Raw genomic sequence first — 57,671 nt, 5'->3', positions numbered from 1 at the left:
TCTTTTTGCCAGGCCGAGAGTTGGCCTGCGGTGAACAGATGGAAAGGGTGAGCAATACGCAGGTTCTTTTTCGCGAGATGTTGGCGGCCCTCAAGGTCAGTCACCGTCAGCGTTGTGCTATCGAGCCAGCCCAGCACAGTGTCGTCGGCCTGCACGATCAGTTGTTCCATCAGCAGGCGAACCGCCGGCATGTTCAACAGGGGTTTGAGGTCTTCGAGCGCCAGGGTTTCGCCGCTGCTCATCATCGCTTCGAGGGTGCGGCACAAGCGCGCGATCTGCTCCTTGAGCCCGGTTTGCTGCATCTTGAGCGCGATGAAGGCGGTGTGTTTGCGAATCGCAGGCGGTGCGGTTTTCAGCGTTTTTCCGGCTTTGCCGATGTGCAGCGTGGGCGACAAACCGTCAATAAGCAGGGTGATGTCGTAGCCATCGATGTGGGCGGCCGTTACGGCGGCTTCGGCGATCTGCGCTTCCATGGCCCATTCCAGGCGGATTGCCGAGGGGTAACCGGCGACGCGTGCGAGGTTTTCCAGGCCAGCCTGTATCGCCGCATGGGAGTTGGCCTGCCGTTCGGCGCCGTATTTACGCACGTCTTTATGCAGTTTCTTGAATGTCAGATAGCGTTGGCGTACATCGTCCGCCTCCGTGACGGGCAGCACGCCGTAGATGCGCATTGCCGCCTGTGCGTGGCGGGTCAACTTCTTTTCCAGCGCCGCTCGGCCGATGCCCTGGTAGGCGTCGAGCAGTATTCGCGTCTCGGGAAACGCCCAGGGCGAGGGGGCGAGTGCCGCGAGGTACTCGCGCAGGTGGTTTGGGTCGGCTTCGGCCAGCGCCTTGTCCAGCAGGTAACGGTCCACCACGCCCACGGTTTCATCTAGCGTATTGGGCAGGTCGGTGCCCCAGTCGGACTGAGGTGCCAGGGCAATGCTCAGGTATTCACGCTGGAAGGCTTGCAGGTCACTCCAGCCGAGAGCGTCGAGTACCACTCGGCTGGCTTGCCCGGCATAGGGCAGGGCGGTCAGCAGGCTGTTTCTTGAAAACCCGCCGAGTGCCGCGAGCAGCTCCGCCGACGAGGGCTTGGGCAATGCCTGAAGCAACAGGAAGCGCTCGAGCACTGCGGCGGTATCGGCCCAACGCTCGAAAAAATCCTCCGGCGTCATGCGCAGTCGTTCGACGACCGCCAGGGCCTGCAGCAGCCAGCGGGCCTGATACACCTCAACCGAACGGAACGTGTCGGCCAGCTTCTGGGCGTTATCGGGCAACCCAGCCAAGGCGTCCTCGATATAGCGAACGGTGAAGCGTGCCAGCTCAGGATGGCTGGCTGCGGGTGCTCGCGTAGTGGGGGCATCGCTGTGGGATGATTCGTCATCGTCGAGCACGTCATCGGCGTACCGATCCATGTCCACATCATCGCTGTCCAGCCCGGTGTCGTCTGTGTAGAACATCATGGCGCGCCCCCAGGTAGTGGCCGCCCGCACGAAGCGCGGGTAATCGAGGCGGCCGGCTTCGAGCAGGCCCAGCGCGATGCGCTCGATTTCCTGGTGCACGTAGGGATACGCGTCGGCGACTTTCGTAGGCTCCTCGTCTGGCGTTGAAGGGGGCTGCTCGCGGTTCCAGTCGCCGTCCAGCAACCATTCGGCGAACGCCTGCCAGGCTGCGGTTGGCGGGTAGTTGCTCAGGCGGTTGATGCAAGCTTGAACGTCAGGAAAGGCCCAGGCCTGGTCCGGGCGCCTGCGGTAATAGGCGGGGCCGTCTTCGTCAGTGGGCAGTGGGTAGTCGCTGTCTTCGAAGGCAAATTGCAGCATGTGCCGCAGTCGCGCGCAGATCTGCTCCAGCGCGTAGGCGTCCGGATGCGCCGTGACCCACGCATCACAGACTCGATATTGCAGGCCATAGCGCTGTTGATCGCGGCGATCCTCCAGGTCGTCCCAGACGGTAGGGAACACAAAACCATCAGCCAGGGCTTTGGGCCCATCCTTGGGCTGGTGCCTGACCCAGTCATCGGCGATGCGCAGGAAGTCGATGCCGTCCCAGAAGTCCAGTTCGAATTCGTCATATCGGCTGAGTTCGGGATAGTCATCCAGCGCTCTGTCACAAAATGCTCGCAGCGCAGCGAGGCGGGTGGCTTGGTCGGGCGCAGGGCGGCGTGAGTGCATGATGGGTATCCGAGAAAGTGAGCGACGAGGATCAACCGCCAATCAGCGGCACCAGACGGATAAATGCGAGGGTGGAAGGTGGGCCCAATTGGATCGACTCATCAAGCCGTTGCAGCATGACGCCGTTATGCAGAACGCGAAACGCACGGGTTTCAAACCCTTTCAAGGCGCGCTCGACCTCAACACCGACATCCAACTGCGCAGGCGCGCTGGCCTGAGGCATCGCAATCGCGCCGGCACCGGCTTGCTGGCGAATATCGTGCTCGCTCAGGTATTGGCGGTCGAGCACTTCGCGCACCGACAGGTGTTCCAGCCAGTGCTGCACCGACAGCGCGGCAATCTGTTCGGTAACGGTCAGGCGAATAAGCTCGGCGACGGTCAAGGTCAGGGAGGCCGGTATCAGGGTGACAGGCGGCAGCAAAAGCTCCTGGCGTGCGCCTTTCAGGCAATAGCTATGAACCACGAACTCCATGACGCATTCCTTGCAAGCCAGGCCAGCCGGGCGGATGGCGCATCAGCATAGCCCGGTCGGCAATAAACGTCATCGCGCGGCGCGATCGGGAGCAGCGATAGAAACCTGCCAGGTCAACGATGATCGGTTTGACCATATCCCCCCAGGGGGGATAGGATGCCGGCGCAATTCACTGATTCCCGAGGGTCAAGTCATGAGTGAGCACGAACACAGCCACCCACATACCCATCAAAGTCATGAGGCGATCATCAAGCGCCTGAAGCGCGCGGACGGCCATCTACGCAGCATCATCACCATGATCGAAGAAGGTCGTGAATGCGTGGACATCGCCCAGCAGATGCACGCGGTGGAAAAAGCGGTGTGCCAGGCCAAGCGCACGTTGATCCAGGACCACATCGATCATTGCCTGGAAGATACCGTTTCGGCGCTGGGCACCGGCGAGCGCGGTCCGTTGGAAGCGTTCAAACAAATCACTAAGTACCTTTGAGCCGACATGCCTAATTTTGCTGAACTGCTGCAACAAGGCGGGGCTAACGCCTGGTTGTATTTCCCCAGCGCTATTTTGCTGGGGGCGCTGCACGGCCTGGAGCCGGGCCATTCGAAAACCATGATGGCCGCGTTCATCGTGGCCATCCGTGGCTCGGTCAAACAGGCGGTTTTACTGGGGCTGGCCGCGACGTTGTCGCACACGGCCGTGGTCTGGTTGGTCGCCATCGGTGGCATGTACCTGGGCAAGGGGCTGGACGCGCAAACCACCGAACCTTACTTCCAGCTTGCGTCTGCGGCACTGATCATCGGGATTGCGCTTTGGATGCTGTGGCGCACCTGGCGTGGTGAGCGGATGTTTATGTCCGAGCAGGGCGCTGGTCATTCCCATGACCCTCATGATGAGACCCACCGGATCGATACTGGCCATGGCCGTGTTGAATTGGCGATCTTCGAAGACGGCGTTCCGCCGCGCTGGCGCCTGACAACGTTGACCGGCCATGCGTGGGGCGCCGCCGATGTTCGCCTGATGACAACCCGTCCGGACGGCGCCAGGCAATCGTTCTCTTTCGTAGAGCGCGACGGCTACCTGGAGTCTGCCATCGATGTCCCGGAGCCTCATGAGTTCAGCGCACGCTTGAGTCTTGGGCATGCGGGCCACTCCCACGACTACGATTTGGAATACCAGGAGCATGACCATGCGCATGCCGGACTGGAGCTGTCGACTGATGGCTATCAGGATGCGCATGAACGTGCCCATGCCAACGATATCCGCAAGCGCTTCACCCGCCGCGAAGTCACGACCGGCCAGATCGTCATGTTCGGCCTGACGGGCGGCCTGATTCCTTGCCCGGCAGCCATCACCGTGCTGTTGCTGTGTCTGCAGGTTAAAGAGGTTGCCCTGGGGGGCATGCTGGTCCTGTGTTTCAGCATCGGATTGGCGCTCACCTTGGTTACGGTCGGCGCTGCGGCGGCGGTGGGTGCCAGGCAGGCTTCCAGCCGTTGGCCATGGTTGGGTACCGTGGCTCGCCGGGCGCCATACTTGTCCAGTGCGTTGATCATCGGTGTTGGCTTGTACGTGGGCTTTCATGGCTGGATCGGGTTGAATGCTTGATGCGGCGCGCAGGTGATGAGAGGCCGGCGCGGACCGCGCCGGCGCCCCATTGCGGCGTGCGTCTACTCTCATCGCACAAACACCGGAAACCATGCGCAACTTATTTGATCGGGCGGTGTCTGCATAAAGTATTTCCTCGTATTACAGCGGCTTAGGCTGCGAGAAGAGCGGCGTTTGACATGGGACGCTGCTTTGGAGCGGGTGGGAAAGTGCGCAGTTGCCTGACCGTATATGTAAAGGTAAGCTCATGCGCCTTTTCGTATTGGGGGGTAAGTGTTGGACTTTGATGGGTTTAAAGGGCCACGGAAGGTGCATTGTCGGTATGAAATCAAGCGGCTAAGGCGGATAAATGGATGCTTCAGTTTAATTTGGCAGATCAATTGAACTGCGACTCAAACCCTTCAGGTGAGCAACCTAATTCCGACTTGGATTCCAGGACGGGTGCGCGCACAGCTTTGCCCACAGTTGCTATTTTGCTCTGTACCTACCAGGGGCAACGCTATCTGGCTGAGCAATTGGCTTCTTTCGAGACCCAATCTCACTCCAATTGGAGCGTTTGGGCCTCCGATGACGGTTCAAAGGATGACACGCGAGGGATTCTTGCGGCGTACCAGCAAAAGTGGCCTGAAGGTTCGTTGCATGTGTTCTCTGGGCCGGCGGAGGGCTTTGCCGCCAACTTTGTCTCGCTGACGTGTAATGACACCATCCAAGCGGATTTTTACGCCTATTCCGATCAGGACGATATTTGGGAGGCGGATAAGCTGGCCCGCTCAGTGCAGTGGTTGCAAACCTTACCCGCAGATGTACCTGGCTTATATTGCTCCCGCACCCGGTTGGTTGATGCCGACAACCATGAAATCGGCTTTTCGCCACTCTTTTCCAAACCTCCCAGTTTCGCCAATGCGCTGATGCAAAACATCGGTGGTGGTAACACCATGGTGTTCAATAACTGTGCCAGGCAGCTCCTGCGTGAGGCCGGGGAACACAGACCGGTCGTCACCCATGACTGGTGGGCATATATGTTAGTGACGGGCTGTGGTGGCCAGGTTTTTTACGACCCCGAGCCGACTCTGCGTTACCGTCAACATGGTTGTAACCTGGTGGGCACCAACTCTGGCTGGATGTCTCGCTTCAAGCGTATTCGCATGTTGTTTCAGGGGCGTTTTAAACAGTGGGGTGATAGCAATATTGTCATCTTGAGCGCACTCGAGCATCGACTCACTCCCGAAAACCGGAAAATACTTCACCGCTTTATGGCAGCCCGCAAAATGAGTTTGATCCCACGTTTGATTTGTCTGAAACGCACGGGTATTTACCGTCAAACGTTGCTCGGAAATATCGGGCTTATCACGGCAGCCGTCTTCGGGAAAATTTAATCAATGGCAATCATGAGTAGTGTCTTCACGGAAAGCCATTTGCTGCTCGATTAACCTGCGGCAGCGCTTTGCGTGGGCATGCCAGCCAGGCTCGTGGTGAGACCTCTGCCAGATGCATCATTGGCGAAAACCTTACTCCTGAAATCGAGCGGCACTGTGCCGCGGCAAAGTATTCCCATTTTCTGCAACAAGCCGGCATGGCGTCCAACAGCTTTGTGTTTGCTGCTGGTAAGCTCTGCGGCGAGCTTCGCTGGGAACGCCATAGCCCTGAATGATGCAAGATTATTAGGTTAAGGATCAGCATGAAACACAACGGCAGCATCTTTTTAAGCGGTCAAAAAAGCCCCGCGATTTTTTTTACGGAGATGTCGAATGATGGCAATGTGCCTGTAACGATCAGGGAGTACATAGCCTGATGCAAGTGCATTCTGCGGGTCCTACGGCAATGCTGGTCAACTTATGGCGCTACCGACAACTTATCTGGGCTTCAGCCAAGCGAGAAGTGCTCGGGCGGTACCGCGGGTCGGCCTTGGGGTTGCTCTGGTCGTTCTTCAATCCCGTGTTCATGCTAGTTGTGTACACCTTTGTTTTCAGCGTGGTGTTCAAGGCCCGATGGAGCAGCGGCAGTGATTCAAAAGCTGAATTTGCCTTGGTGTTGTTTGCCGGGTTGATGGTCTTCAACCTGTTCTCCGAGTGCATAAATCGCGCGCCGGGCCTTATTCTTTCCAACGTCAACTACGTCAAGAAAGTGGTGTTTCCGCTGGAAATCCTGCCCTTCGTCACGCTGCTGTCGGCGCTGTTTCACATGGGCGTCAGCTTGGTGGTGTGGTTGCTGGCCTATGTGATCCTGATCGGGCCGCCTCACCTGACCGTGCTTTATCTACCGCTCATCCTGCTACCGCTGGCGTTGTTGATCATGGGGCTGAGTTGGGCGCTGGCATCGCTTGGCGTGTATCTGCGGGATGTCTCGCAGCTCATTGGCGTGGTCACGATGTCGCTGATGTTTTTAAGTCCGATTTTTTATCCAGTCACGGCACTGCCGCAAACCTATCGCTATCTGCTCTACCTCAATCCGCTCACTACCGTCATCGAGCAGGCCAGGGCGGTACTTTACTTCGGAGCGTCGCCGGACTTTGCCCTCTTGGCGGCCTATTTGGCGGCTACCTGCCTTGTTGCCTGGTTGGGCTTTGCCTGGTTCCAGAAAACACGCAAGGGGTTTGCTGATGTCCTCTGAAGTTGCCATTAAGGTCGAGAACCTTAGCAAGTGCTACCACATCTACGACCAGCCTCGCGACCGGCTCAGGCAGTTTGTGCTCCCTCCCGTACAGCGCACGCTCGGTATGCGTTCGCGCCAGTATTATCGAGAGTTCTGGGCGCTCAGAGGGGTGAATTTTGAGGTAAAAAAAGGAGAAACCGTCGGAATAGTCGGCCGTAATGGCAGTGGCAAGTCGACGCTCCTGCAAATGATCTGCGGCACGCTCAACCCGACTGACGGCAGCATTCAAACCCAGGGGCGAGTTGCCGCGTTACTGGAGTTGGGGGCGGGTTTCAATCCGGAGTTTACCGGGCGTGAGAACGTCTATCTGAACGCGGCGATATTGGGCCTCAGCAAAGAGGAAACCGATCAGCGCTTTGACGATATCGCGGCTTTTGCCGAAATCGGGACGTTTATCGAGCAACCGATCAGAAGCTATTCAAGCGGAATGATCGTACGGTTGGCGTTTGCGGTAGCCATCAACGTTGACCCGGACATTCTTATCGTTGACGAGGCGCTGTCGGTTGGCGACGAGTTGTTTCAGCGCAAATGTTTCTCACGCATAGAAACCATACGAAGCTCGGGGGCGACGATTCTATTCGTTTCTCACTCCGCATCAACAGTCGTGGGCTTATGTGACCGCGCTATCTTGTTGGACTCTGGGGAGCTGCTCGCGGTCGGAGAGCCGAAACGTATTGTCGGTAGCTACCAAAAACTCCTTTATGCGCCGGCGGCTACGCGAGAAGAGCTTCGTGAGGCAATGCGTGCCAATCGCCATGATCCGATCGGCGCCGAGCAGGAAGGTGACGCGCCGGTCGTGACGGGCAGCGCTTGCGTCAGCGAGAGCGCCGACGCCGATCAAGAGTCCTTTGATCCTGAGTTCGTACCCCAGAGTACGATCGTGTTCGAATCCCGTGGGGCGACGATCGGCGATACGCGGATCTTTACCCCTGAAGGCGTCCAGGTAAATGGGCTGGTGCGGGGGCGCACCTACCTTTTCCGTTACGACGTATCCTTCGACCAGCTTGTGACCAATGTCCGTTTTGGGATGTCGATCAGGTCATCCAGCGGAATGCCCTTGGGCGGTGGATTATCTGCCTCGAGGTCCACCGACGCGATTTTAGTGGTCGAGCCGGGCACCCGGATATCGGTCGAGTACTCCTTTAAATGTCATTTGAACCCCGGCGTGTTTTTCCTGAATGCGGGTGTGTTCGGTTGCGATGATTCGAAAGAAGAAATGGTGCTGCATCGCAAGGTTGATGTGGTCGCCTTCCGTGTATTGCCTGTCGTCGATAATCGAGCAACGGAACTGATCGATTTTGGCTTTGAATGTTCGGTGGAAATGAATGCATAGCTTGTTTGATGGTTTGCTGGTTTCGTGCCCGAATGACGGTGGACTTTTCTTGGTTCATGGGGGGAAGGCAAACCGTCTGGACTCTGCGGGTTGCACCGGCCTTGATGTCAGCGGGGCTTCCGTTCTGCTGGGGCTTCAGCCCGCCGGGTTGTCGTTGACAGGCCATCGCAATTGGTCGCTGACAGGTGACGCGAAGTTGGTCGATGACGTGCATGACGTCCTGTTTGATGGCGAGCTGTGCTACGTCGTTGGCACCACCGGAAACGAAGTTGTCTGCTTCAACGAGGCAGGCATCGAGACGCAGCGCTGGACGTTTTCTGAGCAGCCCGACTCCTGGCACCTGAACTGCTTGGCCCGCTGGAAAGACACCATCGTCTTTTCCGCCTTCGGAATGTCTGAAACAACCCGTGGATATAAAGGCAACACCCAGGGCGCCGGGTTTGTTCAGGATTTGTTCTCTGGGCAAAAATATATCGAGGGCCTGTCGCAACCCCACAGCCTGGTTCCTTACGGCAACAACCTGTTGCTTGCGAACTCCGAGACCAAGGAAATCCGTGAGTACTCGTCGGACGGCAAGCTTGTACGCGCCGCAGTCCTGGACGGGTATACGCGGGGTATCTGCGTAGTGGGTGAGCTGCTCTATGTCGGCTTGAGTTGCTCGCGCAATATCGACGAAGCTCACCTTTCGTCCGCCACGGTAGTGGCGCTGGACGTTACGACGTGGGTGGAGAAGGGGCGCATCAGTTTGGATGCCCTCGAAATCTATTCGATCGTCTCGGTACTTGATACAGAAGTGCTGCTGAATGCCTTGGGGCCGTTGAGCCAGAGTATTGTCGACCGACTGACCTCGTCGCTGCGCGACAGCAAGGGGCTGGCCGTAAGGCTGGAGCGGCGTGTCGCCGAATGTGATGAACAGTTGCAGGAGAAGGACCGTATCTGGGCGGCCCGGGTCGAGCAGGTGGTGGCTGATCATGCCGCGCTGGCCCAGCAAATTGTGATCGCCAAGGATGAGACGCTAGCGGAGCGTGTCGAGCAGATAGAAATTGATCATGTCGCGCAGATTCAGCGGTTGGCGCACGAGCGCGATGTAATGCTGACGGAAAAGGATCGGATATGGTCCGAGCGCCTCGGGCAGGTAGCAACGGAACATGTCGCAGAGGTTCAGCGAATTTCACATGAGCGGGATCTGATCCTTCAGGACAAGGATAAAGTCTGGTCGGCGCGACAAGAACATTTTGCCTACGTCGAGGCGCGGCGTACCGAAATGATGAAGCGGATTTCGCCCAACGTCAGCGTGGTAACGGTCAACTACAACGGTAAAGCGTTCTTGCGCGAGCTGATCGCGAGCCTCCTGCGCCAGACCTATCTGCCTGCAGAAATTATTGTGGTCGACAACGCCTCTCATGACGGCTCTGTAGAGTTTCTGCGTGAGGAGTTTCCCTCGGTCAAGGTCGTGCGTAGCGAAGTCAACCTCGGGTTTGCAGGCGGTAACAATCTGGGCGTGAGTGCCGCCACTTCTCCGTTGTTGGCGTTGATCAACAACGATACGGTGGTTTCCGACACGTGGCTTGAAGGGCTCGTGGCTACTTGGACGCAAGGCACCGCAGCGGGAGAGAAGGTGGGTGCCGTATCTCCTAAAATTGTTTATTTCAAACGGTTCCTGAAGATCAAGCTGCGTGCGCCGACTCAATCGCCAGGCGGTGACGATGGGCGGATGCTGGGGGTGGCAGTCGATCTATCGGAAACTGCATTTGTGGGCGTTGCCTACATAAAGCCTATCGTCGGCCAGGGTTTTTATCACGAGGAGCGCTGGCCCGAGGGCCGGGTCGTGCGTTGGACCGGCGAGACGGCCGAGTTGATGCTACCTGTAGGAGAGGCGCAACTGGGCGGGCCACTGACGCTGAGTGTCGTAGCGACTGCCATTGGGCGGCCTGAAGGCGTTTGCCTGGAAGTTGAATGCGACGGGCATTCGCTCGGCACTTGTCTCGTGCATGAAGGGTTCGCGCAGTTCCAGTTCGATGTCCCCGCCGATGTGGCAAATAACGCCGAGTGGGTTGTCAACAATGCGGGCAGCGCCCTTGATGGCCGAGGGAATGCTGCGGATATCGGGATCAATCAGCCCGATGCCGGGCAATTTGATCAGCCTCGGGAGCTGGAGGCTTTTTGCGGTTGCAGTGTGCTGATACCCCGCAAGCTGTTTATCGACCATGGCGGATTCGACGAGCGCTTCTTCATGTATTACGAAGATGCCGATCTTTCCTGGCGCATTCGCAAGGCGGGCTGGAAGCTTCTGTATGAGCCCCGTTCGGTGGTTCGTCACATTCATGCGGGAAGCAGTGGTGAATGGTCGCCGGTTTTTCGCTACCACGTGACGCGTAATTACTGGCTTAACGTTTTTAAAAATGCCGGGGCGAGCCACTTGGTGGTACAAACCGCTCGGTTTATCCGTGTGCTTGTGCGGGCAGTTCGAGTTAATAGACGTCTCGGCTTATTGTCGTGGCGCGGAAGGTCATTGAATGAGATGACGCCTCAGCAAATCGAGTTCAAGGCACTTCTGAAAGCGACGTTGATGCTTCCCGCTATTTTAGGGAAGCGTCTGCGGGTACTAATGCGAAAGGATCGCTAATGAAAATCGGCATTTACAATCGATACTGGAATACGTTTGGTGGCGGCGAAAACTACACGGGTTCGGTAGCTGAAATATTGTCCAGAGATCACGAAGTTGAGTTGATATCGATTGAACCTGTGGACTGGAGCCGTCTGGAGTCAAGGCTTCACTTGGATCTGTCCCGATGCACCATGCGGGAATGGCCGAACGAGCCATGCGAGCGATTGTCGCCCCGTTCTTCGCATTACGATTTATTCGTCAACAGCACTTACTCATCATCGCTGATGCCGCGCGCGAAGAAGTCGGCATTGATTTGTTATTTTCCACATCGTGTCGATGCCTTGTCGTCGATGCGTGGGCGAGCCGTGCAATGGGTTCGCGAACTTGTGCGCGGCAGCAAGAGAGACTTACTGCGTATCGGCCGTCGGCGAGGTGACGTCATTACGCCAGTTGCCGGGGTGTATGACGTTGAGCCTGATGGGCGTGCCTGGATCAGTGCCGAGGCTATTTTGATGGTGGCTGGCGCACAGTCCCGCCCTGTCAGGATTCCTCTGTGGCCAGAGGCCTACAACGGTATTGAAATGATTCGACTGGATGGCGAAGAGCTGCCTTGGCACATGGAAGGCAATATCCTGCACGTGCCCTGCAAGCCGAATGATAAGCGCCATAGCCGTCTTCTTTCGATTTTTTGCAAGCCGGTCGTGATGAGCGAACTGGCGCTTTCATCCGACTCTCGACAGTTGGGCGCTTGTATCGACACGCGCTCGCTCAAATGGGGAAGTGAAGGGGCTCTTAAACGACACAGTCCGCGTGATGCGCTGCGAGCTTATGACCGGATCATATCCATATCGAATTTCACGTCGGAGTGGATTGATCGGCGCTGGCAATTGCCCTCCACCGAATTGCAGCCGCCGATCGACACTAAACTCTTTGGCCTCGACGGTCCGCCTGCAAAAGAAAAAATCATTCTTACCGTCGGGCGTTTTTTTGCCGGGGGCCATAACAAGAAGCACCACGAGATCGCGAGCGCATTTATTCGCCTGCGGCAGGAAGGCGTCATTCCAGACGGCTGGCGCCTGGTATTTGTTGGCTCTCGGCATCGTGAGCACCAGATGCATCTTGATTACTTTGATCGCCTCACGGAACTGTGCGCGGGCCACCCCATTGATATTCTTCCCGACCTGCCTTTTGCTGATCTGCTGACCTACTATCGCAAGGCGTCGATATATTGGCACGGTGCTGGCTGGGGAGAGCGCGTCGAACAATTTCCGGAGCGCTTCGAGCACTTTGGCATGACCACCTGCGAGGCTATGGCTTGTGCCTGTGTTCCGGTAGTATTCGACGCGGCCGGCCAGCGGGAAATCGTCGCCAGTGAGGATCTCGGGTTTCGTTATTCGACTTACGAAATGCTGGCGACTCAAATGGGGATGTTGGTTAACGCTTCGCCTGAAATGCTGGCGCAAATCGGTGAACGAGCGCAAAAGTCCATCGAGCGCTTCGCGCGTGCCAATTTCCAGGCAAGAGTCAGGGAAGCATTTCGTGGGCTTGCGTATTAGCCACGTCGCTCGCTGATTGGCTTGTTGAACCGTTGAATGATCTGGTCGGCGCCCGGTTTATCCCAAGCGGCAAGGGTCGCAGAAGTGGGTGCGCGGTACCGTCCTGTCAGCCGATATCGTCAATGGATGCTTTGGCGTGGACGTTACCCAATGTCCCGTGAATATAAAGGAATGCGAGTACGTGAGTTCTATCCGAAATAAGCTGAGTGCCAAGGCTCCCTGGTGGCGCGCAAACGGGACTTTTCCGCTGGGGCTCCAGGTCCTGCTGGCCTGTTTAATGTGCGTAGTTCTCATCGTGTTCCTTACCGGTAAGCCTGCGAGCGCTCTGACCGCGCTTTGGGGCAATATCTATGAGGTACGCAACGCCGCAACCATCGTAGTGGTGCTCACCCTCGTTGCATTTGTCGCTACCTTTCGGCCTCATCCGGTCAATGGCGTAGTGGCGGTACTTGCAGCGTTTGTCCTCATGGCGGGGCCGGTCGCAACGTTATGGGCATTGGCCGCAAGCTTCGTTGCCGCCGCGTTGGGGTATCAGCTTATTGGGCTGAAGGCACGCGCGCAGCTTGCCCGCTCGGACCTGGCGCGTATAGCGCTGGCATTCTGGGTGGGAAAAGCGATGTTTTTGCTCATCCTCGCCGCACTCAGTTTTTTCCCGATCAATACACGTTTCATGGAAGGCGCGCTGATGGGCGCGCTGTTGCTGCTTTCTCCGATTGGGCGTGGCGAGGTCGTGCGTGTGCTGCGCGAGCTTCTCGTTTCTCGTCCAAGGCAATTGAGAGCGGTGGGGGGCTGGAAAGTTCCGCGGTTCTTCCTGCTTCTGTCCATCATGCTGTTAATTGTGGCGTCCGTGCATCCCGGGTTTGACGGGGACGCGATGACGATGCATATGCGCATCGCCCGTGAGATGCAAAGTAAGGGCATGTGGGGTTACGACGTCCGTGAGTACGTATTTGCGGTCATGCCACTCGCGCCTCAGCTTAATTTCAGCGCAATGTTCATTGCCGGGAACGTCGAGGCGGTCAAGGTTGAGCTTGTACTGCAATTTCTCGTCATGCTGGCGCTCGTCGCTACGGGCGGCGGTTTCCGTTTGCGCCCCACCGGCGTGGCCATGGCGGCGGTGTTGGCCTTTGTGCCGATGTTCGTGCGTGAGGTTTCGGGGTTGTTCATCGAGGTGACCCTGTGTGGTTTCATCCTCGCATCGGCGGTCCTGTTAACGTCTTCGCTGCGTCACAAATCCATCGAGTTGGCGTTGTTGGCGGCTCTGTGCGCGGCAGGCGCCAGTGCGACCAAGACGTTCGGCTTGCTGCTGGCGCCAGTGATCCTGGCGGTGCTGGTGGTCAATTGGCGCGAGATCGGCAAGACCACCGATCGGCTTCGTTTGTCGCTGATCCTTTTGGCTGCATTGGCGCTGGCACTGTTTTTTTACGTGGTGGCGTGGCTGAAGACCGGCAACCCACTCTTTCCGTTCTTTAACGGCGTGTTCAAATCACCCTACTGGGATCCTATCAACTTCCTGGATGGTCGTTGGGCTGGTCACCTCAGCTGGGACTTGCCCTGGAAAATGACCTTTGAATCGTCCCGCTACGAGGAATCCAGTGATGGTTCCATGGGGCTGATAATCTTGTTTTTGTTGGCCTGTGCGGGAAGTTTGGTTGCGGTGTGCCGGCGCAACCTGCTGGCGTTGGTGCCATTGGGTATCGGGGTGATCTACCTGGTTGCGGTTGGTGCCCAGGTCCAGTATCTGCGTTACTTTTTACCGGGTATGGCCCTGCTGGCGATGAGCATCGCCTACTACCTGCATATCGTTATCAAGCGGCCACAAAACGTATTGTGGATGATCATCCTCGGTTGCCTGTTTGCCGCGAATCTGTTCGGGTTGCCGGCGAGCCGCTTTGTTAACGGGATGATGCATATTCCAGCGATGAACATGCTATCGCCGAGCCCTTATCGTGGAGTGACATCGGCAAATTACGCCGAAGAAATGCTCAACGCCCACCAATACATGGGCAATATCCTCGCTGCTTCGCTGCGCAAAACCCCCACGGTATTGCTGCTGGGTTGCCCTTATGGCGCCTATTTCAAAGGTCGAACCATTTACACGACGTGGCACAACTACAGCTGGGCGAGCCGGCAATCACAGTTGCTCGATACTGCGCAATTCGCACGTTACCTGGCGGAAAACCAAGTAAGCCACATCGTTATGGATGGCTGTACGACGCCAGAAGTACGTGCGGCGCTTGGCCCGTACATCCAACAGCATTTCCCGCGAATGGCGGAGTTGTGGGGTGTGGAAATGTATGAAGTCACCCAATGATGTGCAAGGGCGGATGCACCTTGCGGAGCACGCTGCCCGCACGCTTGGCTAACGGTCAGTCTCGTACTTGCAAACGGAAAAATTATGACCATGACGAATAGTTCTCCACCCAAAGTAGCCGTGGTGATTCCTTGCTATAAGGTCAAGAACCATATTCTTGGCGTGATTGGCGGAATCGGTCCTGAAGTGGTGCGTATCTATGCTATCGACGATTGCTGCCCTGATGGTTCGGGTGATTTCATCGAGGCCAACTGCACCGATGAACGGGTGACTGTTCTACGACATTCCGAGAATCAGGGCGTTGGTGGTGCGGTGATGACGGGCTATCGAGCCGCCATTGACGAGAATATGGAAATCATTGTGAAGGTCGATGGTGATGGTCAGATGGACCCGAGCCTGATCCCTGATTTCATTGCGCCGATCCTCGCCGGTGAAGCCGATTACACCAAGGGCAATCGTTTTTTCGATTTGGAAGAAATTCGGGCAATGCCACGTATGCGCTTGTTCGGCAATGCAATGTTGTCGTTCATGACCAAGCTGTCGTCAGGTTATTGGGATCTGTTCGATCCCACCAATGGCTATACCGCTATTCATGTGACAGTGGCCAGGCACTTGCCTTTCAAAAAAATAAGTCATCGTTACTTTTTCGAAACGGACATGCTGTTTCGGCTGAACACCATCCGCGCGGTGGTGGTGGATGTGCCGATGAATGCCAAGTATGTCGACGAAGTCAGCAATCTGAAAATCTCCAAGATTGTCGGCGAGTTTCTGGTCAAGCACGTGCGCAACTTCAACAAGCGAATCTTTTACAGCTATTACCTGCGAGACATGTCTGTCGCTTCCCTGGAGTTGCCGCTGGGCCTGCTCTTTCTGGGTTTCGGGCTTTTGTACGGTGGCTACCATTGGGTGAGTTCCGCCCAGATGGGCGTGCCCACACCGGCTGGAACGGTAATGATGTCGGCGCTGCCGATTATCGCCGGCATACAGTTCCTGCTGGGGTTTATCAGTTACGACGTAGCTTCGGTTCCCGTGCGCCCCCTTCACCGGAGTATTCGCAGACCCGGCGTCAATAATGTGGGGCCGCGCGTATAAGCTGCCTTGCGATTTGCAGGGCAGGGGGCAAGTCAGGTCGGGCAGTCGGAAGACGTGCCCGCCCTGGAACTGATTACCCGGCGCCTGGCCGGCAGGTTGGCTTCATCGATTATTGAGCAGCAGTGCCATTAAGTGTTTGACCGTCATCTCGATGTCCAGATCCGACGTGTCAAGCTTGAGGGCTGGCTGTTCGGGCGCTTCGTAGGGGCTGTTGATACCCGTCATGTTCGGCAACAGACCGCTTCGCGCTTTTTTGTAGAGCCCCTTGGGGTCACGTCGCTCACAGATGTCCAGTGGCGTGTCCACAAACACCTCGATGAAGTTGTCCTCTCCGATCAATTGCCGCGCCATCTCGCGCTCGGCCCTGAAGGGGCTGATGAAGGCTGTCATTACGATCAGGCCGGCATCCATCATCAGTTTGGCGACTTCGGCCACTCTACGAATGTTCTCTACCCGATCAGCGTCGGTAAACCCCAAGTCCTTGTTCAGGCCTTGGCGAACGTTGTCACCATCCAATATGTAGGTGCGCTTGCCTTGAGCGTGGAGTTCTTTTTCCAGCGCGTTGGCAAGGGCTGACTTACCGGAGCCGGAAAGGCCGGTAAACCAGATAACTTTCGCGGTATGCCCGTTGAGCCGCTCGCGGTCTATACGGCTGATGCTCAACGCTTGGCGATGTACATTCTGGGCCCGGCGCAGGTTGTGCCGGATCATGCCGGCGGCCACGGTGGCTTGGGTAAAAGGGTCGACCAGGATGAAGCCACCCAGCGTCTGCGATTGTGCATAGGGCGCAAATACCAGCGGCTTACTGAGGGCCAGGTTCGCCACGACAATGTCATTGAGCCTGAGTTGTCGGCACGCTTCGTGTGCTTGAGTGTTTACATTCACCCGGAACTTCAAGGTGGTGATGCTGGCAGCGGCCCACTGGGTGGCGAGCTTCAGATCATAAGTCCGGCTGATCAGCCCTGCTTCGTCGGCCATCCATACCAGCGTGGCTTCGAATTGATCCGTCATTTCCAACGGCTGATCTGCCCGCGCGATCACATCCCCACGAGAGACGTCCACGTCCTGATCCAGCACCAGCGTTATCGCATCCCCAGCACTGGCTTTGGGCTGGTCGCCATCAACGGTTAAAAGCCGCGCGATTTTTGCGGTTTGCCCTGAGGCGGTAATGCGTACCTGGTCACCCAGGGCCAGTTCACCGGATGCAAGTGTGCCGCTGAAGCCCCGGAAATCGGCATTGGGGCGGTTGACCCATTGCACTGGAAACACCGTTTTATCGCCGCTGGAGCGCGGGGCCTCGATGGTTTCCAGGTGGCTGATCAAGGTTGGGCCCGTGTACCAGGGCGTGTTGGCTGACCGAGTGGTGATGTTGTCGCCCTTGAGCGCCGATAACGGAATGGCCGTCAGGGTTTGAAAGCCCAGTGATTCGGCCACCGTTTGGAAGGTCGCCCGGATTGTGTCAAAGACCTGCCGGTCGTAAGCCACGAGATCCATCTTGTTAATGGCCAAAATGATGTGGCGGATACCTAGCAGCGACGCCAGGTAGGCATGCCGTCGAGTCTGGGTGAGCACGCCTCGTTGAGCATCGACCAACAACACCGCAACATCGGCGGTTGAGGCGCCTGTGACCATGTTACGGGTGTACTGCTCATGCCCCGGGGTGTCGGCGACGATGAACTTGCGCCGAGGCGTCGAGAAAAAGCGATAGGCCACATCGATGGTAATACCTTGTTCACGCTCGGCAGTCAGCCCGTCGACGAGGAGTGCGAAGTCCAGCTCATTGCCCTGCGTACCATGGCGTTTGGAGTCGATCTGCAGGTCACGTAGCTGGTCGTCGAAGACGTGCCGGGATTCCCAGAGCAGGCGGCCAATCAGCGTACTCTTGCCGTCGTCCACGTTGCCGCAGGTAATGAAGCGCAGCAAGTCTTGATGGCGCTGCTGCTCGAAGAGGTCAGCCAGGCTCAGTGTGTGTGGCGCGGGTTGAGGCTTGCGCAGGCGCGATTTGATAGTAGGCATATTCAGACTGACTCGGGTTGAGCAGGCAGCGCGGAACATGCAGCCAATTGCTTGGCCAGTTCCCGTGCAAGCTGCTGTGCGTGTACGCGCAATTCAGGTACGGCGATGGCTTCCCAGTGGCGCGCCTTGAGCATCGGGCCCACGTACCACAACCCCTTTACTGCATGCCCCTGCGCACCGATGAGTTGATATCGGTCATTGATCTGGAGGCCCAAGCCGCAAGGGGAAGGGGTCAGCAGTTGGTCTGCGACCAGTTGTTGAAACAAGCGCTGCGATCTCGGGCCAATCGCCATACTCGGGCCGGTGCAATTGACGATCGCTGTCACCGCAAGTGTTTGCGCGGCGTGTTGGCCCCGTGGCCTGAGTTCAATGCTCAGCTCACCAGCGGCGCAAACGTGCATGGCCAATAGTCGTGCCGGCAGCACCTGCACCTTCTGTGTCTGGAGCAGAGCGTTCAGGCGGTCGGCGGCCTGCGGCGCCAGGCGATGGCGATGCACGTCCCAGAAGGCCACCGCATGGCGTAGGAACCGCCGCCGTTCGACCAGCGATAGTGCTTGCCAGAGCCGTGGCGTGTGGGGGCGAAGCTGGTTGAGTACATCACGCCAGTCCCCCCCTGAGTCGGCGTGGCGCGCGACCTCTTGCCGCAGTCGGCGCAGCAGCGTGCGCATACGCAATGGCGCCTCACCCAGGTATTCCGGGTACTGGCCAACGGGGGGCGGGTTGGGGTTCAGTCGATGAGGTTGAGGCAAAAGCCCATGCCGTGAAAGCATCGTGATCATGCGCGGTTGAGCTTGCTGCGTCAGATGAAAGAGCGCGTCCACTGCGGTGTGGCCGGTTCCGATAATCAGAACGGATGCGTCGGGCGCAAGCCGGTTCATGCTGTCGAAGTCCCAGGCGTCTATCACGAAAGCACGCGTCTTCTCGTCCAGTGCCAGTGGGAAGCGTGGCAACTGATGCCCCATGGCCAGGACCACATGCGCGGCAATAAAGCAGTGTCCTGACGCGAGATTGACCGTGAACCCGTCTTTGGCCGGGAGCGCGTGAACCTCGTCGACTTCCCCCTCCACCGCATGAAAGCGCTCGGGGTGTGCTGAAACCGCTGTGTGCAGGCATTGCTCCAGGTAGCGTCCGTAGAGGCGGCGCGATACAAAGCTGCCTGGGTTGATCGAGGGGTCAATGCCCTGGCAGAACTCGACGAAGTGCGAGGGTGTCTCGGCAAACGCGCTCATATTGCCGGCAGGCACATTCAGAATCTGATTGTCGTCGTTGCTGCGATAGGCAAGGCCACGACCCAGTGCCGATGCGGGGTTGACCAGCGTGATCGAGAGGCTTTGACCGGCGGTGGCGTGCAATAGATGAATCGCAGTGAGCGTGCCACTGAATCCCCCGCCGACGATGAGTATTGAAGTCGAATGTGTGGGCATCAAAAGTATCCCTCCTTTTTTTCTTCTCCATGGAGCCGGCGCTGTCGGCATCAATCACGCGGCCCTGGCGCTCGGACTGTCGGGTGTTGGCAACTTCCAGCAGGATGTCTTCCAGGGTTTGCGCATCAGACTCTATCGCGCCGGTGAGGGGGTAGCAGCCCAGCGTTCGAAAGCGCACTTTCTTGATCTGAATGTCCTCGCCCGGTAACAGCCGACACCGGTCATCGTCTACCATCATGGTCATTTCGGGCCGCACCACCACTGGCCGAGGCTGTGCAAAATAGAGCGGTACAACCGGGATTTTTTCCTGGTAGATGTATTGCCAGATGTCGAGTTCGGTCCAGTTGGAAAGCGGGAAAACCCGGATACTCTCACCCTGTTTTTTACGGGTGTTGTACAGGTTCCAGAGCTCCGGGCGCTGATTCTTCGGGTCCCAGCAGTGAGTGGCGCTGCGGAAGGAAAAAAACCGCTCCTTGGCGCGGGACTTTTCTTCATCGCGACGGGCACCACCAAAAACCACATCGAATTTGTAATGGTCCAGCGCTTGTTTGAGGCCCTCTGTCTTCCAGATATCGGTATGCAGGGCCGAGCCGTGGTCGAAGGGGTTGATGTTCTTCTCGATCGCCTGCGCGTTGGTGTGCACCAGCATCTCCATACCGGTTTCGCGCGCCATGAAATCGCGAAACAGGTACATCTCCTGGAATTTCCAGCGCGTGTCGATGTGCAGCAAAGGGAAGGGCGGCGCAGAAGGAAGGAAAGCCTTGCGCGCCAAATGCAGCAGGACGCCGCTGTCTTTGCCGATGGAGTACAGCATGGCCGGGTTTTGCGCCTCTGCGACAGCCTCGCGAATAACGTGGATGCTTTCGGCTTCCAGGCGTTTGAGGTGCGCAAAACGCTGCACCTCGGCGTGAGGGCTGGGGAGGTGCAAGTGCGCGGGGAGCACGGGTTTGAAGGTTTGTGGGCAGAAATGGATGTTGGCGTTCGGATGCATTGAACGTGTTACGCCGACCAACTGACCATGCGCAAAGAGCGCAATGGGTTTGCCCAGGTGCTGCTGAAGTGCGCCCAAGGCTTTTTGAATGACTTCATCTTCGGCGCTGGCGAGCGGTACCCAGAAGCGTGCGCCCCTGGCATCGTTGGCATGCAGTGCCGGCTTGCCGCTGGGCAGAGGGTAGAGTTGGGCAAAGAGCACACGGTCGCGCCGTTTGCGCGCCTGTTCGAGAGCCCAATGCAGAATGAGTTGGTTCGCAGGGCGATCCAGTTCGTCCCGCAGGTCGTGCTCTGACAGTTCGTTAGGAAGCAGGCCCAGCGTGTGAAGGCGTCGTTCTGCGGTGCGCTTGGTATCCGCCTCGCCCAACGCCTTGAGGTGCGCAAAGGCCCGCTCGGTATCCCAGACGTCTTCACTGTCCAAGCCGAGCAACGCGGCGTCAGCGGGTGTCGCAAAATGTGCCATTTCTAAATTGACCTGCTTATTCTGCATGTAAAAAGCAATCTACGCTTTTTTTTGAAGCAGTAAAGCAAAGTGCGACATTTTGTGCTTTTGCTGATGCAGGCATGCGGTGCCGGCAATGAGGCCCATTGAAGGCGAATGCCCGCTGCCGAGAGGGTGGATTCGACCCCCCGGCTCAATGGGGCGATCACTTACGGTGGGTTCAAACCCGACAATTTTTGCTGCAACTCAGCAATAGCTTTTTGCATCGTAGGCCAATCGAGAAAGCCGCGTCGTTCGTAATAAAGAGGTTGCTGGTGCGGAGGTTGGTCCAGTCGCTGGCGATTGACATCTTGTAAGCGCTGGACGCCATGACACAGATAATGCCCGCCCACGAATGGAAATAAGCCCAGCCAAGTTTTCCATTGAGAAGGGTATGACAGGCAAAGCCTTATGTATCGAAGCCGATCTCTCCAGGCAATAGGTTGTTGTTCAACGGGCCCATTTTCTGGAAGTGGTGATAAGACGCGGAAGAATGGCCCCTTGCAATTTCGAGCATTGTAAAGGGAGTACTGCCTGACGGTGACCGAGGTCGCACGAGTCGTCAGTAACTCCACCGCAATAGCGTGCAACAAATCATGATCAGGGTGGCCGCCTTCCCAGGCAGGCACAAAACACGACTGAAGCGTTGAATGATCATTAAAGAAACCATCCAGCCAGTCTGCAAATACGCCAACATGTTGATGTAACTGACCATCACCAATTGACAATTGTCGGCCAACAAAAAGGATGTCGGTTGTTGCAACCCCTAATGTTTGGAGGACGGCTCGCGATTCCAGATCTCGACGGTCGGAATCAGCAGTGGCAGCCCCATCGGTGACATATACACAACGGACCCAACGGCCAGCTTTCAACTCGTGCTCGATTTGATGGAATACCCCGAACTCGTCGTCCTGGTGGGCCATCAAAAATATAGAACTTGGCTTCATGTCGGTACCCGCTATCAAGGTATATCAATGGTGTCGATATTGAGGTACTTGATTTTTTCCAAGAAGGCATTGTTTTTTTCTGTCTGCTCGGTAAGGCATTTGTAGCCAAAACTTCTCGGTTCGAAAAGAAAACCTGGCACTTTGATAAAAAAGACGCCAGGCCGGTAGGCAGACAAGGTAATGACAAGTCCGGGATTGGAGGAGTACAACCCATCACTGCCGAGCAGATTGACCAAGGGTGGTTTTTTTCTAGTGAACCAACCACCGGCGGGTCTTGCCAGTTTCCATAAAGCATTCTGGTTCATCGGTTTTTTGAAAAAACGCCAAAGAAAGGGAATGCCCATGTACAAGTACAAGTTTCCATTCAGCGTCCAACCCAGGCCTTTCTCGCGTATTCTTCTGATGTTCTTATTAGGGTAGCCACAAACGATATCAATACCTTCCTCAACGAAGGATTTATACAGCCGTTTCCCAAGAATCACCGACGACCCTTTTTGGGTGCCGTCGGACATCGTGTCTGTCGAAAGAAAAACGGCGCCGTCTTCGTGGCTTAGTCGTAACCCACAGTACGCAGCCACCATGGTGCCTTCTTTGACCGAATAACAAATTCTCGAGTCGTTGAGCAAGTACTTCTGAAACACGCGGGTCGCATTGTCCTCGGAGCCTCCGAAGCATCTCTGGAATAAACGAGTCCATTGCGCAATCAGATCATTGCTATAGCTGTTACGCCTGACAATATGAATGCCATCATCCAATAAGTCACTCATGAGAAATTTCGTTCCTTTTGAAAACTATAAATTTCGATTGTGCATAACTAATGAGCACAAGAAGTACGTCGGACAGAATTTTGGCGACGACTTCCAGCGATGTGATCCATAGCATGGCAGACAGAATCAAGGCTGAAATTGGAATGTTCAGCGCCAGGAGCGTGAAATAACGTACCGCTTGCCTCGTCCGGCCCTTGGCGTCGATCACGCCAAAAGTGAAGGCTCGGTGTGCCGCGAACGAGAATAGCCCGGCTAAAACCTTGCTGATCATATTGGCAAGGAGTAAGTCCATACCGAAAATATTAAATAGCAGAAGGAATACGCTAAGGTCTGCGCCATAAGTTAGGCCCCCTACGAGCAGGTAGCGAGCGAACTGAATTAGACTTCGTTGCATTGAATTCCTGCGGATGCAGATCCGCTTGACAGTGGTGCTATCACAGGGTGCGCTTGGCGCAAGGGTTCCTTAATACATCAGTGAACCAACGCACATGGGGCTCACCTCTCTGTCAGCGGCTGGTTTTGGGCGAGTTGTCCAGAGTATCGCAGACACGTCGTAATCAATAAAGGGAAGGAGCTGAACGCATGCAGGATACGCGTATCCGCTTCACGAACCCGCGTTCAACGCACTTGGCTGCAACCGGATGCTGTGTTCCTGCTTCCCTCCTGGGCCAGTAAATCAGATGCGTCCCCACGCAAACGTCGAAAAAATCTATCTCTATCTCAGGCCTGCGGACTTCTGAAAAGTCCGTCGATGGCCTCGCCGCGCTGGCCGAGTTGGGCATTAAGGTGGCGGTGATAGCTTGTATTTTTCGTCTTCCTCAACAAGAGCAGGCATGCGTTCGGAACTAGGCCTGTTTGAGACCGCCAAGCAGCTCAACGGCCAAGAGCCTATATGTCACTGCGGGACGTACTGGAGCAGTTGCCGTATGCAATGCAGGATGGGCCGGCATCATGCCGCCCTCCCTCGCGGCCAGACCAAGTCAGAACTTGAAGTAGATAAACGGATTGAAGCCGCGCTCAACCACTGAAATGCAAGAGAGCACATACAGCACGAATACGTAGGCTCCCACAGTGACAGGCATCTTGAAGCTTCGCCTTCTCAAGCGATAGAACAGTTTGTCGCCAACAAGACAAATCAGAAAAGCAAGCGCAAGCAGGAAGATCACCTTGATATCGGCCAGGCCCATGTCGGCCGCCGTCCAAAAGGGGATAGTGGAATCCAGGCCTGTCATTGCTCGCCAGAATGAATTCATCTGAGACACGTTTTCCGCTCGGAACGGTACCCACAGCAGGGTAGCGAAAACAAACACAGGAAAACTTGCCATTCTCCACTTGTGAATTTTCAATACGCCTGCACGTTCCAGCGCTATCAGGCACCCATGCCCGAAACCCCATATTAGAAACGTATAAGCGGCACCATGCCAAAGCGCACACAGGCCAAACACAACGAACAAGTTACGGTATATCTTGAATGAAGTAGTACGGTTTCCACCAAGTGGAATATATACATAGTCGCGAAACCACCGTGACAGCGTCATATGCCAGCGCTGCCAGAACTCGGTGATGCTTTGGGCCGCGTAAGGTCGATTGAAGTTTCGAGGAAACCTGAACCCCATCATCCGCGCCATGCCTATGGCCATGTCTGTGTAACCGGAAAAGTCGAAGTAAATTTGAAAGGAATAGCAGACTGCGCCCAGCCATGCTGAATAGGTAGTAAGCACATGCCCCGGTACATGCACAGCATCGACAACAGAGCCCAATGGATCGGCTATCAGGATTTTTTTCGCAAGGCCGATTACGAAAATAACCATTCCCCAGAAAATATCACGGCTAACCAATACTCGACGTTTCACATCCAGTTGTTGCTTGACCTCAGAAAATCTAACCACGGGGCCAGCGATAAGGTGAGGGAACAGAAATATATAAATTGCGAATTTCTGAAGGCTTCTCTCGGGCAAAATTTGACGACGATAAACATCGGTCAGATAAGAAATAAAGTGAAACGTGTAAAAAGATATCCCAAGCGGTAGTGCAATCTCCCATCCACCCACTACAGACTGCGCAGGCATGCCGGTTACATCGCTGACCATCTGTGCGAAGAACAATAGATATTTAAAAAATATGAGGGGCGCAAGATTCGTAATGATGGAAATGATGAATACAATCTTTGCAAGTGCGGCTTTTTCGCTGCGCTCAAGCAATCGAGATATTACACCTGCGATAATCCAGTTAATCAGTAACAATAGCAGCGCTACTAGCGTTAAAGCTCCTGCGCCAAGCGCATAAAACGCGAAACTAGCAATCAATACAAAGCCATTCCTAAGCGACTTGGGCGCTAGGAAATATATCCCGTAAAACAAAGGGAAAAAGATAAACAGAAATGCCGGGGATGAGAAGACCATAATGCAAAGGCTCTTTTGTGATTTCTTGTATGGGCACAGACGCTATTTTTTAAACGACATCCAGTGCCCAGTAGATATATCCAATATCTGGACAATCAAATACTTGCACTTGCCACTCACCAGTTTAGGGATGTCCGAGAGTGGTCGCTCTCGATCAATTTTGGTAAATCTCTGAAAGTATTCAGAAATGCCTGACTGGACCATCCCATCACTAAAGCTATTCCCATACATGCAGGTGGCTGGCAGCAGCCCCTTGTCACTTAAATCATCAGTCTCAAATTCAAAGCCTGTAACCTTCGGATTGAGCTGTATTTTTTGATGAGTTACGGGCCAGTCGGGGACGATAAATGGTTCTGTAGCCGTGCGCGAAGAGTCTAGACGAGCAGAAAACCTGGCATCAGAGCCGACGTACGGTTTCTCTTCTATCTTTATGTCGTGATTCCATCGGTTATGGGTGCCTTCAAGCGCAGCGATTCGATTGACCACGTCTTTAGACACTGAGAGCGCAGCTGCCTCAGTCCAGTGAAAATCTTGCGTGTAGAATATTTGGTAATCATCCTTGATCGAGTTAAGGATTCCGTAGACATCTACCATGTGCAGCTGGGAGTCGACGCTAAGATCCTTATACAGCGCCATAAAATTAGTTTTTTCTGGGAGCTCCGGAGCAAAAAAAGGAAGCCTTGCACTATAGAAATAGGGCTTCTGCATCGGCATTACGACTATCACTGTAACCCCTTGCGCTTTCATTTCATCGGAAAAATATACAATACCTCGATGAATGATGTCTCTATTCGCCTGGGTTCTTAACATTGCTTCCATTGCTGGAATTCGCCGATCAACGAGGTTTCTTCCGTAGATTTCATTATCCTTTCCGAAGTACACCCTGGACGATGATCGAAAAAGCTGGTAGTCCAGTTCGTTCTTTCCCCGAATCATTAGATTGCGCAGACCTAAGTTGTCAGAAAACCACTTCTCAAAATTCGCGTAGTTTTTGTCAAGGTCAACGGGGCCGCCCACCCAAGTACTAGGAAAAGTCTGCAGTTTTCTCAGCTCTTGGACAGGCTCAACTTTAGCTGAATACCAGTCCGAAAATTTATTGAGATAATTACTACTAACTGTCGAAGTGACCCGATTGCCCTCTGTAAGCGACGGCAAGATCGCCAGCAGCGTAGGGATAAAACTAACGATAAAAACTGCACAAACTATAACCATCGACACTCTGTACCGCCAACGATTAAGCCTCGCTGTAGCTGTCTTCCGATGACTCATATCCCCAAGCGCCTTCGATTTTTGAAAGAACAATTTTTCGAGAAGGGCCGAAATCTACAGTATTTGCTTGCAACATTCCATGCCTGTCTTGCCAAGGCAACACCTGGCAGTACAGATGTGCTAACTGATCGCGCTTGGGGGCGTCGGGCTGCCGTAGCCATCACGCTAGCCTGAACGAAATGCCCCCAAGAGAAACACAGACGTTGCTATCTGTCGGTGTACTTAAGCCCGCGCTTGCGAAACGCTCACAACCCCGCTGTCTTGTGCGACATACATTGAAATAAGCAGCATTGACGGATCTTAACTTAGCGTGAAGCACAAACGCATGCGGGTAGTGCTTCAGAATTGGTCACACATACAGAGCGCACAATGCCCTATGTTCTCGTAATAGGAGACCTAAGCGAAGGTGCTCCGTCGTGAGTAAGCTACGCCCAGACCCGCCGACGCTATCGTAAAGTGTTTTGCTACCTTCAATGCGTCGCTCGAGGTGTACACAGTGTCTTGATAGAGTGGTAAAGAGCCGTATTACTTATGTTGATAAATCAAGGCGTAATGGAATAGCCGAACGCTTCGAAATCTTCCAGGTACAGATCGGAGATTAGCGCCACGGATTCATTGCAAAGGTAATCTTGGTAGTCATACGTTTTCGTATAGGTATTTGTCTTCGGGACGCGCTCTATATTAATTGATGTGTTTTCTCTCAAGAGCTCGGGAAGACCACTTATTTGCTCCAAGGGAATAACCAGGTCAACCAGAAGGTTGCCTTTATAGTCATACAGGAACGAAACCTGCTGCTGCCATTGGACGTGGCTTCTTCTTTGGATTTTATGCAGGTACGTCAAGAAACTATCGCCTGCCTCCATGCCTATGTAGTCTCGCAAGTCAGCCCTGGAGGACATGTATAGATATTGCGAAACACTTCGAGCGAATGGATTTCGGACGATTGAGAATTTGAATAGATTGTCGAATTTTTCGCGGCCAATCTGCTGCCTGATTTGCATCGCTTTCAGGTGTTGCAAACCTCCGGTCTGGAACTTGTTGTGGTACTGATCAAGAAATCCCATCCAAAGGTTTTCTTCAGTCTTCTCATGTTCTTCCCAGATGGCCGACTCGACTGATGTTCCGCCGCACTTGGGTATGTGAATGAACAGTGTGTTGTGTTTTTCCGACAGCATGGTGTCCCTTATTAATTATATGTTTGCATCCGCTGCAGTTCTTTTGTGTGCCAAACCTGCGAAAGCCCCCAGCGGGGTCAGGAATTCCGATTGCTTTTGATATCGGCTGAAATCCGCGGTTCTGAATAGCGTTGGCTGGCGCATCTTAATGCAATGTAGCTGACCTCTGAAGCCCGGCGACTGCAAAGTGGCCGCGGTATCGATGCACACCGGCTCACTGCCGTAGCCGGGTATTGCGCACATAACGCGCCGGCGACGTGCCCAGTGTCTTTCTAAACATGCTGATGAACGAGCTGACAGACTCGTAGCCCAGCGTTTCAGCGGTGCTCTGCACCGACAGCCCCTCGGCCAGGCTTTGCAACGCGACAATGATCTGCCATTGCTTGCGCCATTGGCCGAAGGTCAGGCCGGTCTCGCTTTTTACCAGGCGGGCCAGTGAACGTTCACTCATGGCCACTTGCTGTGCCCAACTCGCCATGGTGGCGCGGTCGGAGGGGGCTTGCGCCAGCGCCCGGGCGATGGTGCGCAGCGGGGTAGAGGCGGGCAACGGCAGGTAGAGCTGTTCAGTGGGGGCCAGTTCAAGTTCTTCGAGCAACACGCTGGCCAAGCGTGCGGTGCGAGAGTGGGGCGGGTAGTCCTGGGCCTGGCCGCTCAAGTGGCGGATGAGCTCCAGTAGCAGCGGTGACAGCGCCAGCGTACGGCAGCGATCCGGCAGTGACGCGGCGCCGGGTTCCACGAACAAAAAACAGACTTGGCCGTTGGCCGTGACACGGTTGCTATGAGCAACGCCCCCCGGTATCCACACGCCGAACCCTGACGGAACCATCCACACGCCATCTTCTCCCGTACACACAATGCCGCCGCCATAGGCGACTACCAGTTGCCCCTTGCGGTGCGTATGTACGGCGGACTCACTGTCGTTGCGCTGGGTTTCGAGCATCAGCGCTACGGCAGGTTGCGCAAGGTTGTCGTACTCGAGCTGATCGGTGGGTAAGGGCTGGATCTGGGCCATGGCGTGCAATCGAAGCGTGTCTGGATTTGATTATATTTTGGCAGTCTACTCAATATCGGCAGCGATGCTAATCACTTAGCATCCCCGGCAAGCCCCTTCTGGATGCGGGCGAATGTCAGAAGCCTGCGAATCCGGTGCTTGCCATGCTCAGCGAAATCTCCATTGCCAACCTCTATTTTCCGCCCTTGTTGATCTACCTGGGCGTATCGGTGCTGGTCTACACGCTTATCGACCGCCTGAGCCGTCGCTGGCTGGACGCGGCGTGGCACCCGGCGCTGGCGCGTTTTTTTATCTCACTCATCGTCGTGTCGGCGATGGTCGTCAACTGCTGAGCGAGGTCGGCCATGGTTATCGTCAAAATTCTCAAACCTGCCGCCACGCTGGCGCTTGGCTTGCTGGCTGTGGTGTTCTGCCTGCAACTCTGGCGGGCGTATGTGTTGGCGCCCTGGACGCGGGACGGGCGGGTGAGCGCGCAGGTTATCCGTATTGCGCCGCAGGTTTCCGGCCAGATCGATCGGTTGTCGGCCAGTGACAACCAATGGGTGGCAAAGGGCGATTTACTCTATCGCATCGATGCGCGCGCCTATCGGCTGGCGGTGCAGTTGCGCACGGCGGAGTTCGCAGAGGCGCGCAGTGTGTTCGAGCAGCGCAGTGCGCAATTCAAGCGCCGAGCCCAGTTGGCCGACGCCATCGCCCGGGAAGAAATTGACAATGCGGCGCGTGACTTGGCGGTGGCCCAGGCGCGCCTGGACGCTGCGGCAAGCCAGTTAGCCCAGGCGCAGCTCGACCTGGACCACACGACGGTGCGTTCGCCGGTAGACGGCTACGTCACTCAACTGCGGCTGCAGCCTGGTGACTATGCGCAGGCCGGCACTACCAACCTGTTCGTGGTCGATGGCCATAGTTTCTGGGTCACCGGATATTTTGAGGAGACCAAGCTGCCGGGCGTGCGCATCGGCGCGCCGGTGTCAATCAAACTCATGGGGTTTGCCGCACTGTTGCAAGGGCATGTGGCAAGCATGGGCCGGGGGATCGCCGACGCCAATGAACTGCGCAACGACAGCGGTTTGCCCACGGTGAGCCCTACCTTCAGTTGGATTCGGTTGGCACAGCGTGTACCCGTGCGCATCGAGTTGGACAACGTACCGGACGGCGTTGAGTTGGCGGCCGGCATGACCGCCAGTGTCGAAGTGACACAGCCCAACGCCGCGCCGCGCTGGCGGCTCACGCAATGGTTACAGGCCTTCATGTGATGACGCGTATGGCGACACGCCTTTTCGCGGCGATCCCCCGGCCCTGGACGCCCGCCACCTTTTTTTACGTGCTGCGCAGTATCGTGGCGGCGGGTCTGGCGCTGTGGCTCGGCTTCCAGCTACATCTGGACTCGCCGTTCTCGGGCGCATCCACCGTGCTGCTGCTGGTACAGCCGATCCAGGGGGCGGTTCGTGGCAAGGGCGTCCACCGGATGCTCGGCACCCTGATCGGCCTGTTCGCGGCCTTGCTGCTGACAGGGTTGTTCGCGCAACAGATGTTGTTGTTCATCCTCGGCATCGGCCTGTGGCTGGGCCTGTGTGTGGGGGCAATGACCGTCTTGCGCCATTACCAGGCCACGGCGGCCGTGGTGGCGGGCTATACGGTGTGCCTGGCGTTGGGCCCGGCCATCGTCGCGCCTGAGCAGGGGTTCGACCACATCATCACCCGTGGCACGGCGGTGGCGTTAGGGGTGCTGAGCCTGAGCCTGGTCGTCACGCTGTTCAGCGCCAAAACGATGGAGCATGCAGTTCGACGCTCGCTGGTCGACGTCTGTGCCCGCAGTGCCCGGCTGATTGCCGCGAGACTGTCTGGCGAGCAGCCTGCGGAACGGGCAAAGCAAGGTCGCCCGCTCGCGATGCAGATTGGCAAGGTGGACGACCAACTGGGGCTCGCACGGGGCGAGTCGTCGCTGATTCGCTCCCGGCAGTTGGCGATTCAGGCAGGCCTGGCGCATCTGCGCTCCGCTGTGCTCGACGTGCAGGCGGGCGACCCATACCCCGGCATCGACCTCACGTCGCGGGCTCAAATAAGCACCGCGCTACAACAGTTGAGTGAGCGGATGCTCGACCCCCGCTGCGACTTTCTGGCCGCGGCCGATACGGTGGGGCAACTGCGTGGCTTGGCGCAGGCTCTGGCTGACTCAAACCCTGATTCACGCTTGCCCGGTGAACGCCTGTACGAGCAATTGACGGACCTGAGCGAGGCCCTGCTGAATTTCTCCAGCCTCGATCACGCGCGCCCACAGCGGGTGCGCGCCGTGGGCTATCACCGCAACTACGCCGATGCGGCGCGAAACGGCATCCGGGCGCTGCTCGCCACGCTGGCCGCCGGTGGGGTCTGGTATATCAGCGGCTGGGATCAAGGGCCCACACTGCTGGCGGTCCTTGGCCCGTGCTGCACGCTGTTGGCAACGGCGCCCGCACCCGCCCAAGGCATTGCCAGCTTTATACGCGGCACGCTCTATGCGGTTTTGGCGGCAGCGCTGTGCAAGTTCCTGCTGATGCCGCAGATCAACGGGTTCCCGCTGTTATTTTTGCTATTGGCGATGTTCTGGTCGTTCGGGATTCACGCGACGAGCCAACCACGCAGCGCCCTGCAAGGCGTTGCCTACCTGATCGGGTTTAACACCTTGGTGAGTACCGGTGATACCGCCCTCTATGATTTCGCCGGTTTCGCGAACCAGTCGCTGGCCTGGTTCGCGGCCATGCTTATCTGCCTGTTGGCGTTCCAGATATTGCCCAAGGACCCGGCTAAACATATTCAGGCATTGAGGCGTTCGCTCCATCAGGACACCCGTCGGCTACTTCGCCAGGCGGGTGCTGTCGATCACTCTAGATGGCAAGCCACACAACACCACCGGATCGTCGCGCTCACAACAGTGCTGGGCGCCGATCACCAGCACGATGACCAGGCGGGCTACCTGTCGCTGCAACTGAGTAAGCAATTGAGCCGGCTACAGCGTGAAGCGAGCGGCATTGCCCCTGGATCGCCGGTGGCCCAATGCGCGCAAACCGGCGCTCGGCGGATGGCTCGATATGCTTACGACCCGGCGATCAGCGCCGCGCAGGCGCGCCGCACAGCAAGGTCGATGAGAAGGCTTGGGGCGCCTGATTTGGCGATCTGTTACCAGGACTTGGCCTGGCTGCTGGAGCAATACGCCAACGCTGCTCATCCCCGTGTCCCCTAAAACAAACCGGTGCCTGCCGGCGGTGCGCGTCTCTCGCCAACGGCGATAGGTGACGGATCTGCTCTACTATGAGCCAATGCTCATGTGTGCAATTGCCCTTACCACTCGCCGGATGCCCTACCCATGAAAGACCTGCCGCCGACCGCGACACTGCGCGCCTTTGAAGTCGCCACCCGGCACCCGACCTTTACGGCTGCCGCCCAGGAGCTGCATGTGACCCAGAGCGCGGTCAGCCACCAGCTCAAGCACCTTGAGGCGCTGTGGGGGTTGCAGTTGTTTGAACGGGGCAAGGCGTTACGCCTCACGGCAGCGGGGGCCACGCTGGCGCCTATCGTGCGCGAGTTTTTCATGAGCCTGGAAGCGACGTTGGCTGACCTGCGCGAGCAAAAAGGCCGGGTGCGGCTGAGCGTCAGCACCACCTATTCGTTCGCGTTGAAATGGCTGCTGCCTCGCTTGCCGAGTCTCTCTCGCCAACACCCCGAACTGTTGGTCTCGCTGGACACCACCGACAAAATCATCCACTTCTCCGATGCCCAGGCAGATGTCGCGATCCGGCTCGGCAAGGGCAATTACCCTGGCCTGCATGCGCAGTTTCTGTTCGGCGAGCAGGTATTTCCCGTGGCCAGTCCCGAACTGCTGCAGCGCCTCGGCACACCCTGCAGCCCCGCCGAACTGTTGCAGTTTCCGCTGCTGACCCGGGATGGCGCCGAGCTGGTGCCGAAATGGGAGGTGTGGTTTCAAGCGGTCGGGCTGGTGTTTTCGCCGCTCAAGGAGAGCGTCAGGTTCGGCGATACCAACATGACGGTCGAGGCCGCCTTGCTCGGCCAGGGCGTCGCGTTGGTGCGCAGCGGGCATGTCGAGAACGAAATCAGCGATGGCCGTCTGGTGCGACTGTTCGATGTGCCGTTCCCATCGCCGCTTGCCTACTATTTTGTGTGCCCCAAGGGCCTGGAGTCGCAGCCGCACGTGGTCAGCTTTCGCCAATGGTTGATCGGCGAGGCGCTGAAAGTGCGGCGGGCGGATGAATGATGCATGAGCATCTATTCATGCTGCGATGAGGAGACTTCTCTGTTGTCCGGGGGCCGGGTTGTCTAAGATGGCGCATGCCTATCCATCTCGTTGTCCTCGTTCTGTTTGCCGCGCTCCTGCATGCCAGCTGGAATGCGTTGCTGCGCGGCGGTGCCGATCGGCTGTGGTCGATGACGGTGATGTGCATCGCCATCGCCATTGCCTGTGTGGTCGCCGCCGCATTCATGGCGCCCCCCGCGCCTGAAAGCTGGGGCTATGCGCTGCTTTCGGGGTTGTTGCATGTGGGCTACAACCTGTTCCTGGTGCGCAGTTACCGGGTCGGCGATTTGGGGCAGGTCTATCCGATTTCGCGTGGGTCCTCGCCAGTGCTGGTCACTCTGGGGGCGGCGGCCTTTGCCGGGGAAAGCATCGCTCCCGGCCAGTTGCTCGGGATTGCCCTGGTGTCAGGCGGGATTATTTCGCTGGCCTTCAGGGGGCGCAGCCTGTCGGTGCCCAGTTTGCCGTATGCGCTGGGCACGGGCTGCTTTATCGCGGCCTACAGCGTCGTCGATGGCATGGGGGCCAGGCTTTCCGGCGCGCCGCTGGCGTACACGGTGTGGATGTGCGCGTTGTGGGGCGTGCTGATGCCATTGGTGTACATCGGCCTGCGCGACGCCCGCAGCCTGTTTTCCGTACGGCCCGGCACCGTGACCGCCGTGGTCGGCGGGCTGGTCTCGCTGCTCGCCTATGGCGTGGTGATCTACGCCATGAACGAGGCGCCGTTGGGCGCGGTATCGGCATTGCGCGAAACCAGCGTGCTGTTTGCGCTACTGATCGGTTACCTGTTTCTCGGCGAGACGCTCACCGTTCGCCGGATCCTGGCGTGCGTCGTGATCGTCAGCGGCGCCATCATCATCGGCTGATGCAGCCCACTGCTCTGGGGGATTTTCCATGGTTAACGTCTTGCAGGCTCCGCTGATGCTTATCACCGGGGGAGGGCGCGGAGTGGGGGCGGCGACCGCCCGGCTGGCCGCCGCAAAGGGCTATGACGTGGCGATCAGCTATGTTGCCAACGAGCCGGCGGCGTTGGCGGTGGCGGCGCAGGTCGAAGCAATGGGGCGCAGGGCATTGGCCGTCCGCGCCGACAGTGCGGACCCTCGACAGGTGGCCGATTTGTTTGCCGCCATCGACCGCTCGTTCGGGCGCATCGACGTACTGGTCAACAACGCCGGGATGCTGGAGAAGCAGTCACGCCTGGAGGACCTGGGCTTCGAGCGGATGCAGCGCATATTCGCGGTCAACTCCATTGGGCCGATACTCTGTGCCCAGCAGGCGGTGAAGCGCATGTCTTACCGCCACAACGGCCCGGGCGGCGTGGTGATCAATGTGTCTTCGGCCTCGGCGCGCCTCGGCAGCCCCAATGAATACATCGACTATGCGGCATCAAAGGGCGCCTTGGAGACATTTACCATAGGCTTGGCCAAGGAGGTGGCCCGGGAGGGGATACGCGTCAACGGTGTTCGCCCTGGGCACATCTATACCGACATGCATGCCAGCGGCGGCGAGCCGGGGCGGGTCGATCGCGTCAAGGACTCGATCCCCATGGGGCGGGGTGGCCAACCGGAGGAAGTGGCACAGGCCATTTTATGGCTGGCCGGCGCCGAGGCGTCATTCGTCACCGGGACGTTCCTGGATGTGACGGGGGGTAAATGAGCCGGTGATACCGGCCTGGATGCGCTGCCACTCAAACAGGGCAGCGCACGCGACCGGCGGAGGTGAAAATGGGCGAGCCCGTCAGCGGGTCACTGGGCGAGCCAATAGCCGATGGTTGGCACGATCAACACCGTGCTGATCGCCATCGACAGTACATTCCCAATATACGGATGCAGATAACTCGGCAGCCGTCCGGCAATCGAGCACGCCAGCGGCGGAGCAACCAGCGCCCCCAGCAGCGCACTGCTCACAATCACCGTCATGCTGCCGCCATAGGCCAATACCACCGCAGGTACCACCGACACCAAGGGCACATAGGTCGGGTACCAGCCCCGTTTGCGCCATTGCTGACGCCACACCAGCACCCCCAGCAACGAGGACAGGTAACCGGTATTGGCCAGCTCCGGCAGCACAATCAGATTGGCGCCGTTATTCACCGCTTCCAGGGCCAGGCTCAGGCTGGTGTTCAGGTTGGCGGGGCGGTTTTGCGTACCGACTTGCGGATCGAATTGCACAACGGCGACGCGCACGGGACTCGTGGATACGTTCATGGCACAGACCTCTTTTTATTGTTATCGGCCCACCTGTTGGGGTGGTGGGCGTTTAGTAAGAAGTCTTTTTTTGTACGCGTTCCAGTCGGCCGTTTCCGTTTGGTTTGTAGTCCTTTGCTGCAATGCCTGCGCCTGCGGCCTTGATAGCTTAAGTGGACAGCGCTAATGCCCTTCCGTAGCATCACGCGTTCGCTTTAGCGCCTCAAGGATGAAACCCATGCCGTTTTTTTCGCTTCGGCTCACCGCCGCCATTGGCGTCGCCGCGTTGTTTTCCACATTGCTGGCTGGGTGTGCAGCCAGGAACACCTACGTTGACGCCGTAGAGCCCGACGCGGCGAAACTGCGATTCGTTGCCAATACCTCTAACGCAAAACTCTATTACCTTGACGACCAGCGCTGCGAGGGTGCGACGGGCGAGCTCAACACCCTATACGTGCCTGACACCCCACGCCGTGCAGACATGATCATTGCGCCACCGGCCAAAGCCCGAGGCTTTCTGGAAATCAAGGTCAGGCCGCGCATCCCGGGTTATATCTTTCTCAGCACCGACGGATACAACTGGTCGTGCGGTCTGCAACTCGATTTAACCCCACAAGCCTACGCTGAATACGAAGTCACCTTGGACGTGCGCGGTAATCGATGCAGCGCTCAGCTGAGTCGCTTGATGCGCGTCGATGATCAAGACGTGCGGGTGCCAATGCCGGCGATTCAAAGCGGTACACCGGCATGCTTGCGTCCGGCTCCCTCGAGTTCGCGAACGCAATAGGCGTGCCGATCAGAGCATGCGGCGCAGCACATCGTTGCGAGGGTCTGGGTCGTAAAAGCGGTGCTTGAGGGCGCCCACCACATGCAGCGTGATCAGCCCTAGCAGGGTGTAGGCGAGCACTTTGTGCAGCCATTGGAAGACGACAAACCAATCGTCGTTCTTGGCCAGCAGCTCCGGCAGGTTCACGCCGAAAAAGAACACCCCGTCACTCATGGTGTATGTACTCGACATGGAGTAGCCCATCAGCGGCACGATCACCAACAGCGCATACATCACACGTTGTGTGAGCCTGGACAACACCCGTTCGTACGGGGCCAGTGTTTCCAGTGGTTGGGGAATGCTCGGCGCCCGCCAGCGCAGGACGATCTGGGTGAGTATCAGCAAAAACGTGAGCACGCCGAAGGACTTGTGCCAGGGGTAATAGAACTCGTATTTGCTCGCCACTTCATCATTCAGGCCGGTCATGTGCCAGCCTGCCCAGAGCAGGCCCAGGACGAGCACGGCACGTACCCAGTGCAATGCGCGCAGGGAGGTCGGATACCGATCTATTGTCGGTTGATCTATTGGGTTCATCGTGGGCTCTCCATTGATCCTCAACGGCGTGAGGAATGCACGGTTGGGTGGCCACCCCGCGGGCACAGGGCCGCAGAGTGGCTGGGGCGGTATAGGGTCAGTCGGGCAGCAGCACGGTAATGACTTTTTCCTCGGTATAGGCCAGCGCGCCGCTCAACCCGCCTTCACGACCAAGACCACTGGCCTTGACGCCGCCCCATGGCAGGTTGGCGTCCAGCGGGCTCCAGCAGTTGACGCCGATGGCGCCGGCCTTGACCTGCGCGGCCACGCGGTGCGCGCGCGCCAGGTCGGTGGTCCAGACCGTGGCCGCCAGGCCGTAGGCGGAGTCGTTGGCCAGTGCCACGGCCTCTTCTTCGCTGTCGAACGTGATCACCGTACCGACGGGCCCGAAGATTTCGTCCTGGGCGATGGCCATGTCGTTGCGCGCGTCGGCGAAGATCGTCGGTCGCACGAACCAGCCTTGCCCAGGAGGGGAGACCCCGCCGGCCAACAGCGTCGCGCCTTGATCGATGCCCAACTGAATGTAGCGGTTGACGCGGTCGAACTGCGCTTTCTTGGCCACCGGCCCCATCTGCACCTCGGGTTCGCGTGGGTCACCCACCTTGACCGCGCGCGCGGCATCGGCCAGCGCGGCAGCGAAGCGTTCGGCCAGGCTGCGCTGCACCAGGATGCGCGAACCGGAGGCGCAGATCTGCCCCTGGTTGACGAACAGGCCCAGGGTGCAGCCGAACAGCGCGTCATCGAATGGCGCGTCGTCGAACACGATCTGCGGGCTCTTGCCGCCCAGCTCCAGCGCCACTCGCTTGAACAGCACACCGGCGGTGCGCTGGATCTCGCGCCCGGCCTCGGGGCTGCCAGTGAAGCTGATCTTGGCGACGTGTGGGTGCTCGCATAAGGCGCGGCCCACTTGCGCGCCGTAGCCGGTGACCACGTTGATCACCCCGTCCGGAAAGCCCGCTTGCTGCGCCAGCACCGCCAGGTGCAGGGCCGACTGCGGGGTCTCTTCCGAGGGTTTGACCACCACCGTGCAGCCCGCCGCCAGCAAGGCGGCGAGCTTCCACACCGTGATCATCAGCGGTGAGTTCCACGGCACGATGGCGCCGACCACGCCCACCGGTTCGCGCACGGTGTACGAGAGGGTCTTGCTGCCGAAGTAGCCGCCGGTGGGAATGGTGCGGCCCTCCAACTGGTTGGCCCAGCCGGCGGCGGCGCGCAGGTTGGCGATGGCGTTGGGCAGGTCCATCCGGCGTGGTTCGAGTGGCGAACGGCCGATGGCGTCGGCGTCCATGTCGGCCAGCAATTGGCTGTCACGTTCCACCAGGTCCGCCAGTTTCGACAGCAGCCGACCGCGCTGGGCGCCGTCAAGCCGGCTCCAATCACCGCCTTCAAGCTGGGCGCGTGCCGCAGCCACGGCGCGGGCCACGTCGTCGACGGTGCCGCTGGCGCAGCTGCCGTAGATCTGTTCGGTCACGGGGTTGATGAGCGGGATGCGACCACTGTCGCTGGCTTCGCACGACGCGCCTTGGATGAAGTGGTTCAGGTGCTGATTCATGTGAGTGTCCGGGGGTGATGAGCAGGGGGCATATACCTCATGCCTCAAGGGAGGCCAGGGCGTCGCCGAATACGTCCAGCGCCTTGAAGAACATTGCGCGCGGGATCGTCAGCGAGGGCATCACACGCATGACGTTGCCGTAGCGGCCGCACGGGATCATCAGCACGCCGTGATTCATCAGGTAGCCCATGAGCCGGCCGATCTTTTCGCCCGCCAGCGGGGTCTTGGTGGCGGCGTCTTCGACCAGCTCGATACCAATCATCAGGCCGCGACCGCGCACTTCACCCACCAGCGGGCTGTTGAACGCGCGGATGTGTGCCTGCGCTTCCAGCCCCAGGGTGTGGGCGCGCTCCAGCAGGCCGAGTTCCGGGTCTTGCAGGATGCTGATGTTGGTCAGCGCCACGGCTGCCGACAACGAGTTGGCGGCGAAGGTATTGGGCATCGACCCGTCGGGAATCGCGGCCGCCAGGTCCGAGCGCATGATCAGTCCGGCCATCGGCAGGTCGCTGCCGATACCCTTGCCGAAGGTGAGCATGTCGGGCTTCACGCCGGAATGCTCCACCGCCCACATCTTGCCGGTACGCCCCGCGCCGGATTGCACTTCATCGACAATCAGCAGCGCGCCGGCGCGGTCGCAGGCTTTGCGCAGCAGTTGCAGGAACTGCGGCGAGGGCGGCACGTAGCCGCCTTCGCCCTGTACCGGTTCGACGATCACGGCGGCCACATCATCGGCGGCGGTGTAGGGGCTGTTGAGCAGGTAATCCACGTAGTCGCCGGCGATCTGCTCGGCGCTTGCGTGCGAGGTGTCGAAGGGAAAGCGATAGGCGTAGGGGTAGGGCGCATGGATCACGCCACCCATCATCGGGCCGTAGCCCTTGCGGTAGGCCGTGCCGGTGGTGAGCGCGCCGGAGGCATTCCACACACCATGGTAGCCGCCGTGGAAGGCCAGGATCTGGTGACGCCCGGTGATGCGTTTGGCGAACTTGACCGCCGCCTCCAGCGCGTCGCTGCCGCTTTGTGTGAAGAACGTGATGCAGTCACCGCGCAGGCCCTCGGGCGCGATCTCCGAAAGCTTGGCCGCCAGTGCGGTGCGGCGGGTGCTGTTGATTTCCAGGGCGTGCATCAGCACTTCGGATTGATCGCGGATGGCCTGCACCACCTTGGGGTGGCAGCGCCCGACGCTGCTGACGCCCACGCCCGCCGACAGGTCGATGTAGGTGTTGCCGTCGGGGTCCTTGAAGGTCGCGCCGAACGCGCGGTCCATGGCGATCGGCATGCGCCCGCCGCCGCGCGCCATCGACTCGGTGCGTGCCGACAATGCCAGCGCCTCGCGGGTCATGGGGCCGGGCAGGGTTGTGGAAATCATTCGCGGCGCATCCGCAAAATGCAGGGCTTCTAATTTGGACTCACTCATGACGAACTCTCTGGCTGACGGTTTTCAGTGAGCCGATCATTCTCATGACAGGGCCTTGACCGTTAGCCCGAATCGGCAAATCGACGCGCATGAGCTGCGCCGTTGCCGATGCATGGCGGCAGATACAAAGAATTTGCAATGCGTGACCTATGTGGGACTATCGCAAAACACGGCAGGCTGGAAACAACACTATCGGCAGAGGTTTTCACCCATCATGCAAAACCATCATGTGAGCCACTTTCGCGATATCCATGTGCATGCCGCCACTGTCCAGGAATGGAGCCAGGACTACAGCCAGTTAACCGCCGGCCAGGCCGAAAGTTCTTTGATGCAACTGACGACGGCGCGTTGCCACGTGTTCCGCGAGCAGATCAACCAACGCGTGGTGCAGCACGGCGTGGCGCCGCGCGGCAAGATGTGCTTCGCCGTGCCGATCAGCGTGCCGGGCTCGACGCGCATGCAGGGCCGCGAGGTGGACGACAGCAGCCTGTTTTTCCTGCACGGCGGCGAGGAGTTCATGTTCCATATGCCGATGGGCATGGAGCTGTTGTCCGTCACGTTCGAGCGCGAATGGTTCGAGCAGGCGTTGACGCACACGGCGTCGGCCGGGGAGATCGGTCGGTTGTTGCGTCAGCCGGTGATCCGGGTCTGCGCGCAGCGCTTTGCCCAGGCCCGAGGGCGATTGCTGGCGATGCTGTCCCTGGCGGTGACCGACCAGGCGCCCGACAGCGCGTGTGAGCCCAGGCTTGAGCAGGCCCTGCTCGATGAACTGATGCAGCTGCTCACCGACCCGGCCTGTGACAAACAGCAGCGCAGCCCGAGCTCCACGCGCAGCTTCATTGTCGAGAAATGCCACCGGCTGACCACGGCCGAGATGCTCAACGTGCCCAGCGTGAACGAACTGTGCGAGCGCCTCCAGGTGAGTCGCCGCACCGTGCAGAACAGCTTTCGCGCGGTGGCCGAGACGACGCCGCTGAACTACCTGCGCTCGGTGCGGCTCAACGGTGTGCGCCGCGCCTTGATGTCGACCGCGGCGTCCCGTCTCTCGGTCGGCGATGCCGCCGCCCAATGGGGCTTCTATCACCTCAGCCATTTTGCCGAGGAGTACCACGCCCTGTTCGCCGAGTTGCCCTCGCAAACCGCGCGTGCCGCCATCCCTGCCTGCGCGCGCGCCTGAACACCCGCCCGCCATGGCGCATCAATGGCCTGGCGCCGCTGTAGCGATACCGGCCGCCGCCTAGGCGCGGAACTGGTCCATCAACTGCATTTGATGATTGGCCCGCGCATTGAGCTGGCTGCTGACCTGCGCCGATTCGGCCGCCTGTTCGGTCAGCGTTTCGGTCACCCCGCGAATAGTCGAGACATTGCGATTGACCTCCTCGGCCACCGCACTTTGTTCCTCCGCCGCGCTGGCGATCTGCAGGTTCATATCGCTGATGACCGTCACCGCCTCGCTGATTTTGCCAAGCGCTTGCACGGCCTGGTGAATCTGCCTGGCATTGCTCTGGGCCTGTGCATGGCTTGAATGCATGGTGGCCACCACGCCACGCGTGCCGGTCTGGATGCGTTCGATCACCAGGCGGATTTCCTCCACCGAATCCTGGGTGCGCTTGGCCAGGTTGCGCACTTCATCGGCCACCACCGCAAAACCGCGCCCGCTTTCTCCGGCGCGTGCGGCCTCGATTGCTGCGTTGAGTGCCAGCAGGTTGGTTTGTTCGGCAATGCTGCGGATCACCTCCAGCACCGAGCCGATCTGCTCGCTGTTGACCGCCAGCGCCTCGACTTCGGTCACGGCCTTGCTGACTTCATTGGCCAGGGCGTTGATGTCGTGGGTACTGCGTTCGATCAGGGTAATGCCGTCTTTGGACGCCTGGTCGGCACCCCGGGCCGCCTGGGCGGCGTTCGACGCGCTGCTGGCGACTTCATGCGCCGTGGCGCTCATTTCGTTGGAGGCGGTTGCCAACTGGTCGATCTCGCGAAACTGCACCTGCATGCCTTCACTGGTCTGCCGTGCGATTTCCGAAGACTGGTCGGCGGTGCCGCGTGCATCGGTGATGCTCTGCTTGATCTGCGCAATGGTGGGTTGCAGCTTGTCGAGAAAGCGGTTGAACCACTGCACCAGTTCGCCCAGTTCGTCCTTTTTGCGGTAATTGAGCCGTTGAGTCAGGTCGCCGTCGCCGCTGGCAATCGCCTTGAGCATCTGCGCGACGCTGTTGATCGGGCGCGTCACGCCGGAGGCGGTGAACCCGATCAACAGCAGGCCCAGCAGCCCGGCGCCGATGGCCACCAGCAGCGACTCCAGGGTGTCGCGGGTCTGGGTCTGGTCAAGCAAGGCTTGCAGTTTCACCGAGTCGGCCAGCAAGACCTCCCTGGGCAGGTCAATGACCACGCCCCAGGGCGCCGCCTGCGGGATCGGCGCGACAGGGTAGACCGCGCGAATCGATTGATCCTGGGCCAGCACGACCGGCTTTTTTTGCGCCAGGGCGCTGAGCACCGCCTGGCCTTCCTGCGCCAACGGCGCGCTGATGGGTTTGCCGATCTGGCTGGCGTCGCTGCTGTAGGCGGCAAGCACCCCGCTGTCGGACACAATCAGCATGCGCCCCGAACCGTTGAACAGTGCGCGCTGGGCATCGCTCGCGGCCGCTTGCAGGGCGCCGAGCGCAAGGTCCACGCCGAGCGTGCCGACCACCTTGCCATCCACGATCAAGGGCATGGACAAGGTGGTCATCAGTTGCACCTGCCCGGCCTGTGTGTCGGCGTAGGGCGCCATCAGGCAGGTACGCCCGGTGTCTCGCGGGCAGGTGTACCAACTGTTGTAAGGCGTGCCGCTGATGCTCAGTTCGGTTTTCTGCAAATCGGCTTCGGGTATCAGGATATTCATCGGTTGGCCGGCGCCCCGGTTCCAGGCGCTGGCAAAGCGTCCGTTTTCGTTGGAGGCACGTGCGGCGTCGTTGGCGAATTCGGCGTCCCTGCCGTCCAGCGCATTCGGTTCGTAGACCAGCCAAAGCCCCAGTACCTGCGGGTTGTGGTCGAACGTGGTCTTGAGCGCCTGGTTGAGTTCTTCACGCAAGGTCGTGGCGGCCAACCCGCGCTGGGCGGCCATGTCGCGCAGGTGGCTCGCCTGGTCGGCAAAGGCGCTGATGGTCTGCAGGCTGCTGCCGAACACCCGTTGCAGGTTGCTGGCCTGCTCGGCGGCCTTGGCCTGCAGCAGGTTCTCGCCACTGTCCGTGAGCATCCGGCTGCTTGAGGTGCTGATCAACCGGTTGTTCTGGCTACTCTGGTAGAGGTTCATGCCGACGATCAGGCTGATCACGCCCAGCAGGCACAAGCCCGAGAGCAGCACGATTTTCAAGCGAATGGAGAGGGTGTCGAACATTGGGCTATCTCACGGGTGAACAGCGTATTGAACGATCATCGGTTGGCCTGGGCCACCGATTTCTTATTGGTTTGTCAGTGCATCGGCCGGCGCCGCGTTTTGCGCACAGGCGTTTGCCACGGGCCGACTGGCGGTTGGTGCCACTGGCCGACAGCCGGGCAGAGGGGGCCTGAACCTAGCATGCAGGCCAGCAGCTGCGCGCGACTATCCCAAATCGGCGTGGAGTGTCGCGGCGGGTGACCTGTTTTGGGGCGCTGGCGGCGATGTTACCGATTTGGGATAGCGAGGGTTCCGTAGGCGGGCATAGGATCGAATCCAGCGTGCAACCTCAAGAATAAAAGCGCTACCCGGCACCGATAGAGCCTGAGTCGGCGCCACCCCACAGCGACTGCCTCATACAATAAGGTCAATAACATGAGTGTAACTATGCCGGTCAATGGCTCTACGGAGCTCAAGCGTGGCGCCCTGGGTGTCGGCTTCATCATCTTTTTTGTGATTTCGGCGGCGAGTCCGCTCAGTGTGATTGCCGGCGGATTCCCGATCGGCATCATGCTGGGGAACGGCGCCGGCACCCCGGCGTTGCTGTTGCTGGCCCTGGCGGTGCTGATGGCGTTTTCGGTGGGTTACACCACCATGGCGCGGCACGTCACCAACGCCGGTGGTTTCTACGCCTTCACCTCGCGTGGCCTGGGCGGCCTGGCCGGCGGCTCGGCGGCGGTGCTGGCGATGTTCGCCTACAACATTTTGCAGATCGCCCTGTACGGCATGTTCGGCGGTGTGGTCAGCGGCACCATGGAGAGTGTCTTCGGCCTGGTGTTGCCCTGGTGGTCCTATTCGCTGCTGGCGATGGTCAGCATTGCGATTCTCGGCTATCGCAAGATCGACCTGTCGGCGCGGGTGTTGTCGGTGGTGGTGATCGCTGAATACCTGGCGATCCTCACCCTGGATTTCGCCATTCTCAAGACCGGTGGCGACAGCGGGGTCAACCTTGATTCCTTCAGCAGCCAGCACGTGTTCAGCGGCACGCCGTCAATCGGCCTGCTGTTCTGCTTTGCCGCCTTCATCGGCTTTGAGGCCACCACCATTTATGGTGAAGAGGCGAAAGACCCGCAGCGCACGATTCCAATCGCAACCTACAGCTCGGTGCTGCTGATCGGCGGGTTTTATGCGCTGTCGGTGTGGGCGATGGTGGTGGGCGTGGGCGCGGACAAGATCGTGCCGATGCTGCAAGCCCTGCAGGACCCGACCACGTTTATCTACGGCATGTCCGACCACTTTGTCGGGCCGCACCTGACCCAGGTTATCCGCGTGCTGTTCATGGTCAGCATCTACGCCGGGCTGCTCGCGTTTCATAACGCCGCGGCGCGTTACTTCTACGCCATCGGGCGTGACGGCTTGCTGCACAGCCTGCTGGGCACCACCCACCGTGTGCACCAGAGCCCACACATGGGCTCGGCGTTGCAAAGCCTGATCGCCGCGGTGGTCGTGCTGATTTTCGCGGCGATGGACGCCGACCCGATCCTGCAACTGTTCGCCTGGTTCTCCAACCTGGCCACCCTGTGCGTGATCCTGCTGATGGCGATGACCTCGGTCGCGGTGTGCGTGTACTTCCATCGGCATCCCGAGCTCAAAGTCGGGATCTGGCGTGGACGCATCCTGCCGATTTTCTCCTGCCTGGCCTTGCTGATGGTGCTGGTGTTGGCGGTGGTGCATTTCGATGTGCTGACCGGTGCCAGCCAACTGTTGTCCTACAGCCTGTGTGCGGTCATTCCGGCGGCCTTGTTGGCCGGCATCTACCTGGCCGCGCGCCTGCGCAAGGTTGCGCCGCAGCGGTTCCTGGCCCTGGGTAGCCACAAGCTCTAAAGCACGTTCCGACACACCCACTGCGACTTATTTTGCGTCGCACGCCAAAGCTCGTCTGCGTTAAAGGAAGCGTCCACATGCAGCACTACACAATGCTTATCAACGGGGTTCAGGTTGCCGGTGAAAACGGGCAGTTTGATGTGATCAATCCAGCCACCGGCACAGCCTTCGCGCAGTGCCCGGCCGGTTCGCTGGCGCAACTGGACGCGGCGGTAGACGCCGCCCAGGCCGCGTTCAAAACCTGGCGCCTGAGTACCCATGCGCTGCGTTGCGAGCGCCTCATGGCGATTGCCGATGATATTGAGCAAAATGCCGACGCATTGGCCCGGCTGATCGTGCTTGAGCAAGGTAAACCGCTGGAGCTGGCATTTTCCGAAGTCATGGGGGGCGCCGCCTGGACCCGCTACGCCGCCGGGCAACAGATCGACGTCGAGCTGGTGGAAGAAACCCCGACCCAGCGCGTCGAGCTGCACCGCAAGCCCCTGGGGGTGGTGGCCTCCATCACACCGTGGAACTGGCCGTTCATGATCGCCGTGTGGCACATCATGCCGGCGCTGAGGGCCGGTAACTGCGTGATCAGCAAACCGTCGAGCCTGACGCCGCTGAGTACCCTGCGCCTGGTCGACATCATTGCGCGGCATGTGCCCAAGGGGGTGATCAACTGCGTGACTGGCGAGCAGGGGTTCGGCAGTGCGATAACGTCGCACCCGGGTATCCAGAAAATCGTCTTCACCGGTTCTACCGCCACCGGCCAGAGCGTCATGCGCGGCGCCGCCAGTAACCTCAAGCGCCTCACCCTGGAACTGGGCGGCAACGACGCCGCCATCGTCCTGCCCGGCACGCCGGTTGAGGTGGCCGAGGAGATATTCCAGGCGGCGTTTCTCAACATGGGCCAGACCTGCGCGGCGCTCAAGCGTTTGTATATCCACGAATCCCAGTACCAGGCATTTGCCGATGCATTAACGCTGATCGCGGGGCGCCAGGTGGTGGGCGATGGCTTGGAGCCCGGCGTCAACTTCGGCCCGGTGCAGAACCTGGATCAACTCAAGCTGGTCGAGGCATTGGTCGACGATGCGCGGGCCCAAGGCGCGCGCGTGTTGTGCGGCGGCGCGCGCCTGGATCACCCAGGCTTCTTTTACCCGCCCACGCTGGTCGCCGATGTGACCGACGGCCAGCGCCTGGTCGATGAAGAGCAGTTCGGGCCGGTCTTGCCGCTGATCGCCTACCGCGACGTCGAAGACGTACTGAGCCGCGCCAACGCCGGCGACATGGGCTTGGGCGGCTCGGTATGGGGCCCGGATGTGGCGCAGGCCCAGGCGCTGGCCAGCCGTTTGGAAAGCGGTGTGGCGTGGGTCAACTGCCACGCGCGCATCCAGCCCAATACCCCGTTCGGCGGCAGCAAAATGTCTGGTTTCGGCGTCGAGTTCGGCCTGGAAGGGTTGCTCGAATTCACCGGTCAACAGCTGCTGTTCGTCAATAAGCGCGCGGCCGAGTAAGCCTTGCCCACCTGGCGCAGCAAAGCTGCGCCGCTCTCATGCCAATAGCTAAGACAGCCTTTAAAGGCGCACCCTGAGGAGCTTCGATCATGCGGTATCCATCCACTTCAATGCTGGGCGGCACATTGGCTTGCGCCTTGTCGCTCGGTGCCATCAGCCAGGTCCAGGCCTACGAGCTGTACAGCGATGAAAGCCGTCATCTCAACGCCGACATGACCGCCGTATTCGGCATGTTCAACAGCCGCAAAAACTACGACGGCACGGCGGGCGGTTCTACCTGGCGCGAAGGCTTCATCAAGTATGGCGTGAGCGGCGACCAGTCCCTGGCCGGTAACGGTACTGCCTATGGCGCCTTTGCGTTGGTCAGTTCCGCCACCTGGGGCGATGGCGACCCGGCCGGCAATACCCTCGGCAGCGAACGCACCACCAAGATCGAAGACGCCTACCTGGGGTGGCGCTCCGGCGATCTGTTTCCGGCCCTGGGCCAGGACGGCGTGGATATTTCCGGTGGGCGCCAGGTGGTCAAGCTCGGCAGTGGCTTTTTGATCAACGATGACGGCCCGAACCTGGGCAAGGGCCCGGCCGATGGCGCGATGAACCGTGGCGGTGCGTATTACCTGGCCGCGCGGCATGCCTTCGATCAAACCGCGTTCCTGCGCCTGGGCGGCAAAGACGGCCTGCACGGCAGCCTGCTGTGGCTTAAATCCGACAACCGCGCCCAGGCTGAAAGCGAAGTGGCCGCCGGCACGCTGGATTACACCACCAAGCCCGGCACCCTGGGGTTGACCTGGGTGCATGGCATCGATGTGAACGAGCGCTGGGCCAGCGATTTTCAGCGCCAGCGCAAGGGCATGAACGTCTACAGTGTGCGCGGTGAAGGCGACGCCGGCCTGCCGAACGTGAACCTGGCGTTCGAATATGCCTGGCAGGACAAGGACAGCGGGCCCGAAAAAGCCTGGTACGGCGAAGCCGGCTACACCTTCGCCGATGTCGCCTGGACGCCGAAGGTCACCTATCGCTATGCCCGTTATTCACAAAAGTGGGATTCGCTGTTCACCGGCCTGAGCACCGGCTACGGCACCTGGTTGCAGGGTGAAGTGGCCGGCAACTATGCCGGGCCGTTCAACAGCAACACGCGCATCCAGCATGTGAGCCTCAAGGCCATGCCGCTGGAAAACCTGACGCTGGGCGCGCTGTACTTCGACTTCGACACGGTGCGCAAAAGCAATGCGCTGAACCTCAATGCGCAGGAGCTGGACCTGTATGCCGAGTGGGCGGTCAACCCGCACTTGATCATCACGCCGCTGATCGGCCTCTACAAACCCAAGGAAGACGCCACCAGCGGCGGCAACCAGGCCGTCGGCAACGGCACCAACCTGTACAGCCAACTGACCGTCGCCGTACCGTTCTGACCCGCCATCACCGTCGCGTTTCAGGGCGCGGCGGTGCGGGGGTGATTGCGCATGTTCTCGGCGATGCGCCGCGTGGTGTCCATCACCATTTCGATCACGGTTTCCTGACGCAGCAACTTGAAGCTCTGGGTGCTGCCGACGGCGGACAGGCTGCCGATCACCTCGTCGATATCCGGCTGGATGATCGGCGCGGCGATGCCGGTCAGGCCCAGGTTGAGTTCGTCGTGGGTCAGGCAATAGCCGTCCTTGCGGATCTTTTTCGTGGCCTTGGCGAAGCTTGCCCAGTCGTAGGGGCTGTCCGGGTCGCCGGCCATGTGTTCGTCGAACAGGCGTTGCAGGCGTCGGCCCTTCTGAAAGGCGATCAATACCTTGGATTGCGCCCCGCGAAAAAACGGCAACGGGTGCCCGCGCCCGAAGGAGAAGTGGTAGGTATCGGTGGGTTCGGCGATGTAGGTATTGATGATGCGCCCGTCATAAAAAACGCTGGCGAACACCGCCAGGCCAGTCTGCGCCGACAGCTCGTGCATCAGCTCGCGCCCCGCCAGCAGGATAGGGTCGTACTGGCGCATCATCCAGTCCAGTTCGATCACACGCGGCCCCAGGCCATAGCTGCCGGCATCCACACGGGTCAGCAGGCCGGCGTCGCACAGATCCTTGACGTAGCGATACGCCGTGGCGCGCGACAGGCCCATGCGTTCGGCGATGGTGTCCGGGTCGATCCTCAACGTCGCTGGACCGAACAGGTCCAGGACACTCAGCAATTTGCTCAGGCTGCTCATTTCGTTCCTAGAAAGGGGGGTGGCACGCGGCTAAGCACTATAGGCGAAAACAGCGCAGATCCAAGCCCGCGTCCACAGACGGCCTGCGGGGTTGCGCCACATTACATCAGCTCGCGATAAATGCAATTTCGACAGGCATTAAATATTCATAAATCTCAAAATAAGAGACAAACTAATAAAAAATGCTTGTTTGGTGTGTTTTTGTATGTGATAAATCTCACCACATAAAACGCTCAAGCGAGAGGGCAGAGCATGAATGGCGCGCAACTGATAGTGAATGCGGCGGCGGCAAGCGGTATCGAGTACTGCTTCGCCAACCCGGGAACCACCGAGATTCCACTGGTGGCGGCCATGGCCAGCGCGCCGGCCCTTAAACCGGTGTTGTCGTTGTTCGAAGGGGTGTGCACCGGCGCCGCGGACGGCTATGGCCGTATCGCCGGCAAACCGGCGATGACCCTCACGCACTTGGGCCCGGGCTTTGCCAATGGCATCGCCAACCTGCACAACGCACGGCGCGCCAACACGCCCATCGTCAATGTGATCGGTGATCACGCCTCGTGGCACGTCAATTACGATCCGCCCCTGGCCAGCGATATCCAGGCCCTGGCCGGCAGCGTGTCCAGTTGGGTGCGCACCTCGCGCACCGCCTCGGGAGTCGGCGAAGACCTGCAAGAAGCCATGCGTGCCGCTTGGCAAGCCAAGGGCCAGATTGCCAGCTTGATTTTGCCGATGGACCTGCAAGCCAACGCCGTGACCCACACCGGCCGGTTCAGCCCACTGCGGGCGCCGGTGCGGCGCTTTGCCGGCGACCGCATTGAAGCCGTGGCCCAGGCGGTGCGCGATGGCCAGCGCCTGGTGTTCATCGTCGGTGACCATGGCTTGTCGGTGGCCGGGCTGGAAGCGGCGGGGCGCCTGGCGCAACTGCCCGGCGTGCGGCTGTTCGCCGAAACGTTCCCGCGCCTGAGCTACCGCGGCGGCGGTTTGCCCGACCTGGATCGCCTGCCGTATTTCCCGGAAGTGGCCATCGAAATCCTTGAGCAATACGACAAAGTGGTGTGTGCCGGTGTACCCGAGCCCATCAGTTACTTCGGTTATGAAGGTATCCCGTCGCGGCTGGCCGAGCGTGAGCGCCTGTTGTCGCTGGCCGAGGTCGGCGACGACGTGGCCGGGGCGCTGACCGCGCTGGCCGATGCGCTGGATGCCCCGGCCTATGTGCCCACGCCGCAGGACATCCAGCTGCCGCCGGACGAAGCGGCGTTGAGCGCGCAGTCGGTCGGCCAGCTTTTGGCCGCCGCGCTGCCGGACGACTGCATTGTCTCGGTGGAGGGCGGCACCTGCGGCTATCCGTTTTTTACCGCCTCGGCGCGCGCCAAACGGCATCGGGTCATGACCAACACCGGCGGCGCAATCGGCCAGGGCATTCCGGTGGGCTTCGGCGCCGCGCTGGCCGAGCGTGGCAATCGGGTGTTCTGCCTGCAATCGGACGGCAGCGCGCAGTACACGATCCAAACCCTGTGGAGCATCGCCCGCGAGCAATTGCCGGTGGTGATCCTGATCGCCGCCAACCACCGCTACGCGATCCTGCAAAACGAATTGCGCCGTTTCGGCATGACCGAACTCGACCCCCAGGCCCTCAAGCTGACCGTGCTCGACCGTCCGCGCATCGATTGGAAAGCCCTGGCCAAAGGCTACGGCGTGCCGTCCTGCACCGTACACACCAACGCCGAACTGCAACGCGCACTGGCCAACGCCGCCGCCGATGCGGGGCCTTGCCTGATCGAAATGGCACTGTGAAGGAGTCGATGATGAAGCAGCTTGATGTGTTACCCCAAGTGCGCGCGTTCCTGGCGCAACCCGGTCGCCTGTTCATCGGCGGAACCTGGCAGGACGCCGCCGGCGGTCGTCGATTTGCCGTGGAAAACCCGGCTACCCAGGAGACCCTGACGGAGGTTGCGCAGAGCGACGAGCGCGACGTGGATGCCGCCGTCGCGGCCGCCCGCGCCGCCTTTACCGGCACCTGGGCCATGCAGTCGCCGGCCCAGCGCGGTCTGTTGCTGTTTCGCCTGGCGGACCTTATCGACCAGCACCGCGAGGAGCTGGCCCAACTGATCACCCTGGAGAACGGCAAGACCATCGCCACCGCTCGCGGTGAAGCGGCCAGCGCCGCCACCATCATTCGTTACTTCGCCGGCTGGCCGACCAAGATCGAAGGCGGCACCTTGCCGGTTTCGCCGGCCAGCGGCGCGCCGATGCTCAACTACACCCTGCGCGAGCCGGTGGGCGTATGTGCCTTGATCGTGCCGTGGAATTTCCCGCTGAACATGTGCGTGTGGAAGCTCGGCCCGGCGCTGGCGACCGGCTGCGTGGCGGTGCTCAAGCCGGCGGAGCAGACGCCGCTGGTGGCGATCCGGCTGGTGCAGTTGATCGAGGCCGCGGGGTTTCCGGCGGGCGTGGTCAACCTGATCACCGGCCTGGGCGCCGAAACCGGCGCGCCGTTGGCGCAGCATGCGGATGTGGACAAGATCGCCTTCACCGGCTCCACCCAGGTCGGCCGGCTGATCGCCCAGGCGGCCACGCGCAACATGAAAAAGGTCTCGCTGGAGCTGGGGGGCAAGTCGCCCAACATCATCTTGCCCGACGCCGACATCGTGCGTGCCGCCAAGGGCGCCGCCGATGGCATTTTCTACAACCAGGGCCAGGTGTGCACCGCCGCTTCGCGTCTGTATGTACACGCCAGCGTGCTCGACCAGGTGCTTGAAGAGCTGCAACGCCATGCCGCCGCGCATGTGCTCGGCAACGGCCTGGACCCGGCGAGCAGCATGGGCCCGCTGGTATCGGGGCGCCAACTGGAGACGGTCAAGGGCTACCTGCAGCGTGGTCGGGAAGAGGGCGCCGAACTGATCTGCGGCGGCGAGCGTCCGGCGCACCTGGAGCGCGGTCATTTCATTGAGCCCAGCGTCTTTCTCGACCGTGCCGAGCGCGCCTGCGTGGCCCGCGAAGAAATCTTCGGCCCGGTGCTCACCGTGATGAGCTGGACCGAAGTCGACGAACTGGTACTGCGCGCCAACGATTCGCCGTACGGCCTGGCCGCCGGCCTGTGGACCCGCGACCTGCGCTCGGCGCACCGCCTGGCGGCGCAGCTCAAGGCCGGTTCGGTGTGGGTCAACTGTTGGAACGTCGTCGATGCGGCTTCGCCGTTCGGTGGCTACAAGCAATCCGGCTGGGGCCGGGAAATGGGCAAGAACGTGATCGACGCTTATACCGAGACCAAAAGCGTATTCGTCGATCTGGCCTGAACTGAATCATCACTACGAGGTAGTTGCTATGGATCTGGAATTGAAAGGCCGCGTGGCCATCGTCACCGGCGGTGGGATGGGCATCGGCAAGGAAGTCGCACGTTTTCTGTCCGAGGAAGGCTGCAAGGTGGTGATCTGCGCACGGCGCATGGCGTTCCTGACCCAGGCCGCCGAAGAGATCAGCGCACAGACCGGCAATGAAGTGCTGCCGCTGTTCTGCGACACCAATGACATGAAGGCCGTGTCGGACATGGTCGAAGCGGCGCACAAGCACTTCGGGCGCATCGACATTCTGGTCAACGGTGCGGCGGCGCCATCCGGCGTGGTGCGCAATGACATCGAACATGCCGGCGACGACGAACTGCTGTCGGACCTCAATACCAAGGTGATCGGCTATTTCCGTTGCGCCAAGGCCGTGACCCCACACATGAAGGCCGCCGGCTTCGGGCGCATCATCAATATCGGTGGCCTCACCGGGCGCAGCAGCAAAGTGCTGTCGGGCATGCGCAACCTGGCCATCGCGCACATGACCAAGACCCTGTCCGACCAGTTGGGCGCCAGCGGCATTACGGTCAACCTGATCCACCCCGGCGTCGTGGACACCCCGCACATCCGTGAGCTGTACGAGCGCGAAGGGATCAAGCAGGGCAAGACCCCGGAGCAGGTCGAACAGGGCTATATCGATGCCACGCCGATTCGCCGCACCCTGGCGCCGATCGAAATGGGCTGGCTGATCGGCTTCCTCGCATCCCCCAAGGCAGGCGCGGTGACCGGCGAATCCATCGGCATCGACGGCGGCCTGACCCGTGGCATCTTCATCTGAGGAGCAACTGCGATGAGTAACGGAACCCTGTTAGTCGCCACCGTCGGCCAGGCGGTTATCCGCAGCGCCGACGACGGCAAGACCTGGCATCGCCTGGGCCTGGGGCAAGACCTGGAATTCGATGCGATCACCCGTTCGCTGAGCCTGCACCCCGGCACGCCGGAGGTGATCTATGCCGGCACCGATATCGGTTTGTGCGTCAGCCATGACACCGGCGGGCGCTGGCAACAGGTCGACTCGCCGTTCAACGGCCGGACCGTGTGGAAGGTGGCGGTGGACCCGCAGGATGCCCGGCGGATTTTCGTCGGCACCGGGGCGCCCTCGCGCGCGGTGCTGTGGCGCACCCTGGACGGCGGTGCAAGCTGGGACCGCGCGCCGGTGGAAATTCCTGAATTCTGCGATGGCGTCAGCCGTCCGCGTTTGCTGGCCTTCGCCTATGACCCCTGCGACCGCAACCAGCTGTGGTTCGGCCTGGAGGAGGGTGGGCTGTTCCATTCCCGCGACGGTGGCGACAGCTGGACCCGCGTCGATGACCGCCTGCTGTGGGACTTCAACTCGGACGTTCACAACATCGTCGTGCTGCCCAACCATGGCCAGAAAGTCATCGTGGTGGTGTGCGTCAACGCGGTCTATCGCAGCCTCGACGAGGGGCTGACCTGGACCGGCATCATCGGCCGTGAAGCCTTCGGCCTGTATTACCTGCGTGCGATGAACGCACCGCCGGGCTCGCAAGACACCGTGTACCTGAGCATTTCCGACGGCACCCCCGGCACCACCAGCAAGGTGCTGGTGTCGCGTGACGCCGCGCTCAGTTGGCAAGTGCTGCCGCTGCCGCAACAGCCTAACTCGTGTGTGTGGGCGCTGGCGTTCAACCCGGCCAACCCTCGGCAAATCGTCGCCGGTACCAAGTACGGTCACCTGTTCACCTCCGACAATGGCGGTGACGGCTGGCAGAAACACTGGCGCGAGTTCAGTGAAATCGCCGATGTGCTCTGGACGCCCGCGGTGGCGCAGATCAAGGCCGGGCACCAATCCATCGTCAAACAGCATTGAGGTAGCGAGCGATGAAAGTCGAAATCCTTCGCACTCACTTATCGCTATGGGTGAGTGATCCTGATGTGTCGGCGCGCTGGTACGCCGACATCCTGGGCATGCATGAAAGCGCCCGTGGCGAGAGCTGGGTGATGATGGCGTTTGGCACCAAGCATCACGACATCGCGTTGATTCGCGCAGAACCCGGCGCTCACCAGGGCGGGCTGGGGCTGCAGCACTACGGGTTGGAAATCGCCGGTGACATGACCACCTTGCGCCAGCTCTACGGCATGTTGCTGAAAAAGGGCGTGGAGGTGGTGAAGATCACCGACCACGAAATCGGCCATGGCCTGTACTTCAACGACCCCGATTGCAACCGCATGGAATTCTTCCTTGAGACCGAGCACGACGATGCGCGCGGCAAGGCTCGCTTCAAGGCGGCCGGCGCGCCGAGTCGCAACTACACGCTCGACCCCCTCGACCCTATTTGAACAAAGGTAAACAGCATGAAAAGCGCAAATTTCGCCAGCTATCACATCCGCAAATGGTACAGCTTCGTTGAAGAAACCCTGGCCAATGAGACCGGCCAACTGGCCGATGGCGAGCCGTTGTTCAAATACGCCGTGGCCGCCGTGATCGCCAACCCCTATGCCGGACGCTACAGCGAAGACCTCGGGCAATTGGTCGAGCCGTCGCCGCTGCTGGGCGAAGAGTTTGGTCGACGCATCCAGGCCCTGGCCGGCGCGCAGCCGATTGTCAGTTATGGCAAGGCGATCCTGGTGGGCAGCGCGGGCGAGTACGAGCACGGCAACGCGTTCCTGACCAACCCGGCGGCCGATCCGATTCGCGTGGCGCTGGGCGGCGGCAAGTCGTGGGTGCCGTCCACCGGCAAGCGTGGCGGCCCCGGCACCACCATGGACGTGCCGCTGGCCCATAAAGACGCGCTGTACGTGCGCTCGCATTACGACAGTATTTCCCTGACCTTCGGTGACGGCCCGTCGCCGGATGAGGTGGTGGTGATCTGGGCCTTCGCCACGCGCGGGCGTTTGCATGCGCGGCTGGGCGGCCTGCGCGCCGAGGATGTAAAAGGTATCGACGGGCTGCACTGATACGCGCCCGTGCTTGAGCGATGCTGGAACAAAAACCACAACAAGAAAGCGGTGAATAGCGATGAAGCAGGAGAAAACCCAGGTTGTCATCGTGGGCGGTGGCCCCAACGGGATCACGGCCGCGCACTTTATGGGCATGTACGGTATCGACTGCGTCGTCCTTGAGCTGGCCGACGGCATCCTGCCTTACCCGCGTGCGGTGGGCATGGACGACGAGGCGTTGCGCGTGCTGCAGGGCATCGGCATTGCCGAGCTGGCGGTGCGCGACATGATTTGCGATGTACCGCTGCGCTATTACAACGCGCGCGGCGTGTGTTTCGCCGAGGTCAAGCCAAGTGCCGCGCAGTACGGCTGGCCGATGCGCAATATTTTCATGCAGCAGCTGCTCGAAGGCACCTTGCGCGAACGGCTCGGGCAGCATGCCAGTGTCCAATTGCGCCAGGGCCATGAACTGCTTGAGCTGGAGCAGGACGAGCACGGCGTGACCCTGCAGGTACGCGACGCCGCTGGCGAGGTCTATGCACTGCAGGCCGACTACGTGATCGGCGCCGACGGTGGCCGTTCCACCGTGCGCAAACAACTGGGTATCGAGCTGCTCGGGCTGACCCATCCGCGCAAATGGGTGGTGGTCGATACGGCCAACGACACCCTGGATGCGCCCTATACCGCGCTGCATGCCGATCCGCAGCGGCCGTTTGTGTGCATCTACCTGCCTTATCAGCAGCGGCGCTGGGAATTCATGCTGATGGAGGGCGAAGACGAAGCCAAAATGTGCGAAGAGGCGACGATTCGCCAACTGATCCATGGGCATATCGGCGACGCTGTCGACCAGCTCAATATCATCCGCATTCGTGCCTATACCCACCATTCGCGGGTCGCGGCGCGGTTTGTCCAAGGGCGAGTGGCACTGGTGGGCGATGCGGCGCACATTTCGCCACCCTGGGCCGGGCAGGGCCTCAACTCCGGCCTTCGCGACGTGGCCAACGTGGCCTGGAAACTGGCGGCGATCATTCAGGGCCGCGCGGCGCCGTCGATTCTGGCCAGCTACGACCAGGAACGCCGTGGCCACGCCACCGAGCTGGTGGCGCTGGCCGACAACATGGGGGCGGTACTGGGCCTGACCAATCCGCTGATGGCCGGCGTGCGCGACTGGTTGTTCCAGGCGGTGAACAGCGTCGACAACCTGCGCTCGCACTTGCTGGAGTTCAAGTTCAAACCCAAGGCCACCATCACCAAGGGCCTGGTTTATCACGAGCGCGCCGAGCTGCGTGAAGACGACCTGGTGGGCCAGTTGTTCATCCAGCCGAACATCGAAGACGCCCAGGGCCAGCGCCGCCGCCTGGACGAGATGCTGGGCAGTGGCTATGCCGTGCTTGGCTACCGGGTGAACCCGCGTGACCAGCTCAGCCAACCCATGGCCGAGTATTGGGCGCGTTGGGGCACGCGGTTCATTCAAGTCAACCGGTCGCGCAGCGGTGTGGGGCGCAACCAGCCGTTGACGGCCACCGACGCCCTGAGCGTGGAGGACGTGGATAACCGCCTGGGCGAATGGTTCTCCAAGGTGCGCGACTGCATCGTCGTGGTGCGTCCGGACCGCTTTGTCGCCGCCATCACCACCCCTGAACGCCTGGATGGCGTGCTGCGCAAACTGGCGGAGCAACTGTCATGAGCCACGACCATGACCTGCTTGAACAATTGCACCAGGCCGGGCGCCGCGCTCGGGCGCTCGCACCCCTTGCGCTAGAGGCGCTGGACCGGCAGCAGGGCTACGCGCTGCTGCATCAGGGCGTGGCGCGCCGCCAGGCGGCGGGCGAGCGTGTGAGTGGCTGGAAAGTGGCCCTCGCCGGCCGTGCGGCGCAAGCGCGTTTTGGCCTGGATGAACCGGTGTATGGCGCCCTTACACCTGCGATGGAAGTTGAACCGGGCAGCACGGTGCCGTTTACGCGGCTGATCCAGCCTAAGCTCGAGATCGAACTGGCGCTGGTATTCGGGCGCACGCTGGCGCCGGGCGCCTACAGCGACGAGGCGATTCTGGCGGCCGTGGCCGAAGTGGCGCCGGCGTTCGAGATCGCCGACTGCCGCTGGCAGGGCTGGCGTTTCGGGCTTGGTGCCTTCCTTGCCGATAACGCCGCCGCCGGGCTGTATTGCGTTGGCCCGCGTACGCCGTTCGATCCGGCACTGCATGGCTGCGTGCCCTATCGCCTGGAACACGACGGTGCGCCATTGGGGAGCGGCGACACTCAGCAGCGTGAAGACAGCCCGCTGTTGAACCTGTGTTGGCTGGTGCGGCGCCTGTTGGCAGCCGGGCAGGGCGTTGAGGCCGGGCAGGTTGTGCTGTCCGGTGCGCTGCTGGCACCGCTGGATATTCAGCCGGGCACGTATCGTCTGCACATGCTTGGCACGGAACTGGCTTTGGTTTTTCACGCGGGCATCGCGTCCGCGTAAACGCCAGCTGCCGTCAGGGATGACAAAGCCCCCTTCAGGCCCAAGCCACGCAACCGGCCGCCGAGGAACGACGAATATGCTCGCGCAAGTCCGCACCTTCAATGACTCTCAACAGCACGCCGTTTCGATCCAGGGCTGGCAGCAGGTGTATGACCAGCTCGGCCGTGGTTGCCTGACCAGCGAGCTGTGGCAGTTGTCCGGCGATCGCTTTCAGATCTTCCAGGAGGTGCTGGACAAGCGCGTGGTGCAGCACGGCCGCTCGCCCAAGGGACGCTTGTGCGCGGCCATGTCCCTGGGCAGCCCGCCGGTGGTTCAGGGGCAGCAGGTCAATGCGCAAAGTGTGGTGTTGCTGCGCGACGGCGAAGAGTTCGTGTTACATGCGCCGCAAGGCACGCACTTTTTTGCGCTCAACGTCGACGCCGTACGTTTTGCCAAACTGGCTGCGGTGGAATTATCCAATGATCAGCTCAAGCGCCTCACCAGCGTGTCGGCGCTCAGCGTGGATGAAACGTTACTGTTGCGTATTCGCCAGCGCATCCACCCGTTGTTTCGTCACTTTTTGGAACATGCGCACGCGATCAGCCCGGCGTCGGAAAAAATGCTCGAGGACGAACTGCTCGGTGCGTTCCTCGATCTGTTCAGCCACGCCGGCGATGAGGTGCGTTGCCGACGTGGCAATTTCGCGGTGAGTGCCTACCTGGTCCGGCGCAGCCAGGAACTGCTTATTGCCAGTGGTGATGCGCCGTTAAGCATTCTTGACCTGTGTGAGCAACTGCGCGTCAGTCGCAGGACCCTGCAGAACAGCTTCCAGGCCGTGACTGATATGCGGCCGGTCGAATACCTGCGCAACCTGCGCCTCAACGCGGTCCGGCGACAGTTGATCGCCACCCCCGCGTGCGAGAAAAACGTGGGTGAGATTGCTGTGGCCATGGGGTTTTTCCACCTGAGCCATTTCGCCACGCACTATCGTGAGCTGTTCG

At 59.7% G+C, this 57,671-nt stretch carries 45 protein-coding genes and 2 pseudogenes (2 of these 47 cut by a window edge); 29 read left to right on the top strand and 18 right to left on the bottom strand.

The annotated features are described in order from the left end of the window. Positions 1–2,153, bottom strand: partial view of a DUF4132 domain-containing protein gene (locus tag AB4N98_RS02800; RefSeq protein WP_065878631.1) — the 5' portion only. Its footprint begins 736 nt before the window's first position; only the first 2,153 of its 2,889 coding nucleotides appear in the window; the start codon lies at positions 2,151–2,153; its stop codon lies off the left edge, out of view. Between the two features lie 31 nt (positions 2,154–2,184). Continuing rightward, the gene (locus AB4N98_RS02795; RefSeq protein ID WP_065878629.1) at positions 2,185–2,625 is read right to left on the bottom strand and encodes a hypothetical protein; all 441 of its coding nucleotides are present in this window, start codon (positions 2,623–2,625) and stop codon (positions 2,185–2,187) included. A gap of 193 nt (positions 2,626–2,818) precedes the next feature. Here AB4N98_RS02795 and AB4N98_RS02790 point away from each other — a divergent pair, with 193 nt between their 5' ends. The 9 genes from AB4N98_RS02790 (at position 2,819) to AB4N98_RS02750 (ending at position 15,780) form a co-directional block, all read left to right on the top strand. Beyond that, positions 2,819–3,112, top strand: a complete 294-nt coding sequence (locus tag AB4N98_RS02790; RefSeq protein WP_460149214.1) for a metal-sensing transcriptional repressor — start codon at positions 2,819–2,821, stop codon at positions 3,110–3,112. A gap of 6 nt (positions 3,113–3,118) precedes the next feature. After that, positions 3,119–4,225 carry a nickel/cobalt efflux protein RcnA gene (locus AB4N98_RS02785; protein WP_017526939.1) on the top strand — a complete coding sequence of 369 codons (1,107 nt, stop codon included), beginning with the start codon at positions 3,119–3,121 and terminating at the stop codon, positions 4,223–4,225. 353 nt (positions 4,226–4,578) lie between these two features. Further along, entirely contained in the window at positions 4,579–5,601 is a 1,023-nt protein-coding gene (locus tag AB4N98_RS02780) for a glycosyltransferase family 2 protein (protein ID WP_017526940.1), read from the top strand. Positions 5,602–6,016: 415 nt separating this feature from the next. Next, positions 6,017–6,835, top strand: coding sequence for an ABC transporter permease (locus tag AB4N98_RS02775; RefSeq protein ID WP_017526942.1), 819 nt, complete (start codon positions 6,017–6,019; stop codon positions 6,833–6,835). Continuing rightward, complete coding sequence (locus AB4N98_RS02770; protein WP_460149213.1) at positions 6,825–8,210, top strand: ABC transporter ATP-binding protein; 1,386 nt, start codon at positions 6,825–6,827, stop codon at positions 8,208–8,210. The genes AB4N98_RS02775 and AB4N98_RS02770 overlap by 11 nt, the downstream gene beginning before the upstream one ends. Then, positions 8,203–10,836, top strand: coding sequence for a glycosyltransferase (locus tag AB4N98_RS02765; RefSeq protein ID WP_065878628.1), 2,634 nt, complete (start codon positions 8,203–8,205; stop codon positions 10,834–10,836). The genes AB4N98_RS02770 and AB4N98_RS02765 overlap by 8 nt, the downstream gene beginning before the upstream one ends. Then, on the top strand, positions 10,836–12,374 hold the full coding sequence (locus AB4N98_RS02760; protein WP_017526945.1) for a glycosyltransferase family 4 protein: 1,539 nt from the start codon (positions 10,836–10,838) through the stop codon (positions 12,372–12,374). Before AB4N98_RS02765 ends, AB4N98_RS02760 begins: the two co-directional genes overlap by 1 nt. 181 nt (positions 12,375–12,555) lie before the next feature. After that, positions 12,556–14,688 carry a hypothetical protein gene (locus tag AB4N98_RS02755; protein ID WP_223271467.1) on the top strand — a complete coding sequence of 711 codons (2,133 nt, stop codon included), beginning with the start codon at positions 12,556–12,558 and terminating at the stop codon, positions 14,686–14,688. A gap of 84 nt (positions 14,689–14,772) precedes the next feature. After that, a complete protein-coding gene (locus AB4N98_RS02750; protein WP_017526947.1) occupies positions 14,773–15,780 on the top strand; it encodes a glycosyltransferase family 2 protein in 1,008 nt (335 codons plus the stop codon). 102 nt (positions 15,781–15,882) lie between these two features. Here the strand turns inward: AB4N98_RS02750 and cysN are convergent, their stop codons facing one another. The 10 genes and pseudogenes from cysN to AB4N98_RS02700 form a co-directional block, all read right to left on the bottom strand. Further along, positions 15,883–17,796 carry a sulfate adenylyltransferase subunit CysN gene (gene cysN / locus AB4N98_RS02745; protein WP_017526948.1) on the bottom strand — a complete coding sequence of 638 codons (1,914 nt, stop codon included), beginning with the start codon at positions 17,794–17,796 and terminating at the stop codon, positions 15,883–15,885. A 2-nt stretch (positions 17,797–17,798) separates the two neighbouring features. Beyond that, positions 17,799–19,220 (bottom strand): FAD/NAD(P)-binding protein, encoded by a 1,422-nt coding sequence (locus AB4N98_RS02740; RefSeq protein ID WP_065878626.1) that lies wholly within the window; start codon positions 19,218–19,220, stop codon positions 17,799–17,801. A 64-nt stretch (positions 19,221–19,284) separates the two neighbouring features. Then, a pseudogene (cysD, locus tag AB4N98_RS02735) lies at positions 19,285–20,211 on the bottom strand (sulfate adenylyltransferase subunit CysD); the annotation flags it as partial. Between the two features lie 650 nt (positions 20,212–20,861). Continuing rightward, the gene (locus tag AB4N98_RS02730) at positions 20,862–21,638 is read right to left on the bottom strand and encodes a PIG-L deacetylase family protein (protein ID WP_135196830.1); all 777 of its coding nucleotides are present in this window, start codon (positions 21,636–21,638) and stop codon (positions 20,862–20,864) included. A 14-nt stretch (positions 21,639–21,652) separates the two neighbouring features. After that, the gene (locus AB4N98_RS02725; RefSeq protein WP_017526952.1) at positions 21,653–22,405 is read right to left on the bottom strand and encodes a glycosyltransferase family A protein; all 753 of its coding nucleotides are present in this window, start codon (positions 22,403–22,405) and stop codon (positions 21,653–21,655) included. Beyond that, a complete protein-coding gene (locus AB4N98_RS02720; protein ID WP_017526953.1) occupies positions 22,398–22,799 on the bottom strand; it encodes a GtrA family protein in 402 nt (133 codons plus the stop codon). The genes AB4N98_RS02725 and AB4N98_RS02720 overlap by 8 nt, the downstream gene beginning before the upstream one ends. Before the next feature lie 586 nt (positions 22,800–23,385). Then, the gene (locus AB4N98_RS02715; RefSeq protein WP_065878624.1) at positions 23,386–24,807 is read right to left on the bottom strand and encodes an MBOAT family O-acyltransferase; all 1,422 of its coding nucleotides are present in this window, start codon (positions 24,805–24,807) and stop codon (positions 23,386–23,388) included. A 42-nt stretch (positions 24,808–24,849) separates the two neighbouring features. Beyond that, positions 24,850–26,019 (bottom strand): alginate O-acetyltransferase AlgX-related protein, encoded by a 1,170-nt coding sequence (locus AB4N98_RS02710; RefSeq protein WP_135196845.1) that lies wholly within the window; start codon positions 26,017–26,019, stop codon positions 24,850–24,852. A 599-nt stretch (positions 26,020–26,618) separates the two neighbouring features. After that, positions 26,619–27,251: a sulfotransferase family 2 domain-containing protein gene (locus AB4N98_RS02705; RefSeq protein WP_065878619.1), complete on the bottom strand. Its 633-nt coding sequence runs from the start codon at positions 27,249–27,251 to the stop codon at positions 26,619–26,621. 214 nt (positions 27,252–27,465) lie between these two features. Next, positions 27,466–28,263: an AraC family transcriptional regulator gene (locus tag AB4N98_RS02700; protein WP_017526957.1), complete on the bottom strand. Its 798-nt coding sequence runs from the start codon at positions 28,261–28,263 to the stop codon at positions 27,466–27,468. A gap of 143 nt (positions 28,264–28,406) precedes the next feature. Here AB4N98_RS02700 and AB4N98_RS02695 point away from each other — a divergent pair, with 143 nt between their 5' ends. The 6 genes from AB4N98_RS02695 to AB4N98_RS02670 all read left to right on the top strand — a co-directional run bounded on the left by AB4N98_RS02695 (position 28,407) and on the right by AB4N98_RS02670 (position 34,204). After that, positions 28,407–28,595 (top strand): DUF1656 domain-containing protein, encoded by a 189-nt coding sequence (locus tag AB4N98_RS02695; protein ID WP_065878617.1) that lies wholly within the window; start codon positions 28,407–28,409, stop codon positions 28,593–28,595. 12 nt (positions 28,596–28,607) lie between these two features. Continuing rightward, positions 28,608–29,516 carry an efflux RND transporter periplasmic adaptor subunit gene (locus AB4N98_RS02690; RefSeq protein WP_065878615.1) on the top strand — a complete coding sequence of 303 codons (909 nt, stop codon included), beginning with the start codon at positions 28,608–28,610 and terminating at the stop codon, positions 29,514–29,516. Further along, positions 29,516–31,483, top strand: coding sequence for an FUSC family protein (locus tag AB4N98_RS02685; RefSeq protein ID WP_460149212.1), 1,968 nt, complete (start codon positions 29,516–29,518; stop codon positions 31,481–31,483). Before AB4N98_RS02690 ends, AB4N98_RS02685 begins: the two co-directional genes overlap by 1 nt. Before the next feature lie 123 nt (positions 31,484–31,606). Beyond that, on the top strand, positions 31,607–32,512 hold the full coding sequence (gene gcvA / locus AB4N98_RS02680; protein WP_017526961.1) for a transcriptional regulator GcvA: 906 nt from the start codon (positions 31,607–31,609) through the stop codon (positions 32,510–32,512). Positions 32,513–32,586: 74 nt separating this feature from the next. Next, positions 32,587–33,414 carry a DMT family transporter gene (locus AB4N98_RS02675; RefSeq protein WP_017526962.1) on the top strand — a complete coding sequence of 276 codons (828 nt, stop codon included), beginning with the start codon at positions 32,587–32,589 and terminating at the stop codon, positions 33,412–33,414. Between the two features lie 28 nt (positions 33,415–33,442). After that, positions 33,443–34,204: an SDR family oxidoreductase gene (locus AB4N98_RS02670; protein WP_065878611.1), complete on the top strand. Its 762-nt coding sequence runs from the start codon at positions 33,443–33,445 to the stop codon at positions 34,202–34,204. A 374-nt stretch (positions 34,205–34,578) separates the two neighbouring features. On the opposite strand, the pseudogene AB4N98_RS02665 reads toward AB4N98_RS02670, so the two are convergent. Further along, positions 34,579–34,755: pseudogene (locus AB4N98_RS02665) on the bottom strand (nitrilase-related carbon-nitrogen hydrolase); the annotation flags it as partial. Positions 34,756–34,972: 217 nt separating this feature from the next. Between AB4N98_RS02665 and AB4N98_RS02660 the strand changes: the two are divergent. Next, positions 34,973–35,521: a hypothetical protein gene (locus tag AB4N98_RS02660; protein ID WP_065878607.1), complete on the top strand. Its 549-nt coding sequence runs from the start codon at positions 34,973–34,975 to the stop codon at positions 35,519–35,521. Between the two features lie 9 nt (positions 35,522–35,530). Here the strand turns inward: AB4N98_RS02660 and AB4N98_RS02655 are convergent, their stop codons facing one another. The 3 genes from AB4N98_RS02655 to AB4N98_RS02645 all read right to left on the bottom strand — a co-directional run bounded on the left by AB4N98_RS02655 (position 35,531) and on the right by AB4N98_RS02645 (position 39,060). Next, complete coding sequence (locus tag AB4N98_RS02655) at positions 35,531–36,094, bottom strand: cytochrome b (protein WP_026067199.1); 564 nt, start codon at positions 36,092–36,094, stop codon at positions 35,531–35,533. A 97-nt stretch (positions 36,095–36,191) separates the two neighbouring features. Continuing rightward, positions 36,192–37,646 carry an aldehyde dehydrogenase family protein gene (locus tag AB4N98_RS02650; RefSeq protein WP_460149210.1) on the bottom strand — a complete coding sequence of 485 codons (1,455 nt, stop codon included), beginning with the start codon at positions 37,644–37,646 and terminating at the stop codon, positions 36,192–36,194. A 37-nt stretch (positions 37,647–37,683) separates the two neighbouring features. Continuing rightward, on the bottom strand, positions 37,684–39,060 hold the full coding sequence (locus AB4N98_RS02645; protein ID WP_017526968.1) for an aspartate aminotransferase family protein: 1,377 nt from the start codon (positions 39,058–39,060) through the stop codon (positions 37,684–37,686). Positions 39,061–39,274: 214 nt separating this feature from the next. On the opposite strand from AB4N98_RS02645, the gene AB4N98_RS02640 reads away from it, so the two are divergent. After that, positions 39,275–40,237 carry a helix-turn-helix domain-containing protein gene (locus AB4N98_RS02640; RefSeq protein WP_068936452.1) on the top strand — a complete coding sequence of 321 codons (963 nt, stop codon included), beginning with the start codon at positions 39,275–39,277 and terminating at the stop codon, positions 40,235–40,237. Positions 40,238–40,297: 60 nt separating this feature from the next. Here AB4N98_RS02640 and AB4N98_RS02635 read toward each other — a convergent pair whose 3' ends face one another. Then, positions 40,298–42,436, bottom strand: a complete 2,139-nt coding sequence (locus AB4N98_RS02635; protein ID WP_217856325.1) for a methyl-accepting chemotaxis protein — start codon at positions 42,434–42,436, stop codon at positions 40,298–40,300. A gap of 414 nt (positions 42,437–42,850) precedes the next feature. On the opposite strand from AB4N98_RS02635, the gene AB4N98_RS02630 reads away from it, so the two are divergent. From AB4N98_RS02630 to AB4N98_RS02620, 3 genes are all read left to right on the top strand, one after another. Then, positions 42,851–44,299 (top strand): APC family permease, encoded by a 1,449-nt coding sequence (locus tag AB4N98_RS02630; protein ID WP_217856327.1) that lies wholly within the window; start codon positions 42,851–42,853, stop codon positions 44,297–44,299. A 77-nt stretch (positions 44,300–44,376) separates the two neighbouring features. Next, complete coding sequence (locus tag AB4N98_RS02625) at positions 44,377–45,795, top strand: aldehyde dehydrogenase family protein (RefSeq protein WP_065878597.1); 1,419 nt, start codon at positions 44,377–44,379, stop codon at positions 45,793–45,795. 89 nt (positions 45,796–45,884) lie between these two features. Then, positions 45,885–47,207: an alginate export family protein gene (locus AB4N98_RS02620; RefSeq protein ID WP_177412893.1), complete on the top strand. Its 1,323-nt coding sequence runs from the start codon at positions 45,885–45,887 to the stop codon at positions 47,205–47,207. Positions 47,208–47,227: 20 nt separating this feature from the next. Here the strand turns inward: AB4N98_RS02620 and AB4N98_RS02615 are convergent, their stop codons facing one another. Next, positions 47,228–47,986 (bottom strand): IclR family transcriptional regulator, encoded by a 759-nt coding sequence (locus AB4N98_RS02615; protein WP_017526974.1) that lies wholly within the window; start codon positions 47,984–47,986, stop codon positions 47,228–47,230. A 252-nt stretch (positions 47,987–48,238) separates the two neighbouring features. Between AB4N98_RS02615 and AB4N98_RS02610 the strand changes: the two genes are divergently transcribed. The 9 genes from AB4N98_RS02610 to AB4N98_RS02570 form a co-directional block, all read left to right on the top strand. Continuing rightward, positions 48,239–49,780 carry an acetolactate synthase large subunit gene (locus tag AB4N98_RS02610; RefSeq protein WP_460149209.1) on the top strand — a complete coding sequence of 514 codons (1,542 nt, stop codon included), beginning with the start codon at positions 48,239–48,241 and terminating at the stop codon, positions 49,778–49,780. A gap of 11 nt (positions 49,781–49,791) precedes the next feature. Further along, complete coding sequence (locus AB4N98_RS02605; RefSeq protein WP_068936444.1) at positions 49,792–51,282, top strand: aldehyde dehydrogenase family protein; 1,491 nt, start codon at positions 49,792–49,794, stop codon at positions 51,280–51,282. A gap of 28 nt (positions 51,283–51,310) precedes the next feature. Further along, entirely contained in the window at positions 51,311–52,105 is a 795-nt protein-coding gene (locus AB4N98_RS02600) for an SDR family NAD(P)-dependent oxidoreductase (RefSeq protein ID WP_017526977.1), read from the top strand. A gap of 12 nt (positions 52,106–52,117) precedes the next feature. Further along, positions 52,118–53,158: a VPS10 domain-containing protein gene (locus AB4N98_RS02595; protein WP_137220209.1), complete on the top strand. Its 1,041-nt coding sequence runs from the start codon at positions 52,118–52,120 to the stop codon at positions 53,156–53,158. A gap of 11 nt (positions 53,159–53,169) precedes the next feature. Then, positions 53,170–53,628 (top strand): VOC family protein, encoded by a 459-nt coding sequence (locus tag AB4N98_RS02590; RefSeq protein ID WP_017526979.1) that lies wholly within the window; start codon positions 53,170–53,172, stop codon positions 53,626–53,628. 15 nt (positions 53,629–53,643) lie between these two features. Beyond that, on the top strand, positions 53,644–54,246 hold the full coding sequence (locus AB4N98_RS02585; protein ID WP_460069187.1) for an amino acid synthesis family protein: 603 nt from the start codon (positions 53,644–53,646) through the stop codon (positions 54,244–54,246). A gap of 61 nt (positions 54,247–54,307) precedes the next feature. Then, on the top strand, positions 54,308–55,915 hold the full coding sequence (locus AB4N98_RS02580) for a bifunctional 3-(3-hydroxy-phenyl)propionate/3-hydroxycinnamic acid hydroxylase (RefSeq protein ID WP_017526981.1): 1,608 nt from the start codon (positions 54,308–54,310) through the stop codon (positions 55,913–55,915). Then, entirely contained in the window at positions 55,912–56,691 is a 780-nt protein-coding gene (locus AB4N98_RS02575) for a 2-keto-4-pentenoate hydratase (protein WP_017526982.1), read from the top strand. Before AB4N98_RS02580 ends, AB4N98_RS02575 begins: the two co-directional genes overlap by 4 nt. Positions 56,692–56,767: 76 nt before the next feature. Then, a protein-coding gene (locus tag AB4N98_RS02570; protein WP_065878594.1) for a helix-turn-helix domain-containing protein crosses the window boundary here: on the top strand, positions 56,768–57,671 show its 5' portion. Its footprint extends 38 nt past the window's final position; only the first 904 of its 942 coding nucleotides appear in the window; its start codon is at positions 56,768–56,770; the stop codon falls past the right edge of the window.

The sequence above is a fragment of the Pseudomonas sp. S3_E10 genome (genome assembly GCF_054667615.1).
This window is presented reverse-complemented; position numbering and strand designations above follow the sequence as displayed.

Excerpts from the sequence above, each read along its gene's own strand:
- AB4N98_RS02715 (WP_065878624.1), bottom strand. The coding sequence starts at position 24,807 with ATGGTCTTCTCATCCCCGGCATTTCTGTTTATCTTTTTCCCTTTGTTT.
- AB4N98_RS02670 (WP_065878611.1), top strand. The coding sequence starts at position 33,443 with ATGGTTAACGTCTTGCAGGCTCCGCTGATGCTTATCACCGGGGGAGGG.
- AB4N98_RS02600 (WP_017526977.1), top strand. The coding sequence starts at position 51,311 with ATGGATCTGGAATTGAAAGGCCGCGTGGCCATCGTCACCGGCGGTGGG.
- AB4N98_RS02695 (WP_065878617.1), top strand. The coding sequence starts at position 28,407 with ATGCTCAGCGAAATCTCCATTGCCAACCTCTATTTTCCGCCCTTGTTG.
- AB4N98_RS02705 (WP_065878619.1), bottom strand. The coding sequence starts at position 27,251 with ATGCTGTCGGAAAAACACAACACACTGTTCATTCACATACCCAAGTGC.
- AB4N98_RS02645 (WP_017526968.1), bottom strand. The coding sequence starts at position 39,060 with ATGAGTGAGTCCAAATTAGAAGCCCTGCATTTTGCGGATGCGCCGCGA.
- AB4N98_RS02575 (WP_017526982.1), top strand. The coding sequence starts at position 55,912 with ATGAGCCACGACCATGACCTGCTTGAACAATTGCACCAGGCCGGGCGC.
- AB4N98_RS02770 (WP_460149213.1), top strand. The coding sequence starts at position 6,825 with ATGTCCTCTGAAGTTGCCATTAAGGTCGAGAACCTTAGCAAGTGCTAC.
- AB4N98_RS02660 (WP_065878607.1), top strand. The coding sequence starts at position 34,973 with ATGCCGTTTTTTTCGCTTCGGCTCACCGCCGCCATTGGCGTCGCCGCG.
- AB4N98_RS02595 (WP_137220209.1), top strand. The coding sequence starts at position 52,118 with ATGAGTAACGGAACCCTGTTAGTCGCCACCGTCGGCCAGGCGGTTATC.
- AB4N98_RS02785 (WP_017526939.1), top strand. The coding sequence starts at position 3,119 with ATGCCTAATTTTGCTGAACTGCTGCAACAAGGCGGGGCTAACGCCTGG.
- AB4N98_RS02625 (WP_065878597.1), top strand. The coding sequence starts at position 44,377 with ATGCAGCACTACACAATGCTTATCAACGGGGTTCAGGTTGCCGGTGAA.
- AB4N98_RS02635 (WP_217856325.1), bottom strand. The coding sequence starts at position 42,436 with ATGTTCGACACCCTCTCCATTCGCTTGAAAATCGTGCTGCTCTCGGGC.
- AB4N98_RS02580 (WP_017526981.1), top strand. The coding sequence starts at position 54,308 with ATGAAGCAGGAGAAAACCCAGGTTGTCATCGTGGGCGGTGGCCCCAAC.
- AB4N98_RS02640 (WP_068936452.1), top strand. The coding sequence starts at position 39,275 with ATGCAAAACCATCATGTGAGCCACTTTCGCGATATCCATGTGCATGCC.
- AB4N98_RS02620 (WP_177412893.1), top strand. The coding sequence starts at position 45,885 with ATGCGGTATCCATCCACTTCAATGCTGGGCGGCACATTGGCTTGCGCC.
- AB4N98_RS02750 (WP_017526947.1), top strand. The coding sequence starts at position 14,773 with ATGACCATGACGAATAGTTCTCCACCCAAAGTAGCCGTGGTGATTCCT.
- AB4N98_RS02760 (WP_017526945.1), top strand. The coding sequence starts at position 10,836 with ATGAAAATCGGCATTTACAATCGATACTGGAATACGTTTGGTGGCGGC.
- AB4N98_RS02765 (WP_065878628.1), top strand. The coding sequence starts at position 8,203 with ATGCATAGCTTGTTTGATGGTTTGCTGGTTTCGTGCCCGAATGACGGT.
- AB4N98_RS02795 (WP_065878629.1), bottom strand. The coding sequence starts at position 2,625 with ATGGAGTTCGTGGTTCATAGCTATTGCCTGAAAGGCGCACGCCAGGAG.
- gcvA (WP_017526961.1), top strand. The coding sequence starts at position 31,607 with ATGAAAGACCTGCCGCCGACCGCGACACTGCGCGCCTTTGAAGTCGCC.
- AB4N98_RS02615 (WP_017526974.1), bottom strand. The coding sequence starts at position 47,986 with ATGAGCAGCCTGAGCAAATTGCTGAGTGTCCTGGACCTGTTCGGTCCA.
- AB4N98_RS02590 (WP_017526979.1), top strand. The coding sequence starts at position 53,170 with ATGAAAGTCGAAATCCTTCGCACTCACTTATCGCTATGGGTGAGTGAT.
- AB4N98_RS02790 (WP_460149214.1), top strand. The coding sequence starts at position 2,819 with ATGAGTGAGCACGAACACAGCCACCCACATACCCATCAAAGTCATGAG.
- AB4N98_RS02700 (WP_017526957.1), bottom strand. The coding sequence starts at position 28,263 with ATGGCCCAGATCCAGCCCTTACCCACCGATCAGCTCGAGTACGACAAC.
- AB4N98_RS02780 (WP_017526940.1), top strand. The coding sequence starts at position 4,579 with ATGCTTCAGTTTAATTTGGCAGATCAATTGAACTGCGACTCAAACCCT.
- AB4N98_RS02610 (WP_460149209.1), top strand. The coding sequence starts at position 48,239 with ATGAATGGCGCGCAACTGATAGTGAATGCGGCGGCGGCAAGCGGTATC.
- AB4N98_RS02690 (WP_065878615.1), top strand. The coding sequence starts at position 28,608 with ATGGTTATCGTCAAAATTCTCAAACCTGCCGCCACGCTGGCGCTTGGC.
- AB4N98_RS02650 (WP_460149210.1), bottom strand. The coding sequence starts at position 37,646 with ATGAATCAGCACCTGAACCACTTCATCCAAGGCGCGTCGTGCGAAGCC.
- AB4N98_RS02740 (WP_065878626.1), bottom strand. The coding sequence starts at position 19,220 with ATGCCCACACATTCGACTTCAATACTCATCGTCGGCGGGGGATTCAGT.
- AB4N98_RS02730 (WP_135196830.1), bottom strand. The coding sequence starts at position 21,638 with ATGAAGCCAAGTTCTATATTTTTGATGGCCCACCAGGACGACGAGTTC.
- AB4N98_RS02775 (WP_017526942.1), top strand. The coding sequence starts at position 6,017 with ATGCAAGTGCATTCTGCGGGTCCTACGGCAATGCTGGTCAACTTATGG.
- AB4N98_RS02675 (WP_017526962.1), top strand. The coding sequence starts at position 32,587 with ATGCCTATCCATCTCGTTGTCCTCGTTCTGTTTGCCGCGCTCCTGCAT.
- AB4N98_RS02725 (WP_017526952.1), bottom strand. The coding sequence starts at position 22,405 with ATGAGTGACTTATTGGATGATGGCATTCATATTGTCAGGCGTAACAGC.
- AB4N98_RS02630 (WP_217856327.1), top strand. The coding sequence starts at position 42,851 with ATGAGTGTAACTATGCCGGTCAATGGCTCTACGGAGCTCAAGCGTGGC.
- AB4N98_RS02685 (WP_460149212.1), top strand. The coding sequence starts at position 29,516 with ATGACGCGTATGGCGACACGCCTTTTCGCGGCGATCCCCCGGCCCTGG.
- AB4N98_RS02720 (WP_017526953.1), bottom strand. The coding sequence starts at position 22,799 with ATGCAACGAAGTCTAATTCAGTTCGCTCGCTACCTGCTCGTAGGGGGC.
- AB4N98_RS02605 (WP_068936444.1), top strand. The coding sequence starts at position 49,792 with ATGAAGCAGCTTGATGTGTTACCCCAAGTGCGCGCGTTCCTGGCGCAA.
- cysN (WP_017526948.1), bottom strand. The coding sequence starts at position 17,796 with ATGCCTACTATCAAATCGCGCCTGCGCAAGCCTCAACCCGCGCCACAC.
- AB4N98_RS02585 (WP_460069187.1), top strand. The coding sequence starts at position 53,644 with ATGAAAAGCGCAAATTTCGCCAGCTATCACATCCGCAAATGGTACAGC.
- AB4N98_RS02655 (WP_026067199.1), bottom strand. The coding sequence starts at position 36,094 with ATGAACCCAATAGATCAACCGACAATAGATCGGTATCCGACCTCCCTG.
- AB4N98_RS02710 (WP_135196845.1), bottom strand. The coding sequence starts at position 26,019 with ATGGTTATAGTTTGTGCAGTTTTTATCGTTAGTTTTATCCCTACGCTG.